Origin of the sequence: Acinetobacter sp. AOR18_HL (assembly GCF_027855145.1) — a bacterium.
GTDB classification, from domain to species: Bacteria; Pseudomonadota; Gammaproteobacteria; order Pseudomonadales; family Moraxellaceae; genus Acinetobacter; species Acinetobacter pittii.
The window spans coordinates 57672-115342 of the sequence record NZ_JAKTIG010000005.1 but is presented as its reverse complement, the minus strand read 5'-3'; the positions used below and the strand labels follow the sequence as shown (position 1 = coordinate 115342).

At 40.7% G+C, this 57671-nt stretch carries 47 protein-coding genes and 3 tRNA genes (2 of these 50 cut by a window edge); 26 read left to right on the top strand and 24 right to left on the bottom strand.

The genetic code is table 11. From position 1 onward, the window contains the following. From MKL51_RS01300 to MKL51_RS01290, 3 genes are all read right to left on the bottom strand, one after another. A protein-coding gene (locus tag MKL51_RS01300; RefSeq protein ID WP_016806053.1) for a DUF4062 domain-containing protein crosses the window boundary here: on the bottom strand, positions 1-6 show its 5' portion. 999 nt of this gene lie to the left of the window's left edge; the window shows 6 of its 1005 coding nt (coding positions 1-6); the start codon lies at positions 4-6; its stop codon lies off the left edge, out of view. Positions 7-123: 117 nt separating this feature from the next. Further along, on the bottom strand, positions 124-990 hold the full coding sequence (gene murI / locus MKL51_RS01295; protein WP_016806054.1) for a glutamate racemase: 867 nt from the start codon (positions 988-990) through the stop codon (positions 124-126). 46 nt (positions 991-1036) lie between these two features. Continuing rightward, positions 1037-1648, bottom strand: coding sequence for a DUF1285 domain-containing protein (locus MKL51_RS01290; protein WP_005079276.1), 612 nt, complete (start codon positions 1646-1648; stop codon positions 1037-1039). A 187-nt stretch (positions 1649-1835) separates the two neighbouring features. Here MKL51_RS01290 and MKL51_RS01285 point away from each other — a divergent pair, with 187 nt between their 5' ends. Beyond that, positions 1836-3548 carry an electron transfer flavoprotein-ubiquinone oxidoreductase gene (locus MKL51_RS01285; protein WP_005079278.1) on the top strand — a complete coding sequence of 571 codons (1713 nt, stop codon included), beginning with the start codon at positions 1836-1838 and terminating at the stop codon, positions 3546-3548. 86 nt (positions 3549-3634) lie between these two features. On the opposite strand, the gene MKL51_RS01280 is transcribed toward MKL51_RS01285, so the two are convergent. Further along, on the bottom strand, positions 3635-4015 hold the full coding sequence (locus MKL51_RS01280) for a hypothetical protein (protein WP_005079280.1): 381 nt from the start codon (positions 4013-4015) through the stop codon (positions 3635-3637). A gap of 132 nt (positions 4016-4147) precedes the next feature. After that, positions 4148-4405 (bottom strand): sulfurtransferase TusA, encoded by a 258-nt coding sequence (gene tusA / locus MKL51_RS01275; RefSeq protein ID WP_002053527.1) that lies wholly within the window; start codon positions 4403-4405, stop codon positions 4148-4150. 184 nt (positions 4406-4589) lie between these two features. On the opposite strand from tusA, the gene MKL51_RS01270 reads away from it, so the two are divergent. Both MKL51_RS01270 and lnt read left to right on the top strand, forming a co-directional pair. Continuing rightward, positions 4590-5429: an HlyC/CorC family transporter gene (locus MKL51_RS01270; RefSeq protein ID WP_002114976.1), complete on the top strand. Its 840-nt coding sequence runs from the start codon at positions 4590-4592 to the stop codon at positions 5427-5429. Then, entirely contained in the window at positions 5426-6985 is a 1560-nt protein-coding gene (gene lnt, locus MKL51_RS01265) for an apolipoprotein N-acyltransferase (protein WP_005079282.1), read from the top strand. The genes MKL51_RS01270 and lnt overlap by 4 nt, the downstream gene beginning before the upstream one ends. A gap of 1 nt (position 6986) precedes the next feature. On the opposite strand, the gene MKL51_RS01260 is transcribed toward lnt, so the two are convergent. The 4 genes from MKL51_RS01260 to gspF all read right to left on the bottom strand — a co-directional run bounded on the left by MKL51_RS01260 (position 6987) and on the right by gspF (position 9895). After that, positions 6987-7325, bottom strand: a complete 339-nt coding sequence (locus tag MKL51_RS01260; protein ID WP_005079284.1) for a tRNA-binding protein — start codon at positions 7323-7325, stop codon at positions 6987-6989. Between the two features lie 145 nt (positions 7326-7470). Then, positions 7471-7815 (bottom strand): hypothetical protein, encoded by a 345-nt coding sequence (locus MKL51_RS01255; RefSeq protein WP_005079286.1) that lies wholly within the window; start codon positions 7813-7815, stop codon positions 7471-7473. 266 nt (positions 7816-8081) lie between these two features. Continuing rightward, positions 8082-8666 carry a type II secretion system major pseudopilin GspG gene (gspG, locus tag MKL51_RS01250; protein WP_005079288.1) on the bottom strand — a complete coding sequence of 195 codons (585 nt, stop codon included), beginning with the start codon at positions 8664-8666 and terminating at the stop codon, positions 8082-8084. 23 nt (positions 8667-8689) lie between these two features. Then, positions 8690-9895, bottom strand: a complete 1206-nt coding sequence (gspF, locus tag MKL51_RS01245; protein ID WP_005065941.1) for a type II secretion system inner membrane protein GspF — start codon at positions 9893-9895, stop codon at positions 8690-8692. 148 nt (positions 9896-10043) lie between these two features. Here gspF and MKL51_RS01240 point away from each other — a divergent pair, with 148 nt between their 5' ends. The 6 genes from MKL51_RS01240 to MKL51_RS01215 all read left to right on the top strand — a co-directional run bounded on the left by MKL51_RS01240 (position 10044) and on the right by MKL51_RS01215 (position 17427). After that, positions 10044-12272 carry a primosomal protein N' gene (locus tag MKL51_RS01240; RefSeq protein ID WP_005079289.1) on the top strand — a complete coding sequence of 743 codons (2229 nt, stop codon included), beginning with the start codon at positions 10044-10046 and terminating at the stop codon, positions 12270-12272. Between the two features lie 76 nt (positions 12273-12348). Then, positions 12349-14193: a monovalent cation:proton antiporter-2 (CPA2) family protein gene (locus tag MKL51_RS01235; RefSeq protein ID WP_107908866.1), complete on the top strand. Its 1845-nt coding sequence runs from the start codon at positions 12349-12351 to the stop codon at positions 14191-14193. Positions 14194-14357: 164 nt separating this feature from the next. Continuing rightward, positions 14358-15233 (top strand): Hsp33 family molecular chaperone HslO, encoded by an 876-nt coding sequence (hslO, locus tag MKL51_RS01230; RefSeq protein WP_005079292.1) that lies wholly within the window; start codon positions 14358-14360, stop codon positions 15231-15233. Between the two features lie 138 nt (positions 15234-15371). Continuing rightward, entirely contained in the window at positions 15372-15983 is a 612-nt protein-coding gene (locus MKL51_RS01225; protein WP_005079293.1) for a LysE family translocator, read from the top strand. Positions 15984-16129: 146 nt separating this feature from the next. Next, the gene (locus MKL51_RS01220; protein WP_005079294.1) at positions 16130-17086 is read left to right on the top strand and encodes a DnaJ C-terminal domain-containing protein; all 957 of its coding nucleotides are present in this window, start codon (positions 16130-16132) and stop codon (positions 17084-17086) included. Positions 17087-17097: 11 nt separating this feature from the next. Next, positions 17098-17427, top strand: a complete 330-nt coding sequence (locus MKL51_RS01215; RefSeq protein WP_002114963.1) for a chaperone modulator CbpM — start codon at positions 17098-17100, stop codon at positions 17425-17427. A 271-nt stretch (positions 17428-17698) separates the two neighbouring features. On the opposite strand, the gene MKL51_RS01210 is transcribed toward MKL51_RS01215, so the two are convergent. The 3 genes from MKL51_RS01210 to rpsO form a co-directional block, all read right to left on the bottom strand. After that, the gene (locus tag MKL51_RS01210) at positions 17699-18910 is read right to left on the bottom strand and encodes a magnesium transporter CorA family protein (RefSeq protein ID WP_005079297.1); all 1212 of its coding nucleotides are present in this window, start codon (positions 18908-18910) and stop codon (positions 17699-17701) included. 85 nt (positions 18911-18995) lie between these two features. Then, entirely contained in the window at positions 18996-21083 is a 2088-nt protein-coding gene (gene pnp, locus MKL51_RS01205) for a polyribonucleotide nucleotidyltransferase (RefSeq protein WP_170814194.1), read from the bottom strand. Between the two features lie 257 nt (positions 21084-21340). Continuing rightward, positions 21341-21610 carry a 30S ribosomal protein S15 gene (gene rpsO, locus MKL51_RS01200; RefSeq protein ID WP_002114951.1) on the bottom strand — a complete coding sequence of 90 codons (270 nt, stop codon included), beginning with the start codon at positions 21608-21610 and terminating at the stop codon, positions 21341-21343. Positions 21611-21820: 210 nt separating this feature from the next. Between rpsO and MKL51_RS01195 the strand changes: the two genes are divergently transcribed. Beyond that, complete coding sequence (locus tag MKL51_RS01195) at positions 21821-23119, top strand: serine hydrolase domain-containing protein (RefSeq protein ID WP_005079300.1); 1299 nt, start codon at positions 21821-21823, stop codon at positions 23117-23119. A 707-nt stretch (positions 23120-23826) separates the two neighbouring features. Here the strand turns inward: MKL51_RS01195 and recD are convergent. The 3 genes from recD to MKL51_RS01180 all read right to left on the bottom strand — a co-directional run bounded on the left by recD (position 23827) and on the right by MKL51_RS01180 (position 33024). After that, positions 23827-25578, bottom strand: coding sequence for an exodeoxyribonuclease V subunit alpha (gene recD, locus MKL51_RS01190; RefSeq protein ID WP_005079301.1), 1752 nt, complete (start codon positions 25576-25578; stop codon positions 23827-23829). A 108-nt stretch (positions 25579-25686) separates the two neighbouring features. After that, positions 25687-29385, bottom strand: coding sequence for a UvrD-helicase domain-containing protein (locus tag MKL51_RS01185; RefSeq protein ID WP_005079303.1), 3699 nt, complete (start codon positions 29383-29385; stop codon positions 25687-25689). A 3-nt stretch (positions 29386-29388) separates the two neighbouring features. After that, a complete protein-coding gene (locus tag MKL51_RS01180) occupies positions 29389-33024 on the bottom strand; it encodes an exodeoxyribonuclease V subunit gamma (protein ID WP_005079305.1) in 3636 nt (1211 codons plus the stop codon). Positions 33025-33193: 169 nt separating this feature from the next. Between MKL51_RS01180 and MKL51_RS01175 the strand changes: the two genes are divergently transcribed. Then, positions 33194-33700, top strand: coding sequence for a hypothetical protein (locus tag MKL51_RS01175; protein ID WP_005079307.1), 507 nt, complete (start codon positions 33194-33196; stop codon positions 33698-33700). A gap of 22 nt (positions 33701-33722) precedes the next feature. Here the strand turns inward: MKL51_RS01175 and pap are convergent, their stop codons facing one another. Beyond that, positions 33723-35141: a polyphosphate:AMP phosphotransferase gene (pap, locus tag MKL51_RS01170; protein WP_270904160.1), complete on the bottom strand. Its 1419-nt coding sequence runs from the start codon at positions 35139-35141 to the stop codon at positions 33723-33725. 209 nt (positions 35142-35350) lie between these two features. On the opposite strand from pap, the gene MKL51_RS01165 reads away from it, so the two are divergent. From MKL51_RS01165 to MKL51_RS01095, 15 genes are all read left to right on the top strand, one after another. Continuing rightward, positions 35351-36058: an FFLEELY motif protein gene (locus tag MKL51_RS01165; protein WP_005079311.1), complete on the top strand. Its 708-nt coding sequence runs from the start codon at positions 35351-35353 to the stop codon at positions 36056-36058. Positions 36059-36205: 147 nt separating this feature from the next. Further along, the gene (ubiE, locus tag MKL51_RS01160) at positions 36206-37153 is read left to right on the top strand and encodes a bifunctional demethylmenaquinone methyltransferase/2-methoxy-6-polyprenyl-1,4-benzoquinol methylase UbiE (protein ID WP_002114829.1); all 948 of its coding nucleotides are present in this window, start codon (positions 36206-36208) and stop codon (positions 37151-37153) included. Positions 37154-37164: 11 nt separating this feature from the next. Continuing rightward, positions 37165-37833 carry a ubiquinone biosynthesis accessory factor UbiJ gene (locus MKL51_RS01155; protein WP_005079315.1) on the top strand — a complete coding sequence of 223 codons (669 nt, stop codon included), beginning with the start codon at positions 37165-37167 and terminating at the stop codon, positions 37831-37833. A gap of 12 nt (positions 37834-37845) precedes the next feature. Continuing rightward, a complete protein-coding gene (locus tag MKL51_RS01150) occupies positions 37846-39465 on the top strand; it encodes an ABC1 kinase family protein (protein ID WP_057089887.1) in 1620 nt (539 codons plus the stop codon). Between the two features lie 125 nt (positions 39466-39590). After that, positions 39591-40904 (top strand): FAD-dependent oxidoreductase, encoded by a 1314-nt coding sequence (locus tag MKL51_RS01145; protein ID WP_032005662.1) that lies wholly within the window; start codon positions 39591-39593, stop codon positions 40902-40904. Between the two features lie 26 nt (positions 40905-40930). Continuing rightward, positions 40931-41317 (top strand): VOC family protein, encoded by a 387-nt coding sequence (locus tag MKL51_RS01140; protein WP_005079321.1) that lies wholly within the window; start codon positions 40931-40933, stop codon positions 41315-41317. A gap of 174 nt (positions 41318-41491) precedes the next feature. Beyond that, a complete protein-coding gene (gene hisIE / locus MKL51_RS01135) occupies positions 41492-42265 on the top strand; it encodes a bifunctional phosphoribosyl-AMP cyclohydrolase/phosphoribosyl-ATP diphosphatase HisIE (protein ID WP_014208235.1) in 774 nt (257 codons plus the stop codon). Positions 42266-42274: 9 nt separating this feature from the next. Next, positions 42275-43777 (top strand): UvrD-helicase domain-containing protein, encoded by a 1503-nt coding sequence (locus MKL51_RS01130; protein WP_005065896.1) that lies wholly within the window; start codon positions 42275-42277, stop codon positions 43775-43777. Between the two features lie 23 nt (positions 43778-43800). Next, complete coding sequence (locus tag MKL51_RS01125) at positions 43801-45186, top strand: AAA family ATPase (protein WP_017481955.1); 1386 nt, start codon at positions 43801-43803, stop codon at positions 45184-45186. Between the two features lie 295 nt (positions 45187-45481). Next, a complete protein-coding gene (locus tag MKL51_RS01120) occupies positions 45482-48331 on the top strand; it encodes a monovalent cation/H+ antiporter subunit A (protein WP_032005663.1) in 2850 nt (949 codons plus the stop codon). Further along, the gene (locus MKL51_RS01115; RefSeq protein ID WP_002115033.1) at positions 48328-48696 is read left to right on the top strand and encodes a Na+/H+ antiporter subunit C; all 369 of its coding nucleotides are present in this window, start codon (positions 48328-48330) and stop codon (positions 48694-48696) included. The genes MKL51_RS01120 and MKL51_RS01115 overlap by 4 nt, the downstream gene beginning before the upstream one ends. Next, positions 48696-50507 (top strand): monovalent cation/H+ antiporter subunit D, encoded by a 1812-nt coding sequence (locus MKL51_RS01110; RefSeq protein ID WP_032005665.1) that lies wholly within the window; start codon positions 48696-48698, stop codon positions 50505-50507. The genes MKL51_RS01115 and MKL51_RS01110 overlap by 1 nt, the downstream gene beginning before the upstream one ends. Before the next feature lie 2 nt (positions 50508-50509). Then, the gene (locus MKL51_RS01105) at positions 50510-51037 is read left to right on the top strand and encodes a Na+/H+ antiporter subunit E (protein ID WP_017481952.1); all 528 of its coding nucleotides are present in this window, start codon (positions 50510-50512) and stop codon (positions 51035-51037) included. Then, the gene (locus tag MKL51_RS01100; protein WP_016142368.1) at positions 51034-51309 is read left to right on the top strand and encodes a monovalent cation/H+ antiporter subunit F; all 276 of its coding nucleotides are present in this window, start codon (positions 51034-51036) and stop codon (positions 51307-51309) included. The genes MKL51_RS01105 and MKL51_RS01100 overlap by 4 nt, the downstream gene beginning before the upstream one ends. A gap of 11 nt (positions 51310-51320) precedes the next feature. After that, the gene (locus MKL51_RS01095; RefSeq protein ID WP_005065884.1) at positions 51321-51725 is read left to right on the top strand and encodes a Na+/H+ antiporter subunit G; all 405 of its coding nucleotides are present in this window, start codon (positions 51321-51323) and stop codon (positions 51723-51725) included. A gap of 57 nt (positions 51726-51782) precedes the next feature. Here the strand turns inward: MKL51_RS01095 and MKL51_RS01090 are convergent, their stop codons facing one another. The 8 genes from MKL51_RS01090 to secG all read right to left on the bottom strand — a co-directional run. Beyond that, positions 51783-52184 (bottom strand): ribosome-binding factor A, encoded by a 402-nt coding sequence (locus MKL51_RS01090; RefSeq protein WP_002114836.1) that lies wholly within the window; start codon positions 52182-52184, stop codon positions 51783-51785. After that, entirely contained in the window at positions 52184-54883 is a 2700-nt protein-coding gene (gene infB, locus MKL51_RS01085) for a translation initiation factor IF-2 (RefSeq protein ID WP_032005668.1), read from the bottom strand. Before infB ends, MKL51_RS01090 begins: the two co-directional genes overlap by 1 nt. 10 nt (positions 54884-54893) lie before the next feature. Further along, positions 54894-56378 (bottom strand): transcription termination factor NusA, encoded by a 1485-nt coding sequence (gene nusA / locus MKL51_RS01080; RefSeq protein ID WP_002115134.1) that lies wholly within the window; start codon positions 56376-56378, stop codon positions 54894-54896. A gap of 37 nt (positions 56379-56415) precedes the next feature. After that, entirely contained in the window at positions 56416-56940 is a 525-nt protein-coding gene (rimP, locus tag MKL51_RS01075) for a ribosome maturation factor RimP (RefSeq protein WP_057089886.1), read from the bottom strand. 215 nt (positions 56941-57155) lie between these two features. Then, positions 57156-57232 (bottom strand) — tRNA-Met (locus MKL51_RS01070). Between the two features lie 89 nt (positions 57233-57321). After that, positions 57322-57398: transfer RNA gene (locus MKL51_RS01065), tRNA-Met, on the bottom strand. Positions 57399-57436: 38 nt separating this feature from the next. Next, positions 57437-57521 (bottom strand) — tRNA-Leu (locus MKL51_RS01060). Between the two features lie 56 nt (positions 57522-57577). Further along, positions 57578-57671, bottom strand: the end of a protein-coding gene (secG, locus tag MKL51_RS01055) for a preprotein translocase subunit SecG (protein ID WP_032005670.1). 236 nt of this gene lie beyond the right edge of the window; the window shows 94 of its 330 coding nt (coding positions 237-330); the start codon falls outside the window, past its right edge — the gene reads right to left on this strand; the stop codon is at positions 57578-57580.

Sequence of the window (57671 nt, the reverse complement as noted above, 5' to 3'; positions counted from 1 at the left end):
GAGCATAATAATACCCTTTCGCCCCATGATCTGTCCGTGACTTAATACCAGCCAAGATCATGAACCGCCCCAAATAAAATAATAAATCTAAAAAAACACTACTTTCTAAATGATGCAAAAAGATCAGTTCAGATTATGAAGTGTCCAAGTTAACTCTTGTGGAATCATATGTTGTAAAACAGGTTGCAGTGCCTCAGCATTATTACCGCTGACATAACATTCAATACGTGCAACATTCTGACCTATTTGGTCACATAATAACTCATTTTTTATTAAAATACGGGCTGTTTGTCGGGCAACTGCCAATCCAGAATCAACCAGTGTGAATTGGTTATCAAAAAGATGATGGATTGCTTGATTTAAGAAAGGATAATGCGTGCAACCGAGCACTAAATAGTCGGCACCTTGCTCAGCAGCAGGCTGTAAAACTTCTTTTAATGCCTTTAAACATGTCTCACCCATTTGCTGACCTGCCTCGACACAAGGAACAAGTTCAAGGCTGGTTAAAGTCATCACTTTAACGCCCGCCGGAACAGCAAACTTTTCGACAACATCTTTAATGAGTTGGCCACGAAAAGTAGCCGGTGTCGCCAATACTGCAACTACTTTAGAACGAGTCTGTAATACGGCAGGTTTTAGGGCCGGTACCAATCCAACAATTGGAAAGTGTTCTCCATAATGCTCACGCAAATGATCAAGGCTAAATGCGGAAGCCGTATTGCAGGCTACGACTGCAATTTTACAACCTTGACGATAGAGCCAATCAACAGCACGAGCCGTGAGTTCTCTAATTTCTTGATCAGAGCGAGGACCATAAGGAACGTAGGCAGTATCGGCATAATACACAATACGTTCATTTGGTAAATATTTGGCAATTTCTGCTGCAACTGACATCCCTCCAATTCCCGAATCAAAAATACCAATTGGGGCATCTGCTGATGCTTTAGGCATAGGTTCTAGCTCGGAAAATAAAGGTTGTATGGCGGTCATAGCTGTACTGAAGTGTCAGAAAATTTCACTCCCTAAAGCTTAAACCTCAAGTGCCTAATTGCAAGAGCAAATTACCACTTTTTAGCTCTAAAATGGTTTCACCTTTATCGTTTTCAATTAGTGTCCCATAGTTCACCAAATGATAGAAAGCTTGACGTTGAATCAGTGCATTAATCCCAAAACGGACATGCACATAAGGACGCAACTCTCCTGCATATTCACGCATAAAAATAGGATGTTCTGCATCAACCAAAATTACATCTTGGTTAGTGGTGGTCAGTTGTAAAAACTGCTCACCTGAAATTGCGACCTGATCTGCCTGATTGACTAATAAAGGTTCATCTTCAACTTCGATTTCAATTTGTTCTACAGGGGTTTTCAGGTAGAATTTGCCTTCTTCTTTCCATAGGACTTTGGTAAACAGATCTAATAGAGCTTGGCGCTTGATTAATTGACCTTCGTGCCACCATTCTCCATTGGATTTCACCGTCAAATCCATTTTGCCGCAATGCTTTGGATGCCACTGCTCTAAAGGTGGAATTGACCTTTTGTGACTTTGCTGTACACCTTTTAAGTATTGTGCAATGTTCATTAAGTTTTTATCATCAGATAACGGTATTTTTCCCATATCCGATGGTGAATTATTTTGATTTACCATAGTTTATGCCTTGCTGACGAAAAAATGTTACGACTCAGCCAATTGGCTAGATCATGGTTTAAAACTATACTAGCCCAAACGATAAAAGGCACAATAGCATATTTGCGCCTATGGATTAAAACACTCACGGCAGCACCGAATTATCTGAATATGACGGTTGCCACCTTTAAGTATTGAGGAGTCCTACATGGAACACATCGAACGTGAATCGATGGAGTTTGACGTTGTCATCGTAGGTGCAGGACCTGCAGGTCTATCTGCTGCGATTAAGATCCGTCAATTAGCGATTGAAAAAAACTTACCCGATCTTTCTGTTTGTGTAGTTGAAAAAGGCTCTGAAGTAGGTGCGCATATCTTGTCTGGTGCTGTGCTTGAGCCACGTGCCATCAATGAACTTTTCCCGAACTGGAAAGATGAAGGCGCGCCTCTTAATGTCCCTGTAACTGAAGACAAAACATTCTTCTTACTTTCAGACACCACTTCTAAAGAAGTTCCTCATTGGATGGTTCCTAAAACCATGCACAACGACGGTAACTATGTGATCTCTTTAGGTAATGTGGTTCGCTGGTTAGGTCAAAAAGCTGAAGAGTTAGAAGTTTCTATCTTCCCTGGCTTTGCTGCATCTGAAGTGCTTTATCATGAAGACGGTACTGTAAAAGGTATTCAAACAGGCGACATGGGTATTGGTAAAGATGGAGAACCAACGCATAACTTTACTCCAGGCTATGAGCTTCATGCTAAATATACCCTCTTCGCTGAAGGTTGCCGTGGTCACTTAGGTAAACGCTTAATTGCGAAATACAACCTTGATAAAAATGCTGATCCTCAGCACTACGGTATCGGGATTAAAGAGCTTTGGGAAATTGACCCAGCAAAACATAAACCGGGCTTAGTCATGCACGGTGCAGGTTGGCCTTTAGCAGAAACAGCTTCTTCAGGTGGCTGGTGGTTATACCACGCTGAAAACAACCAAGTGACTTTGGGCATGATTGTGGACTTGTCTTATGAAAATCCACACATGTATCCATTTATGGAAATGCAGCGCTGGAAAACTCACCCACTAATTAAACAGTATTTAGAAGGTGGTAAACGTATTTCTTACGGCGCACGTGCGGTAGTGAAAGGCGGTTTCAACTCTCTTCCTAAATTAACTTTCCCGGGCGGTTGCTTGATTGGTGATGATGCAGGTTTCTTAAACTTTGCAAAAATCAAAGGCTCACACACTGCCATGAAATCAGGCATGTTATGTGGTGAAGCTGTATTTGAAGCGATTGCTGCGGGTGTAGAAAAAGGCGGTGATCTTGCGATTGCACGTGTTACTGAAGGCGAAGATTTATTCGTTAAAGAATTAACTTCATACACTGACAAATTTAACAACAGCTGGTTAAAAGAAGAGCTTTATAACTCTCGTAACTTTGGCCCAGCAATGCATAAATTTGGTCAATGGATGGGTGGTGCATTTAACTTTATCGACCAGAATGTCTTTAAAGTGCCATTCACTTTACATGACTTGAAGCAAGACTTTGCTGTATTGAAAACTGTTGATGCAACAAGCTTTAAGCCAAACTATCCAAAACCAGATGGCAAACTTACATTTGACCGTTTATCTTCAGTGTTTATTTCAAACACTGTACATGAAGAAAACCAGCCAGCTCACTTGAAGCTTACTGATCCTTCAATTCCAGTGAATGTGAACTTACCGAAATGGGATGAGCCTGCTCAGCGCTACTGCCCAGCTGGTGTTTACGAAATCATGGAAAATGATGATGGCTCTAAACGCTTCCAGATTAACGCAGCGAACTGTGTTCACTGTAAGACCTGTGATATTAAAGACCCATCTCAAAATATCACATGGGTAACGCCTGAAGGCGGCGGTGGTCCGAATTACCCTAACATGTAATTCCTTGCGCCGCTTTAGCCGCGGCTCATATCCTAATATGTAATAAAAAAGCCCCGATTATTCGGGGCTTTTTTATTAGTATCCGCTTATTGAAAAGGCGGTATTTTTGCTACGTTTAAATTAAAATTCTTTTTATAGAAAATAAATGTGCCTAATAAAAATAAGCCAAGAAAACCAAAGTTTCGCGCTAAATCGTAGTACCAAACCGATTTACCAAATAATAAATCAAGAATTAACATCAGCCCGAGAAACCTTGTATGCAAGATCAAACTCATCTTTATCTTTGGTTCAGGAGCAAAAGATGTATTTCTATAACCGAGTAGAATTGAACCTAAAATAATGAGAATAGATATAATAATGATAGCAACAGTTTCAGATAACCAAGAGATCTCTAAATGTAATAAACCAGCAATAGTGAAAAACCAAAGACAGATTAATAAGCTTCGTTTCACAAAATAATCATTCATTTTTATACGTCATTTATATGCTTAATTTTATAAATTATATAACGATTCTTATTTGTAAAAAATTATCATTTCAAATTAAAGTTAAATTATTCATGGCTTCTAATCGTCTTTATTAGAAGCCTTATTATCCTATTAACCTTTCTTCACTAAATAATGAAATTCTTTATGACCATTTTCATCTAAGCGTTCTTCTTGTAACAACAACTCATGGCCTAAATGCATACAAAACTTAGGAATATCCCACGAGGTCGAATTATCTGTTGCGAAGACTTCAACCACATCCCCAGACTTAGATTTGCGGATGGCTTGATGCAACATCATGACAGGTTCCGGACAACGTAAACCACGCGTATTGAGTTGTACAGTAGGTGAAATGGGTTGCTCTGACATAACAAACTCGAACAAATAGAATTTTCACATTTTAGCATAAACAAATTACTGAGCTGTTAACTGTAACTGGCTTTTACATAACAATATACGTTTTGTCTTTTAGCTTGTTTTATAGATGCATAAGCATCTTTTCTTCGGTATGATCTGTGTATTCATTTGATACATTGAGTCTTTAGGAAAGATCATGCAAGAGGAACCAAGTCCGTCGTGGGGAATGCGAGGCTTACGAAAATGGTTAGGTACAGCGCCAGAAACCCGTGATGAATTATTAAAATTAGTCCAAAATTCACGCCGCTTTTTAGAACCAGATACTGTTGCTATGCTTGAAGGCGTTCTTGACCTTCCAGCCACAAAAATTCGTGAAGTCATGACGCCACGAACAGCAATGATCAGTTTACAAGAAGATGATCAATTACTTGATATTCTTGATGTACTGGTCGAGTCTGCTCACTCACGCTTTCCAGTCTTCTCTGCCGATCAACCTGACAATGTTGTCGGGATTTTGCTCGCAAAAGATTTGTTGCCGTTTCTAACTGAACCGAATACCAAAGTCGATATTCGAGTTCTTATGCGCCAGCCTTTATTTGTTCCTGAAAGTGCACGTTCCGATCAGGTCCTACGCATGTTAAAGCATACTCAGACTCACATTGCGATTGTGATTGATGAATATGGTTCAACAGCCGGTCTTGTTACGCTTGAAGATATTCTTGAAGAGATCGTTGGCGAAATTGAAGATGAGCACGACACGGTCGATGAAGATGCTCAGTACATTGTTCCTGACAATGACCATACGGTAGCAAATGCATGGATGGTGCAAGCACTTACACCAATCGAACATTTCAATACTGTTTTAGATGCTGATTTTTCTGACGATGAAGTAGAAACTGTCGGCGGTTTATTGCTTCAAGAGATTGGTCTGGTAAGTGATTTACAAGGTCAAACTGTTGAGCTTGGAAATTGGTTATTTACAATCGTTGAAGCAGATGCCCGCACTATTCATCTGATTCGAGCTGTACGTCAATGAGAGCATACTTTGAAAAGCTGTTAGATTCTTCGCAACAACAAAAACAGCTTCCTTTAATTTTTCCTTTACTCATTGCTTTATTTTCAGGTGCCGTGTTCAGTTTTTCACTGGCACCTTATTATTGGTGGTGGTTGGCAATTTTATCTCCAGCCCTACTCTATGCAACATTACATAAGCGCTCAGCTAAACAAGCCTTTGCTATTGGTTGGAGCTATGGCTTTGGCTTATGGTTTGTAGGTGCTTTCTGGCTCTATACTTCCATCCATGTATATGGCGATACCAATGCTTTTCTAAGCGTGTGTATGATTGCTATTATGGCCCTTGTGATGGGTCTATTTACGGCATTTCAGACATGGGTTTACCGACGATTCTTCCCTGAAACACCACTTACTTTTGCCCCACTTTGGATTGTTTTCGAATGGGCAAAAACTTGGGTATTTACAGGTTTCCCATGGCTGTTTGTAGGTTACGCTTTTACTGAACGCTTACTCGATGGTTATGCACCTCTATTTGGTATTTATGCAATTTCCTTCGTCGTCATTGTATTAGCGTGTGCTTTCGTCGAAGTTCTACGCAAACGTATTTTCTGGGTTATCCCTTCTGCTCTGTTAGTTTTGGGTGCATGGGGAGCATCATATATACAGTTTGTAAAACCTAAAGATGCCAAGCCGCTTAGCGTTTCGCTCATTCAAGGTAACATTCCACAAGATTTAAAATGGCTGACTGAATACCAAGTTAGAACATTAGAAATTTATGCTGGTCTGACACAATCTGAATGGGGCCGTGACCTGATTGTATGGCCTGAGTCTTCAATTCCGCTTTTCCAAACCGATATTGAACCGTTTTTGGATGCAATGGATGCACAAGCTAAAAAGAACCATACTGCATGGGTAACCGGAATTCCCTACTGGGATGTTGCAAAATCACATCAAGTTGGTAGCCCGCTGTATTACAACAGTATTATGGCCTCTGGTAGCGATTCAAGCGGCCTCTATAAAAAGCAACGTCTCGTACCTTTTGGTGAATATATTCCGCTGTCAGGTTTGCTTTCTTGGGTGTTACCAGCCATGCAAAATGACATTAGCATGAGCGGTTTTACACGTGGTGAGAGTGATCAGAAACCACTTTTAATTAAAGGGCATGCGCTTGCTGCTGCAATTTGTTATGAAGTGGCTTACCCCAACCTGACAAGACGTAATGCAGAAGATAGCGACTTTTTGGTGACTGTATCGAATGATGCTTGGTTTACGGGTACTGCTGGGCCTTGGCAACATTTACAAATGGTGCAGATGCGCGCGAAAGAAAATGGCCGCTGGTTTATTCGTGCAACCAACACAGGTGTAACAGCGTTTATTGATCAAAATGGTCATATCACTGAACAAGCACCAATCGATAAAGAGTTCGTCTTGAGAGGTGATTTACCTGCTATGCAAGGCCAAACTCTTTATAACCGTTTAGGTGATTATCCAATTTTAGGATTTGCGGTCTTACTGCTGATTTTAGGTTGGGTTTACCGTCCACGTAAAGTTGATGTTTCTTTTAAATCTCGTCGCTAAATCATAATAACTTTGTACCCAGAGGCACTTCAAACTCTGGGATACAAAGTGCGACATCACCATCTGCATTATGAAATCCTGTCACCAAACATTCTGACTGAATAGGCCCTATTTGTTTTTTAGGGAAATTCACTACAGCAACAACTAATTTACCCACCAAATCTTGTGGTTGATAGAGCTTGGTGATTTGCGCACTCGATTTACGTACACCCAATTCTTCACCAAAATCTACATGCAAAATATAAGCAGGTTTACGCGCTTTTTCAAAAACCTCAGCTTGAATAATTTTACCAACACGAAGCTCTACTTTTAAAAAATCATTCCAATCGATTTGTTCCATTTCATATTTCTCATTTTCTTAAATTGCTGATTTGAAGCATATAATATGTACAAATGAAGAAACACCCTGTTTTTAAGTCCTGTTAAAAAATAAAACGTAGATGTTGAGTCTACGTTTTATCTAAAAATTTGGTTTTAAAATATTATTAAAAAGCGATTGATAATTGCAGAGATAAATATGCAACTAAACTCGATAAAAAGACCATAGGTACATAACGATAAGCTTTAAAAAGAAATTGCTCATATTGAGTAGATATTTGTTTAGCTTGCCACACGCTCGCTTTTAATGCAGTAAAGAAGCTCACCATTAACCATGCACTCACAATACTTAATGCAAAGAAACCAATCATGATTTGGCTACTTCCCTCTGTACTCAGCCATAACTTTAATGAAACTTCAGCAATCGGCAATAAACCCAAAATCAATAGGACAGACTTGAGCATTACCCAATGAAACTGAGTCAGTTCATCTACTATGAGAAATGCTTTCATTTAATCTCTCCTTTTAATTGAATAAAGTGCTTTTTATTTATTATGCAAAGCTTTCATTTAAATATATAGCTTATTTTTCTCTACATTTTAACTTTCTTGTAACTATTAAATATGGGAATAATTCTTATTATAAATCTCAAATATTTATATTAACTTTAATTTATATTTTTCAGTTAGTTATTATATTTTTCTGATTGAGAGAGATTATCAATTCGTATTATCATTTTAACTGTTTAACTGAATTGATAATCTCCATTACATTTTAATTAAGGTTGATAATAAATATCTGCATCATTACCTTCACCGCCTTCTTTGCCATCCGCTCCAAATGAGTACAAGTCAAAAGCTCGACCATCTGCCCCAGGAATGACATATTGAATATCATTTTTCCAGCTGTCTTTAGGATAACCACCTTTTACATAACCACCTGGCATCCAGTTTTTCGCTGTAGCAGGCTGGTTAACCAAAGCATCTAACCCACCTTCTTGCATGGTTGGGAAATGGCCATTATCTAGCTTGTACTGATCTAAAGCACCCGCCACACCCTTTAATGCAATTTGAGTCGTATCAATTTTAGCTTTTTCACTACGCCCCATGACATTTGGTACGATTAAAGCTGCTAACACACCTAAAATTACAATCACGACCATGACTTCAATGAGGGTAAAGCCTGAGGCACGCTTCATTCGAGCACCGCTCGAACGTGCCGCAAGTCCGAAAGCTGTGCTTGAGGAGCAAACATCTGATAGAGAGCAATGCTCGGAATGGCACGTTGGCTCAAACTGATTTGAAACCGCAGATTCACTATGTTGTTCCATCGCTGTTTCGCTTTGAATATTTTTTACTTTCATCATTATCTCTAATATCAAAGTTATTAAATCATATTGTTCATATTTACGATTGGCAGCATAACCGCGATTACAATAACCAGTACAATGCTTGCCATTAAAACCAGCATAAGCGGTTCAAGTAATGCCAGTAAGGTTGAAATAAATGTCGTCACCTCACGGTCTTGCATGGTCGATGCTCGTTCTAACATCCTGTCAAGCTCGCCTGATGCCTCTCCACTTCGAATCATTTGTACCATCATTGGTGGGAAATAACCACTGCGCTCCAGTTGCGTACCTAAGTTACCCCCCTCTGTCACTCGCTCAGCCGCATGAGCAATTGAGTCGCGAATAACCCAGTTATTGGTCACTGCTGCACCAATTTTTAAGGCATCGACCAAAGGGACACCTGAACGGGTCAAAATAGATAAGGTACTGGCAAATCGTGCAGCATTAATACCACGTGACAGTTTACCGAATAATGGCAATTTGAGTGTTAATCGATCAAAAGCATAATGTCCAGCAGTGGTTTTTAAAAACCGAACGAATGCGATAACACCTACCACTGCAAAAAGAATAATAAACACCCACGCGTGGCGAATAAAATCACTCGCTTTCATTAAAGCGACTGTAATCCACGGTAAAGCATCTTTATTTTGATCAAAAGTTTTTACAATCTCTGGCACAACATAAGTCATTAAACCCATCACAATACCAAAAGACATTAGCATTAAAATAATTGGATAAATCATGGCGCCCTGAACTTTCTTTTGCATGGCAAAGCGGTTTTCGGTGTAATCCGAAAGCTGATCTAAAATGAGATCTAAATGCCCAGAACGCTCGCCAGCAGCCACCGTTGCAATATAAAGGTCAGGGAAACGTCCAGACTGCTGCATACCTTGTGCGAGTGAATGCCCTTCTAAGACTCGAGAACGCACAGATAATAAAAGATTTTGCACATGTGTTTTTTCACTTTGCCTACTCACGGCGCGCAAAGCTTCTTCAAGTGGAATAGCAGCGGCAACCAAGACCGAAAGTTGTCTAGTCATGAGCGCCAAATCGTAAGCGCTGAACTTTTTTTGGAATAATCCCTGACTCTGATGTTTATCTTTTTGTTCAACAGGGTCAACGCTAATTGGAGTCCATGCTTTATCACGTAATTGTTGGCGAATCTGGCGCGCTGAGTCTCCCTCAAGCACCCCTTTTTGCTGCTTCCCTGAAGCATCAATGGCAGTAAATTGATATGCAGGCATGGTAATGTTCTAATTTTCCAAAAATAATAGTCGCTGCTGTTGCATCTATGCTACGCAATCATTCATATTCGTTCTATAGCCTGTGTAGAATACCCAAGTCCTCTTCACGACGCTATGCCGTTTTTTAAAATTGACGAAATGAGCCTCTATGACCATAACGCCAAAGCCTGATTCAGTTGTTTATCGTGTGCGTGTAGCCGTACCTGTGCATCTGTACGATACTTTTGACTATACACTCACCCAAGCACAATATGAACGGGCTCACGTAGGCTCACGCGTCGCTATTTCATTTGGACGCCAAAATCTGATTGGCATCATTACTGAAAAAGTTGATCCAAGTGAATCATTTACAGGTACCTTTCAGCTTAAAGCCATTTCTGACCTTTTAGATGAAGAACCAATTTTAGATGAACAAGTTTTAAGTTTATTGACATGGTCAGCTCAGTATTACCAATTTCCAATTGGTGAGGTCATGCAAACTGCCCTACCTGCATTATTGCGTCAAGGCAAACCAATGGATGTTTTGTTCCATCTTTGGAAAATCACACCATGTGATAATGTTGAAGCACTTCTTAAACGCTCTGTTAAACAACAAGATGCGTATCAAATTTTAAAGTTACACCCTGCCGGAACTACAGAGAATATTCTTAATTTAAGTGGTGTAGAAACGGCTACGCTTAAAGCACTTCAAAAGAAGGGACTAGTCGACTGTACGCTTGAACCGCACGACTTTAGCCCATCACCTGTTCAATTGGCACAAATGCCACTTACACTCAATGAAGACCAAAAGAAAGCAACTCAGCACGTCGTAAACGCACAGCATCAATACCAAGCTTTTTTGTTAGATGGTTTAACAGGAAGTGGTAAAACTGAAGTTTATCTGCACATCATGCACGAAGTGCTCAAGCAAGGTAAGCAAGTACTGGTATTAGTCCCAGAAATTGGTCTAACCCCTCAAACGATTTCTCGTTTTAAGTCTCGTTTTAACTGTGATATTGCTCTATTGCACTCAGGCTTAAATGACTCCAAACGCTTACAAGCATGGCAACAGGCTCAGACTGGCAAAGCATCTATTATTTTAGGAACCCGCTCAGCCATCTATACGCCACTGCCACGTTTGGGCTTAATCATTCTAGATGAAGAACATGACCTCTCTTATAAACAGCAAGAAGGTTTCCGTTACCATGCACGTGATGTCGCACTGTACCGAGGTCACTTACAAAACTGTCCAGTTATTTTAGGTTCAGCAACACCGAGCATCGATAGTTATTATTTGGTCGAAACTGGTAAATTAACTTCACTGCAACTTAACCAACGTGCAGGCCATGCGCTTTTGCCTAAAATGCATTTGATTGACCTTAAAATTGTCAAAAAGCAACATGGAATTAGCCAACCTCTTATTGAGCAAATCAAGCATACGTTAGCAAGAAAAGAACAGGTTTTAATCTTTTTAAACCGTCGTGGCTATGCACCTGTACTGGTCTGTGAAAGTTGTGGGTGGCAAGCAAATTGTCCACATTGTGATGCACATTTTACGTTGCACACTCAGCCTTATTCTTATTTACACTGCCACCACTGCGGTACTGTTCATCGCTTACCCGATCACTGCCCTGAATGTCAGCAAAAAAGCCTAAAAACCCTAGGTGCTGGAACAGCTAAGGTTGAAGAGCACTTACAAGAACTATTTCCAGACTATGATGTGATTCGGGTTGACCGTGACAGCACCAGTCGTGTCGGTAGCTGGCAAAAAATCTATGATCGGATTCATCAAAACAAACCAACAATTTTGCTTGGTACTCAAATGTTGGCAAAAGGTCACCATTTCCCACACGTGACTTTGGTTGCTATTTTAGATATTGATGCTGGGTTACTCAGCGTAGACATTCGTGCGCCAGAACGTACTGCACAGTTAATTGTACAAGTCGCGGGTCGTGCAGGCCGTGGTGAACATAAAGGCCATGTTTATTTACAAACCCTAAGACCAGATCACCCTTTACTGACCACGCTCATCGAAAAAGATTATCGGGCGGTTGCCAAACAAACTCTTGCGGAACGTAAAGTCGCATTACTGCCGCCTTACCGTTATGCAGTACTGATACGTGCGGAATCCAAAGATCGTGACTATACCTTGCAATTTTTAAATGAAGCGGCAGAACATTTACGCCAAATTGCGGGTGAAATTGTTGATATTTGGGGGCCAATTCCAGCCCCTATGGAGCGTAAAGCTGGACGCTACCGCGCCCACATGGTGATTTTATCTGCTGACCGTGCTCGCCTCCATTTTTACTTAAGACAATGGTGGTCACAATTGGTTCATGCATCAAGGCAGCATCAACTTCGACTCTCAATTGATGTTGATCCGCAAGAATTTAATTAGATGGCTTGAATATCATAGTGTGAAGAAGCCTTTTTGGCTTTACACTTAAAAGAGACTAATACATTCGAGGCAATGAATGTCATTCTTACTGCAAGCAACAATTTTTCTTGGAGCTTCTCTGATTTTAGTCCCTCTTGGCAAACGCCTAGGGATAGCAACAGTTTTAGGCTATTTATTTACAGGAATACTTCTGGGCCCTAGTGTTTTAAATATTGCACATGACCCTGAAGCGATTATGGAACTTGCCGAATTTGGCGTTATCTTATTAATGTTCCTGATTGGTTTAGAGTTGTGCCCACAACGTTTATGGGAAATGCGTAACTCTATTTTTGTAATGGGAAGTCTGCAAGTCCTCATTAGTGGGGCTATTCTTATGCTGATCGTACTATTACTGTTTCAACAGCAGCTTTCTGTCAGCTTTGTCATTGGTTTTGCCCTTGCGCTGTCTTCCACCGCTTTTGTATTACAACTTCTGACCGAAAAGCAGCAACTCAATACGACTTATGGTCAGCAGTCTTTTTCCATTTTACTTTTCCAAGATATAGCGGCTATTCCTTTACTTGCCATTATTCCATTATTGGCAGGAACAGAATCAACTCATCATGGGGTAGCTTATTTTGCGGCTATCATTGCAACCTTTACTGGTCTATTTCTGTTTAGTCGCTATGTGATGCGTCCATTCTTCCGCTTTGTTGCCAAAAGTGGAGCGACTGAACTTATTACAGCAGTAGGATTATTTATTATTCTTGCTGTTGTCTTGCTTATGGACACTTTAGGAATTAGCACTACATTAGGTGCATTCCTCACAGGTGTATTATTAGCAGATTCAGAATTTCGCCACGAAGTTGAAGCGAGTATTGCACCATTTAAAGGTTTATTGCTTGGCTTATTCTTTATGACCGTTGGCATGACCACACAGCTGTCACTGCTCATTGAAATGCCTTTGCTTATTATTGGTGGTGCAGTCAGTTTATTACTCATCAAAACGCTGATATTGACCGCTATTGCCCGCTATAAAAAATACAGTTGGAATAACAGCTTGCTTTTAGGTACTTGCTTGGCACAAGGCGGAGAATTTGCTTTTGTAATTTTGAGTCTTGCAAAAAGTGAGAAGGTTTTAACTCAAGCTATATTAGAACCCGTGACTCTAATCGTAACGTTGTCGATGGTACTTACACCAGTAATTTACTGGATTATGGCAACTCAGATCATTCCTCTGTTTAATAAAGAACGTCCACCTGAGTATGACGAAATTCCTCAGCAGGATAATCCGATTATCATTGCCGGTTTTGGTCGATTTGGACAAATTATCGCGCGTATTGCCCGCCTACAACATTTAGGCTTTACTGCAATCGACAACAATCTTCATCAAGTGGACTTTGTTCGTCGCTACGGCGGCAAACTCTATTATGGCGATGTAACCCAGCCCGATTTACTGCGTTCTGCCGGTATTGAAAAAGCTAAAGTATTTATTTTAGCGATTGATGATGTTGAAGACTCTATGAATGTCGCGCGCCATCTTAGATTAAATTATCCAAACTTAAAGCTGTTGGCTCGTGCTCGCGACCGTCACCATGTCCATCTTTTAAGAGATTTAGGTGTTGAATACATTTGGCGTGAAACGTATCTATCTTCATTAGGTATGGCTTACCGCGCTTTGCGAGAACTCGGTATCTCTGATGAACAAGCCTATAACAATATCGAAATCTTTCGGGATTATGATGAGAAATTGCTTATACAGCAGCAAAGTATTTATACAGACGAACAGAAGATCTTTGAAACACATCGTAATGCCTTAGCCGAGCTTGAACATTTGTTTGAAAGTGATGCGCAGCAACAGGCTACATCAAAACATGATGTTAATTTAAAGCGTCATTTACAACCAAATCGCATCGACATTACAAGAGATCATCTAGAATAACTTGAGATTTCAGAAAATGGCTATATTAAGGACTTATTCACATTGCCTAAATAATTGGACAATGGGCACAAATCTGCCCCCTGTCCGGCTTGCGGCTTCGCTGCATTTCCTAAGCTTGATTAAAACGAAATAGTTATACTCTGCTTAGGGCCCTGGAGAATATTATGTCTGATTTACGCCAACGCTTTTATATAGAGAACTTTCCAGTACGTGGAGAAGTAGTTCATCTTGAAGAAGCCCTACAAACCATCTTAGCTCAACGTGACTATATGCCTGCTGTTAAAATTCTGCTAGGTGAAATGTTGAGTGCGACTGCATTACTTGCAAGTACACTAAAAATCAAAGGCCGTATCAGCTTGCAAATCCAGGCTAGCGGCACCTTCAAATGGGCGATGGCTGAATGTAATCATTTAGGAGAGGTTCGTGCTTTAGCGGACTATGAAACTGATCCTCGCTTTGTTGAAGCAACAGACAGCAGCACAGTTCTGGGCGCCCTAGTTAATCCTGTTTTATTTATTAATATTGAACCGGAATTTGGCGAACGTTATCAAGGGATCGTGCCGCTTGATCAAGTAAATTTAGCAGGCTGCTTGATGCAGTATTACGATTTATCTGCACAAATTCCAACTCGTATTGTGTTGGCAAGTACAGATAAGCGTTCTGGCGGTTTACTGATTCAACTCTTGCCACGTCATGATGAAGAAGAGCAAAACTTGGTCGATGAAGATTTATGGCCACGTTTGACAATGTTGACCGAAACATTAAAAGCTGAAGAGCTTACCAATTTAGATGCAAATGAAATCCTGTATCGTTTATATAACGAAGAAGAAGTTCGTTTACCAGAAATTGAAGCTTTAAAATTTGGCTGTACATGTTCAAAAGAACGCTGTGCAAATGCCCTGATTCAAATTGGTGTAGACGCTGTTCATGAAACCCTAGAACATCAGAACCCGATTCGTATGGACTGTCAGTTCTGTAATACGCAATATACCTTTACCGCTGAAGAGGCTTTAGCGTTATTTGGTGAACATTTAAGTTAATCTTTTAACTTTATAAAAAGGCGGTTATACCGCCTTTTTTATTTACCTGCATTTTTTGATGATAATTTTCAACATGTTAATTCAAATAGGATAATATAAGGCTACTTTATAGCCTAATAAATAAGATGCCTAAATACCATGAATTATTTTGATTATTTTCTCTTTATTTTTAGCGTAGTTATCATGATTGCGACCCCTGGCCCTGTCATGATTTTAGTTGCAAGCGCTGGACTTAAAGGGGGCTATAAAAAAGCACTGGAAACCATTTTTGGTACAAACCTAGCATCCCTTGTTTTAATTTTTATTTCAGTACTGGTTTTAAAAGGAGTACTGAGTGTTAATGATAGTTACCTCAATATCATTCGTATTTTAGGCTGCCTATATATTGGCTATCTGGGGTTGAGTATTCTTAAAGAAGTGATTCAGGCACCTCACCCAGAAGCGATACAAACAGTTTCAGCACAAAATGGTGGCTTTAAAAAAGGTTTTCTTGTCGGTATTTCAAACCCAAAAGATATTATCTTTTTCTCGGCTTTCTTTCCGCAATTTGTCTCTATTACCCCTCAGTTAAATTTAAGTTTAACCCTACTTACGCTGACATGGATTGTTTTAGACTTCCTCACCCTATCTTTGGTTTATATCTTTTTCCGCCGCCTTTCTAACAGTCATTTATATCCAAAAATATTAGGCCTCTGCGGTTTATTACTTTTACTGATTGCTCTTTACGGCTTGTATCAAAGTTTTATCTAACTTATTAGAGGTATAGTCTAATTTTGCTATACCTCCTTACGTTCCGCTGGATTTCGTAATAGAACAACTCTTATACAATCTAGCTTATTGAAAACTCTAAAAATCGTTTCATAATGAAATAAACAACACCATCGTGATAAAACATTATGGCAAAAAATTATTATGAAGAATTAGGGGTTACACGCAAAGCCTCTGCTGATGAAATTAAAAAAGCTTATCGAAAATTAGCCCGCAAATATCATCCAGACATCAGCAAAGAAAAAGATGCAGAGGAAAAGATGCAGGCCATTAATGTTGCCTACGACACATTAAGCAATGCAGAAAAAAAAGCCGAATATGACCAAATGTTAGATCATCCTCAAGGTTTTAATAACTTTGGTCAGGGTGCTGCACAAGGTGGTTTTGATGGAGCACAGTTTTATCGCCAAGGTTTTACAGGTGGTGAACAAGCAGACTTTAGTGGTTTTGAAGATTTATTTGGTCGCTTTGGTGCAGGCTTTGGCGGTGGGCAACAACAATATCAAAGACAACAACGTAGTTATCACGGTGAAGATCAACATGCCAGCATAGAGGTTGATCTTGATATTGCCTATCATGGTTCAACACAGCAAATTACTTTGCAAATTCCAACCATAAACGCTTATGGCGAACCTGAAGTTCAACGCAAAACCTTGCAGGTGAAAATACCAAAAGGCATGAAAGAAGGTCAACAAATTCGCTTAAGTGGACAAGGCCAAAGCGGGATTAATGGCGGTGCCAACGGCGATCTTTATATTGAAATCCAGTATAAAGATACAGACCGTGTTCATGTTGAAGGCAGTGACGTATATCTGACCGTAGATGTAGCTCCTTGGGAAGCGGCACTAGGTCAAGGTATTGAAGTAAAAACTCCAGCAGGATCCTTACATGTCAATTTACCTAAAAATGCCAAACAAGGACAACAGCTACGCTTAAAAGACAAAGGGATACCAAATAAAACGCCAGGCCATCTCTATTTAATTTTAAATATTGTATTCCCCCCAGCAAATTCTGAAAAAGAAAAAGAAGCGTATCAGCAACTGGCAGAAGCCTTTGCTTCATTCGAACCTCGTTCATCTCATTAGGGAGCAAGATCATGACAACCATTCACTATCGAGAAATTGTATATGACGGCCATACCTTTAGTGCAGAGGTCGTTGATGAACAATCGACATTTGATTTACAACAATTTGCCCAAGCTTGTGGCCAAAGTCCTGACTGGATTCTTCAGCTCATTGAATATGATATTTTATCAGTCGAGAACACACCTGAGGCACACCAGTTTATGGGTGAAGATGTCGCACGTGCACGTAAAGCGTATCGTCTACAACGTGACTTTGACGCAAGTTTGGCAGCAGTTGCTGTAATGTTAGATTTGATTGATGAAGTGCAACAACTTAGAAAACAGTTGAAGCATTTTCATTAGATTAGATAGTGACGACGGAGTCCTACTGGCACTCACTATCTATTTCATCAGCCAATTACGTTACTTTTGTTTTGGCATGAGTAGCGAAGCTACGCAAGGCCAAAACCAGAGATATTGAAGTGCGTACTAAGATCAAATTTATATTTGAACACAAGCTACGCACTTCGTTTGTCTTGCGCTCGAAGCAAACGATGTTTGCTTTTTCTCGCTCAGGTTGTGGATGACGCTTAGCTCAAGCAAATTTGGAAAAAATTCAATAAAAATTGAAGAATTATTTCAACCGAGTAATCTTTTCCACTTCCTTCAAAGTCTGCTTAATCGGTTCATATTCCAGAAACCAAAACAAATTCATTCGATCTTGGCGATGCTGTTGAGCCAGTAAATCAATCACACTTTTTTCACCGCGCCCCACCAAATGTTGTCGATAAAAATAGTACAGTAACAAAACAGTACTTAGCAGCATGACTCCGAGCATAATCCAGAAACCTACCGGTGATTTAAGCCCTGGAATAAACTCAAAGTTCATTCCATAAATACCGGTTAAAAGCGTAAGCGGTGCAAATACAGCAGTAATAATGGCAAGAATACGCATATTCTCATTGGTCTGGTTGGCAATTGCTGAGAAGTGCAAATCAATCGCCGACTGAATGGCGCTACGTAAACGTAAAGTATGTTTTTGAATACGTTCGACATGACTCATTAAATCATTCAAACGAACTAATAAAAGATCTTGAGAACTATGCGTCTTCTCACCAATAACATGATGATAGTTTTCTACAATTTCATCTCGAAACTCTTGTAAGGTTTCGATTTGCTCTTCGCATAAATTTTCAACCTGCTGAAAGGCCATGTTTTCATGAAACAGTTGATGCCACTGTTTAAAACGACGATTACCTTGCAACAATTGTTGTTGCCAATGCTCAACCCTTCTAGTTAAAGGTGAACGGATATCAAGGTAGCCATCCACCATGCTATTCAGCAGACGTAAACATAAATCTACAGGCGAATTAGGCAGCTTACGGGTTTTGTTTTGTTCTTCCAAAGTTTTACATAAAATATTTTCGAGACGTTGAATATAGTTTTCAATCGACTTATTGCCCTGCTCACGAACACTAATCAGAACTTTAGGGGTAAAAATAAAGCTAATCGGCGTGGTTGCTAGACCAAATACACTCTCATGGGATTCCCCATTTTTAATTTCATCATCAGGTGTAACGAGCTTTCTAAAAATAAGCAGGTCGTATTCTTCAAGCGTATCAAATGCACAAGGATGCTCAATATTCGCAATATCTCGCATATGAAATTCATTGATAACCACGTCTGAAAGCTGCTGAATCTTTTGTTGCCATTCTTCGTTATGGTTCACCACATCCGTTCTGACACTATCAATCCAGAAAAACTCTAGAATGTGTTCATTATGCTGCTCACGGCTTAAAAAGACATAGCCGTCAGCGTGATGGCGATAAAAGTAATAAACCTGCATACCACAATGATCTGTTTTTGTATTACTTGCATCATGCCATAAAAAAAGTCCGCATCAAGCGGACTTTTTCATGTCACCAGAACAATTATGCTTGTTCAATGTCTTTCATAGTCAATTTGATACGACCACGATTATCAACATCAGCAACTTGTACTTTCACTTCCTGACCTTCTTTAAGAACATCAGTTACGTTCGCAATACGTTCATTTGAAATTTGTGAAATGTGAAGAAGACCATCAGTACCCGGCATGATGTTTACAAACGCACCGAATTCTACAATACGAATTACTTTACCGTCATAGATCTTACCTGGTTCAACTTCAGCAGTAATTGCTTGAATCTTAGCAATTGCAGCTTTAGCAGCAGCTTTAGTTTCACCAAATACGCGAACTGTACCATTGTCTTCGATATCAATTGCAGCTTTAGTTTCTTCAGTAATTTGACGAATAGTTGCGCCGCCTTTACCAATAACATCACGGATCTTGTCTGGGTTGATGTTAATCACTTCAAACGTCGGTGCATGAGCACTGATTTCAGCACGCGCACGTGAAATGACTTTATTCATTTCGTTTAGGATGTGCATACGACCAGCAAATGCTTGGTTTAATGCAACTTCCATAATTTCTTCAGTAATACCTTCAATCTTGATGTCCATTTGAAGTGCAGTAATACCGTTTGCAGAACCTGCTACTTTAAAGTCCATATCACCTAAGTGATCTTCATCACCCAAGATGTCAGAAAGTACTGCGAAACGCTCGCCTTCTTTCACCAAGCCCATTGCGATACCCGCAACTGGTGCTTTAAGCGGAACACCTGCATCCATAAGTGATAATGAAGCACCACATACAGAAGCCATTGAAGATGAACCGTTTGATTCAGTAATGTCAGATACAATACGAATTACATACGGGAAGCGGTCAGCCGCAGGAAGAACTGCTTGAACACCACGACGTGCTAAACGACCGTGACCAATTTCACGACGCTTAGGACCAGATTCACGGCCTGTTTCACCTACAGAGTATGCAGGGAAGTTGTAGTGCAACATGAAGTTGTCAGTCTTAGTACCAGCAAGGGTATCAACCATTAACGCATCACGAGTATTACCCAAAGTTGTTGTTACTAACGCCTGAGTTTCACCACGTGTAAACAATGCAGAACCGTGTGCACGATCTAATACGCCAACTTGAACGTCGATAGCACGAACAGTTTTAGTATCACGGCCATCGATACGTGGCTTACCTGACAAGATGTTGTCACGTACTGTACGGTATTTAAGGTCTTCGAATAATTCGTTTACTTCATCAGCAATACCAGTTTCGTCATTTTCTGGAACGAACTGAGCTACAGCTTCTGCATAAAGTGCATCAAGTGCTGCATAACGATCTTGTTTAACCGCAATTGTATATGCTTCAGAGATTTTCGCTTCGAAAGCTGCTTTTAATTGCTCAAGAAGAGCTTCGTTTTTAGTTGGAGCAACCCAAGTTGATTCAACAGCACCAGCAGCGGCAGCAAATTCTTTAATCGCTTGAATTGCGATTTGCATTTCGTCATGACCGAAAAGAACAGCACCAAGCATTTGGTCTTCTGAAAGTTCTTTCGCTTCAGATTCAACCATCAATACAGCAGATTCTGTACCTGCAACCACAAGGTCAAGGTCACTTTCTTTCAACTGTTCGAAGTTCGGGTTAAGAACATATTCACCGTTGATTAAACCAACGCGTGCACCACCAATTGGACCACGGAAAGGAGTACCAGCAATAGACAATGCTGCTGATGTACCAAGCATTGCTGCAATGTCAGCATCCATAGTTTTGTCAGAAGAAACAACTGTTGCTGTTACTTGGATTTCGTTGAAGTAACCTTCTGGGAACAACGGACGAATTGGACGGTCAATAAGACGTGAAATTAAAGTTTCAGCTTCAGAAGCACGACCTTCACGCTTACCGTAACCACCAGGGATACGACCAGCTGCATATTGTTTTTCTTGATAGTTCACTGTTAACGGGAAGAAGTCTTGACCCGCTTTTGCTTTAGGTTGAGCAACAACTGCAACTAAAACAGTTACGCCACCCATAGTGATTAAAACTGTGTTTGCTTGACGTGCAACGCGACCCGTTTCTAAAACGACTTGATGTTGACCGAATTGGAATTCTTTACGAACGATATTAAACATTGACATGTATTGTATTTTCCTAATTTTATTCTAGTGAGACCCCTAAGGTTTGGCATTCAGACTACACCGATTGGTAGATAAATGACAAAGCTTAGAAGCCATCACACTAGATCAATTATTTAAAATAAGTTAAACGCAAAGAAGGAGCGCACAAGCGCCCCTTCTAAAAATCACTTAACCTAACGTTAAGTGAAACTCTCTTTTCAGCGATAAAGCATTGCGACATGCGAAATAGCGAAAACAAAGTGAAAATCGAATTAACGACGTAAACCTAAAGCACCGATCAAAGCAGTGTAACGACCGTGGTCTTTACCATTTAAGTAGTCGAGCAATTTACGACGTTGGTTAACCATACGGATCAAACCACGACGGCTGTGGTGGTCGTGTTTGTGAGCTTTGAAGTGACCTTGTAAATCATTGATTTGAGCAGTCAATAAAGCTACTTGTACTTCTGGTGAACCAGTGTCATTTTCAGCGCGAGCAAATTTAGCAATGATCTCTGCGCGGTCTGCATTAGTTAAAGCCATTCGATTTCTCCGAGATGCTTAAAAAAGTAAACGATATGAATCAGTTGAGGCAACTGACTGCCGTGCATCACTACAGCAAGTCGCCTATTTTAAGGTATCTATAGGTGGATTGCAAAATAGTTTTCAGTAACTTGTCATTTTAGACACTGACATGAGGACCTTAACCCTGCACACTAGCCTCGAATAAAAAGAAAGAAGCGCGAGGGACGTGTGAAAATTTTTTCAACCAACACTTGTCCAATACCGGACAATATTGAGCAAGTCATTCGACAAAAAGATGAAGTTGCTGCTGAACAGGGTGGAATGAGTGATCACCAGATTCAAAAAATCTGGAAAAGTATAGAAACACTATATAAAACCGGAAACTATCCACTCATTACCTTTTGTTTACGCAGACAAGGTAAAATTTTGCTGAATCGAAGCATTGGATATGCTCAAGGAAACTCTCCGGCAGGACTTCAAAAAAATGCCCTGATTGCAACACCTGACACACCTGTTTGCCTATTTTCAGCATCAAAGATGATCACAGCCATGTTGATTCATCTATTAGATGAAAAGGGTGAAATCAATTTGCTTGATCCTGTGAGCTATTATGTTCCTGAATATGGTGTCAACGGTAAGCGTCGTGCAACGATCTTTCATTTATTAGCACATCGTGGTGGCATTCCTTATATTGATGGCGATGTCACACCAGATTTATTATTTGATAAAGACGAAATTTTAAAACGTTTATATGCTGCCCGACCTGTGTCTCCTGCTGGCAATCACCTTGCCTATCATGCTGTTACGGCAGGTTATATTTTAGGAGAAGTCATTGAACGGGTGACTGGGCAGGATTTACGTGAATTTGTACATCAAACTATCGAAAAACCAATGGGGATGCCTTATTTCAATTATGGCTTAAAACCAGAATACCGTTCAGAAGTCGCCTTAAACTGTGCAACAGGTCTGCACCCTCGCCTTGGTACCGATCACTATCTGAATCATGTGTTAGGTGGCGGTTTACAACTTGCAGTTGATGTGACTAACGATAGTCGTTTTATGGACACCATTTGCCCAGCTGGAAACATCTATACCAGTGCAGAACAAGCTGGCCGCTTCTTTGAAATGCTTTTAAGTGGTGGAAGCTACGGCGGTCAGCAAATCTTTAGTGAGAAAACAATTTTCAGAGCAACACTGCCAACCACAGGAGTTAACATTGACCGTACTTTGCTAATTCCAATGCGCTATGCTCTGGGGCCAATGTTAGGTAGCAATCCTGTAGGTCTTTTTGGCCCAATGACGGGGCAAGCTTTTGGTCATTTAGGATTCTCCAACATTTTATGCTGGGCTGACCCTGAAAGAGATATCAGTGTTTCCCTATTAACAACTGGTAAATCTGTAGTGGGTACTCACCTACCTGCTTTAGCTAAAGTGCTCTATCAAATCTCAACTCAATGTCCACGTATACCGAGAGATCAACGCCGTTCGTTATTTGGTAGTGATTCTCATGAAACTGACTTAGTGTAGAAACAAATACAAATAAAAAACCCAAGCATTTCTGCTTGGGTTTTTTGCGCTGTAGTTTTTGTTTATCGTGTTATTGCTGTTTTTATTGTCGTTGGTGAGATGCTAGTCACATCCTTCTTGTTGTTCTAACTCACTTCCGATGTTTTTGTTTCTATTTCCTTATGTGATGTATTGTGACATATCCAATTATGAAGAAAAGTAGTATTTTTCTTATCATCATGTAAGTGAAAACGTACAGGTCTGTATAATATTTGGTAAATAGCCATTTTTAACCTTTAACGTACAGTTCTGTATAACATATAACTTAACAATTCACAGGAAAAATGCCTGTTTTGAAATCATATTATAGATAAATATATTGATATTATTGATTTAAATCTTTAGACAAAAACAGAGTGAAGATAGTGCTAAAAACGAAATGTTGTAATGCTTTTTTAAACATAGTGAAAAGTAGAATATAAAAAAGCCCTGTAGTCTCTCCCAAAACTACAAGGCTTAGCGGCTGTAAGTTTCCTCTTTATACACCTACTTCATTGTAAGTTCGCAGTCTCTCGACTTAAGTTATTATTATTGTGCGATTTTGCCCGACATTCCGTGCCAAGCTCGTTGTGCGTTTATAATCTCAAAAACGTGGGATGTACTCTAGCAGCAAATATCTCGAATCTATGTAAGCTTTTTCTTACAAGGGTAAAAATATTAAGTTTGTCTTAACGAACTAACCGATTAACTTTTTGAACTAAACCGCTTTTTCGTGTAGTACGAACTGTAAATGCTTGTAATAAAGCCTCTTGATGCACCAAAAGACTGACTACTTTCTTAGCTCGTGTAATCGCAGTGTAAATAAGTTCTTGGCTTAATAAGTTCTTGGCAGCCTGATCTAAAACGACAGCAGTATGTGTAAATTCAGACCCTTGCGATTTATGAATTGTTAAAGCGAATGCACTTTGAATACTTTTAGGTAATCGATTTGCAGCAACCCATTTGTTCAAACTTGGAAAATATACTTCAAACTGCTGTGGCTGAGTCCTGTGCTCAAAGCACAAACCAATATCCCCGTTTGAAATACTGAGCTGATAATCGTTATAGGTCATCATTACAGGACGACCGACATACCATCCTCCAAGAGTCACTATTGAAAGTTGCTGCTGCAACCAACGCTGCGCATATTGGTTTAACTGCTGCAATCCAAACGGACCATGACGAACCGCGGTTAAAATCCGGTAGTCATCAAATGCTTTTACTACGTTTTGGACCTGTTCAATCGAGCGTTCTTCTTTTAAATAATTTTTTAGACTCTGTACATATCCTTGGAAACCGAGCATTAGCTTTTGATAATAGGTATCTAGGTCTAATAGCCCCCCTTCTGGTAAATATTCAAGCTGAACAACATCAGGCATGTCACTTTGTAAAAGTATAGGCTTTAATTCTGAAACCTGAACAATATCAATTTCAAACCGCTGCAAAACCTCTACATGGTCTTGTTTATAGCTTTGTGCCTGAATAAATTTGGCCACTTGTCCAATCAACGCACCTTCAGTAAAACGACGACTGGTTTGTAATTGTACCCGGTTATCAGCCAACGCCTGTATTTGCTGCAAATCTGCAAGAACCGCCCCGACATCAACGGAAGCGAGCTGATTTGCATCTCCTAATAAAATAATTCGACAAGACTCAGGCACAGCTTCAAATAAAAGAGTAGCCAGATTTAAATCCAGCATGGAAGCTTCATCGACGACAATCACGTCATAAGGCAAAGGCTGTTTTTGATTAAACCGTGGTGTCTGGCTATGTCCCATCCCCAACAAACGGTGAATCGTTTGTGTTCCCTGATTTCTGAGCTCTTCACTCACTAATCCGGACTCAAGCAATTTAGGGTCATTAAACGAGTTCTGTAAAGCCTCTTGCATTCGCTGTGCTGCTTTACCTGTTGGAGCAGCCATCGCCACACGAATATGTGGAATAGCTTGGCTAAGTACAGCAATGATACGTGCCAGCGTATAAGTCTTACCTGTACCCGGCCCACCCGTAATAATACTCAGGCTCTGCCGAGCAACCATTTGTAAAGCTGCCTGTTGATGAGCATCGGTAAGCAGGTCTAAATAGTCATCACAAGAGACAGGTTGAATTAATTGTTGCTTTAATCGACAAATTTGTTCTGCAAGTCGTTGCTCTAGGTGCCAATATCGGTATAATGCCAACCCCTGCTCATCGTAGACGCACGGCGCAACTTTTAAGTTTGCTTGATCGGCAGATATAGCAAGCTGACCAAGTGCTGCAATTTGCTCTAAACTGATATCAATACAACTATCGCCTTGTAAGCTCGCTTCAATAAGCTGCTGCAAGTAAGAAGTAGCTTCTGACACTTGCGATTGTTCAGTAAATGGAGCCTGATTTAAGAAGTTACTCCACGTTGTTAACCAGCTTAAATCGGCTTGTTCAGGGCTGTTTAGATTGTCCACACACTTATCCACCTAGTTTTCCACACGCTTGTCCACATGGTTATAGACAGGCTTATCCACATGCCAAATATTTGTTAATATTAAAATTACATACTTTATCAGCATTTTTCATGCAATTTTATCCTCAGCAAAATACCCTAAAATGGCATCAAGACGCAGAATAAACTCAATGCTAGGCTGCCAGTAATAATAGCCCTGCTCAGCTTCACCATTCATACCACGTAAATAAAGATAAGTTGCCCCACCTAAGTGTTGCTCAATTTGGTAATCCTGCATTTTGACTTGCAAATAGCGATGTAATGCAACGAGATATAGACCTGCTTGTAGCCAATAACTTGCTAAAGACATGCTTTGGGCAATGCTATCGCTACGATAATCTACAAGATCATCACCTAAGTAATTACTTTTATAATCGGCAATGTGGTAACGCTGCCCATCAAAATAAACCAAATCGATAGAACCGTTGAGGTAACGTGCTGAGCGAGCCTCAAGTAATTCCGGCATATTCAAACCATACTCAGCGAAAAGCTGCTGAATACGTGTCATCGCTAGAACCCGATCTGACAACGCCAAATAAAAAGGAAACTCTGACAAATACTGCTCTTGTTGAAGCTGATTTAGTCGGAAACCTTGATAAAGCGGTGTTCGCAAAATATCTTTCAGCCACTCTGCAACTGACTGGTAAAGCAGATGCTCGGCATCTTCTTGCTCTGGGAAGCTCTCGTTATATTTATTAAGTAAATCTTGCCAAAGACTACTATAGTCATTTTTAAAACGACGACGTATTTCACTTACCCAGTCATCTGAACATTGAAAATCGATATGCTCAAAGATTTCATGCAAGAAATTACCGGCAAGTGTTCCTCGCGGAAAGTTACTCTTTATCCAGTCAATCGGCTGAGCACTGATTTCTTCAGCAGTGTTGATCAAATCCAGCTCATCTTCTGCTAATACCGCATCATTGCTCTGACTCGCCAATAAATCTGTGCCAGCCTTATGTTTTAAATGCTGTGCCAAGTAACTGAAACTGGTTTTACCTCTCGAATAAAAACGTTGTTCCGGAAACCGTTGTGCTTGTATTTCAATAATACTTGTTTGTTTGGCTAAATGAATTGCCTGTGGAATCTGCTCCAAAACCATTTCATCCGTACAGCAACGGTGTTGAAAAGGCTCAGTCCTATTTTTCCAAAATGCGAGACCTGATACTGACTTGCCATCAAGATCTTGTAAAAGTGCATAGACGCGGTGGCTTGCTCGCGTTAAAGCGACATACCAAAGTCGATTCTGTTCAGCGAGCGCTCGTTCTTCGTGCTGCTTAAGTTCTATTTCATTCAAATAAGTCTTGTCAGCAATCGCAACGACACGTTGAGTCAAAGTCTGGTTTGAGTCTAGTTGGACAATATCTTGGGTCGAAAAATTGAGTGTTTTATTATTTTCTCGAAAGGGCTTGTCTGCACCTAGTAAAAATACAATCTTAAATTCCAGCCCTTTTGACTGGTGAATGGTCATGAGCTGAACACCAGCTTCACTCGACAATTTACGTTCTAGCTCCCAATCACGGTCAAGAGGAGAACGCAACTGTTTGAGATACCAGTGATAAAGGTTCTGAGCACCTGAGTATTTTTCACTGTGCTGACTCAGAATTTCAGTTAAATGACGCAAGTTCACCACAACCCGTTCATTATCTTTACTTTGAGCTGCAACCAAATTTTGCCATATATCAAACTGGATGAGACATTGTTGCCATGCCACTAAAAAGCCTTGAGCGGACCACAACTCTCTAATCGTGTCAAAACCAGTCATAAACTGGCTTAACCCTTCGGCTGTCTGCTCAAGTTGCAAGAGTTGTTTTAAATCCATGGCAAATAGACGGCTAATCAAAGCTCGCTTCACTTTTGCCTCATCGTAAGGATGAAGTATGGCGGTCAGCAAAGCCCCCACGTCTTGAGCAATCGTACAATCGAAAACACTTCGTTTTGATGGCCTGTTAACCCGAATTCCTAAACGCTCTAGCTCAAATTGAACTTTATCGAGGCCATCATGATTACGAGACAATACCGCAATATCATCTTCGTTTAAGGTTTGAGTCTGAGTATCTTTTTGAAAATATAGTTGTCCAGCATGTGACTGGTTAAGTAGATCTCGAATCTTCCATGCAACTTGCTGAGCCTCTGTTTCTTTATCTTTGAGCATTAACCAGCGCAAAGGGTAAGGATTATGATTGTTCTGCTCAATCAGTACAGGATGAGGTCGAGTGCCCGCTCGAATTGGGTCATATTGAACCTCTTCACCAAAATCAATTTGTCGTTGAAATAAGGCGTCGACCACATCAACCAGATCAGCAACAGAACGATGGTTATGAATTAACTTATATTCACGACCATGTTTGGCTTGAATATCTTTATAGGCATTTAAAAAGGTGAGCATATCCCCACCACGGAAGCCGTAAATCGCCTGTTTACGGTCACCCACCATAATCATGCAGCCTTTTTGGTAGCGCTCCGGATGACGCCAAATGCTCGCCAGCATATCGTCTTGATCTTGGTTAGTGTCTTGAAATTCATCGACCAAAATTAAGGGATAACGCGCTTGAACAAATACAGCAAAACGTTGCCCCTGCTCACCTTTTAAAGCTTCTGAAAGTGTACGAATTTGCTGAGAAAAAGTAGTTTCACCTTTATTTTGCAAAACCTGAGGTAAGCGTTTTTTAACCTCTACACATAAATAGGCCTTTAAAAAAATATGAAGCTGGTCGAACTGCTCGGCGTAGTTTTTTAACACACCAAATAACTGCTGAATCTGTTGAATACAAGGATGTTGATAGAAACCATCTGAAATTTCAGCAGGGCATTTCTTGAAAACTTTTTGATCGGCAAGTTGACCTAAAAACTTAAAAACAAGTTCTCGTTGTGCGGCTAATGACCCATCAAAAACCAAAATGCTGTCGCTTTGCTTTAGAACTTGTAGTAGCTGCGGTAAACATTCACTAAATAGTTTATTAAATGCCCCATTTCTAAATACTGTCCCGCTCACATGTTTATAGTGCTCGCCATCAAGCAAGTAATATGCTTCTAAAAGACTGATATCAATTTCTGTCGCTAATTGTTTGAGCTGCGTAAGTTCTTCAAATTGAATGGTTGGTTTTTCGGGAAGTTTAAAATGAGCAGAACTAAAGTTAAGTGAGTCTTCAACAAGTTTGACAAAACTATCGACACTCTTGAGTTCACCAGCCAGATACAATGCATCAATCACGGTCTGAGGTTGAGACTGTATCCATTCACGTAAAACATCATGAATCAGTTGTCGACTATAAGTTTTAGCATCATCGGTAATTTGAGCGCGTTCAATTTTGCCACTCTCAAAGGCAAACTCACGTAATAGTTTTTGGCTAAAGCTATCGAGTGTTCCGACAAATAACTCGTCTAACTGATCTATAACCAATTTTAAACGTTCACACGCATAGGCAATACGCGTCGCAAAATGCTTTAGAATATGCTGGAGTAATAAGTCAGGTTCTTGCTCTGCCTGCGTAAGTAATTCTTGTTCTGTAAAACTACGCTTGGCATCTAAATAACGGTACGTTTCAACCAAACGTGCACGAATACGGCTTTTTAACTCAGCAGCAGCAGCACGGGTAAACGTGGTCGCAATGACTTGTCTAGGCAAGTATTTTTCAAGAAAGATACGGACCATCAAACTTGATAAGGTATAGGTTTTTCCTGTACCTGCCGAAGCTTCAATTAAGTGCAAGCCACTAAATTCAATATCAATAATAGGTTGATAAGACACCTGTACTCTTGAGTTCATGCCTTACTCCGAATGTTGAAATTGAAAAACCGGATGATACAAATCATACGCAAACTCATCACAAGCATGTTGAAGCAAAGCTTGCGCATCTTGTTCTTGTAAAATAAAGCTCCAGTCTTGATGCAACTTACAAGCTTCATTTTGAGTCATATCCATCGTGGTAAATGACCCTGTTTCATTCCAGTATTTTAGCAGCTCAGCATAGCTCTTCTCATCCAGTTTTGCTTTTTCTGTCTGATTTGTTGTTTCCCACTGATATGCTTTAGCTTTTTCTAATGGCTTTAATAATAAGGCTGCTGGTAAAACCAATGGTTGTTGCTGTGCATGGCGCCAGATTTTAAACCATGGTTGTAAATATTGCCGAGCTTGCTCAGAACTAATCCCACTACAAATCACAGTTTGATCGCTAAAAACCACAATACGGCGCTTTTCGGCTCCTGCACTACCCTCATTCAAATAAGCTAACCAGAGCAGATATTCTAACCAGACTTTAGCACGTCTTTTTGCGCGAGCGCTTGAAGGTTCCATACTCACCCAGTCCCGAGTTTCAGACTTCGGAACGGTAATATTCATATGAAGCTGTTTAGCAATTCGCCAAATACGCTGAGTTGTTTGTGTCACTGCTGGTGCATAATGGTGAAGGCGTTCAAGTAAACATTCTTGCTCAAAAACACCTTGTTGCCATGCGCTATATTTGACTTTACCGACAGGCAACTGATCAATTAATACTTCAGGTTGTGCTTGCTGTTCAGATTGTTGTAAAAAATGTCGGATCGCATAGCGCCCTAAACCATCTAATAATAAAGGTTCATTTTGGTCGAGCACTCCGACACTTCCTAAGTTTTCTACCCCTAAAGTTTTCAAATATAATCGTGCAGGGAATGTTACATCCTGTATCCACTGCTGGCTTTCTAAAACCAGTGTGTCAGGTATTTGTAGCGGATAGGTCGTGTTCGCCCAAGGCTGACGGTTTCCTGAGACTTGCTGAATTTGTGAAGCGACCTTAAACCAGTGATCTTGATAACGAATAACACGCTTCTCTACAGTAAAACCTTTCGGGTCAAAGGGCTGTAAATCATGGAAGTGATGGAGTTGTTTTAGCTGTGAAGGTATCTCAATTCCTTCAATAACGACACTTTCAGGTTCACCATCTTCAGCTTTCACAATCAAGGCAAGATGTTCACGGAACTCTTGAAGAATACTGGAAGGTTCGCGCACCTCGCCATCGTTCACATCAAAGCCGTTATAAAACAGCCATAAATTTTCTTGGGCTAATAATAAAGCATCTAAAAAAGCACCTTGATCATCTTCAAGTCGAGAGCGATCACCTAACTGCTGGCGCAGTGCATCCATCAAATCAAATGGAACATGGGTATCGCGGTTTGGAAATTGCCCTGCATCAAGATTTAGCATGACCATTAAACGATAAGGTAACGGTCGAATGTGTCCAATTTGGGCAAAGGTAATTTGCCCTGTCGGTTCAGCTTGTGCACTTTGGCTTTCTAATGTCCGTTGAATTTCTTCAATAATATAAGGCAGAGGCAAGGTAATTTTGCGCAAAGTTCCTGTTTCTGTCTCGGCGTAATAACTTGCGAGGGTCAACATTCGCTCTTGTTTCTTAACAATTTCCCGCACAGCTTTTAGAGCAGCAACACCGACCTGCTCAAATTCAACAATATCTTTGCTCAGCACTTGGAGCCAATATTCAACGGTATAGACTTTCCCCTGCTCATGCAGAGTAAGCCAATCACGGCGCTCATTCAAATCCTGATAAATCTGAATGAGTGTACCCACCAACTCGAAATCGCTCGGTTGAACTTTGGCATAACTCAACACCTGATTAAATGTTGCATGCACAGGCACAGCAATGCCAAGGGCCAATCGCTCTAGGGCAAATTTAAAACTATATCGATAATCATCATCACCCTCACACAAACTGCGCTTGAGATGCTCTGCATCAAGCCCTCGTTTAAAGCCTGCATCGGCAAGCAAATTTAAAATTCGCTCAACCTGAACATATTCAAGTTCATAACGTTGTTGAGTCGCATGCAAACTTAACCAATCAGCAAAATCATCAAAGCTAAAACGCCCCTGCATCAGTTGAATACGCCCAATTACTGCACGCCAAGCATTCAGTGCATCAAGTGATGCAACACCTGCAATCTTTACTGGCAAATGCACACCCTGCTCAGTGGCAGTAGCAGGAAATACACTTCGAATTAAAGGCTCTATGTCGGCCAAATTAGGAACTAGAACTAAAATATCGTTTGGACGGCGCGGCTGTTCATGCGGTTTAGCCAACCAACAGATTAATTGCTCTTTTAATACTTCAAGTTGACGTAGAGTCGAATGACAAACATGAATCTGAATAGAGTCATCATCGGAAGCAAGCTCATATTGTTTAGCTTGAGGCTCCACTAAATGCAAAATATCTGACTGAACTTTACCAAGCAGACTTTCAGGGAAATCATCCACAAAAGCGTCAACCCACTTACCCTCTTCACCCGTAGATAAATTCGATAATAAAGAAAAGTGATCGCGGGCTTGTTTACCCAATCGGGTTAAAAGCGGATGTCTGGATTCACGCGCTTCAGCATTAAAGTTGAGTGTAAATTTATTAAAGAAATCACTAATTTCAGCATCAGTAGCCTTTGGATTTTTCGCAATAAAACGCTCTTTTACCCCTAAGTCATAACGCTGTTTCCAGAGTGGATCGACACTATCGGCCCAATATTCTTGTGAAGGGTTATAGTGCAAAATCAGTACATCAACGTATTGGCCTAAACGGCGCAAGAACTGTAACTGGCTTGGCGGCAAATCTAATAACGTAAAGATCACCACCTGATTAGGTAATCTTGAAATAGCACGCTTACTGCGGTCTGGATGATCTAACTCTTGCCAAAACAATGCATCAATTTGCTGCATCTGCAAAAAGTCATCATGAAAATGTTGTTGCCATAACCAACGCTGCCAACGTTCTAGCTCCTCAGTTTGATGTAATGCAAAAGCAGTCACTTCTTCATCTTTTTGCACAATATATTTTTCAATATCGAGTGCTCGGCCCTGCCCCCAAGCAGACAACCAGTTTTCCGGACAGGTACAACTATTTTCACAACCACGCTGACACTGCCCACGATAAATCATATAGTTACTAAATAGATCGGCAACCTGCTCAGCGACCCAGTACAGCATTTTTTGTTTTTTTAATTGTTTGTCTATGCCTTGTTCGAGTCGATCTGCGCTGTCATAAATACGCTGGACAATAGAATGTAAAGGATGCGACGAATCTATACTTATCGTGTCTGGTTGAATGAATTCGTGCAAAGCTTGATGCACCCGCCATTTAAAAATTAAACGTGGGATGTTCGCTTTACGAACCTGTTCTTTATGCGCAGTTAAAACTTGCTGGTAGGCGTACCACTGGAAGCCGCGTACCCGTTGGTGAAACTGGTAATTAGCACTCATGCCTTGCTGTTCTGCAAGTTTTTGTATCAGCCACTGCTCGACCGCAGGACTTGGAACAATAAAATGCTGGGTTTTCAAAACCTGTAATGGATGCGTTGAAGCTTGAGATGTAGACGTCAATACACCTTGCAACAACACATCAATACGTTGACTTTGAATAACATGAATCCCCATTTATTTCATATCCTGCTTGCATAATTTATGCACAAAATCATAAACATTCATTACTATACAACTGAATCTGACTATGTCACGTTGGTTTAAACACAGCATAATTTAACTTTAGGTGTCACTTACACTTGGTTTAAATGACGCCCTCAAGAAACTTATACAGGTAGACATTATGAAAATTGACAAGATTCCTGACTATATTGATCCTAGCCTAAATCTGGAACAAATTCGCGATGAGTGTCATGATCTCATCAAAAAAAGAGCTTACGTCTCAGCAGGAGCGGCAATTGTACCGATTCCTTTTTTTGACGTGGCAGTCGATTTGGGAATTTTGTCGTACCTTATTCCAGATATCAATTCCCGTTTTGGCTTAGCACCTGAACACGTGAGTGTCTACGACCCGAAAACTAAAACAATTCATTGGGATGAACTACGTAAACGCGGTTTTGAATTTTCAGGCTTTGTAGTAGCGCGTACTACAGTTAAAAAAACATTTAATGGCTTTCTTGGCAAAATCGTAACGAAACAGGTGACTAAATTTATACCACTAGGTGGGCAAATTGTAGCAGCAAGTTTGGGCTATTTCATGATGAAAAAAATAGCAGAAACTCATCTGAATGATAGTTATAACCTTGCAAAACGTATTCAGCAAAAAAGCCGTAGCACTATTGTAAATTAATGTTTGCCTTGTAGCTGAGAGCTTAGTCTGCTCTCAGCTGTTTTAAAATGGCCTTCAACACTTCTAAACGTGCCGTATATTTATCATCGGTTGCGACAATATACCAAGGTGCATATTCAGTACTAGTTCGCTCAAACATATCTGCGGCCGCTTTTAAATAATCGTCCCACTTATCACGATTACGCCAATCCTCTGCGGTAATTTTAAAGCGTTTATGCGGTGTTTCTTCTCTGGCCTTAAAACGCTGCTCTTGCTCATCTTTACTAATCGCCAGCCAAATTTTTACTACAATCGTTTGACTATCAAATAAATCTTTTTCAAAGCGGTTTATTTCATCATAGGCACGCTGCCATTCTAAAGGTGAAGCAAAACCTTCGACACGTTCAACGAGTACACGTCCATACCATGTCCGATCAAAAATCGTGATTTTTTCGGCCTCATTAATGCGGTTCCAAAAGCGCCATAAGTATGGATGACGTGCTTCAAAACGTTCAGGTGCTCCAATACAGTGAATATCATATTCACGCGGGTCTAGGTTTTTAACGATTCGCTTAATGGCCCCACCTTTACCAGCTGCGTCCATGCCTTCAAAAGCAATGACGACATTGCGTTGATCAAAACGCATGGCATCGGCAATTTTTTTACTCAGTTTATCGAGTTCTTTTTTATATTCTGCTTTTTCAAGTGGTTCGTTAGAAGGGTTTAATAAACTCTCTGGAATTTTAGCTTGCTGCCATTTTCCTTTAACTTCGGTTTCATGCTCTGGAAGTTGACGCATGTGTTGTAAAAGGTATTGCGCAAAAAACTGATCACGCTGCTTTTCATCTTCGCCATCAATAATGTACCAATCGTCGGTAAAACGACGACGTAACTTTTGCAAAGTGTCATATTGTTTTTTATTACGCCAGTCTAAGCCATGGAGCTTATGCCAATGCTGTTCAGATGGATCTATCTTGTCTAAACGTTTTTGCAGTGATTTCCATGACAGATCGAACCAGACTTTGACCACATCGACATAGTTGTTTTTTAAATCTTGCTCAAATGCCCGCATATTTTCAACGTAAGCATCAAAGCGTGCTTCATCCAAAGGTTCAGACACGTGCGTTGCCGTGACGAGCAAATCGCTATACCAGTTGCCAAACATCACCACAATTTGCCCTTCAGTCGGAATGAACTCCGAGTAAGATTGCCAAAATGCTTCTGTATCTGTCAGCACACGTGGCGCGTCTGCTTTGACTCTTAAATATCGTGGATCTAGCCATTCACGAAGTTGCTTAACAGCCTCGCCTTTTCCAGCCAACTCAATACCACTCATTAATATTAGTGTGCTCTTAGCGTTGGGTTTGCCCCGACTTTCTTTTAACGCATATTGTGCTTCAATCAAATCGACTGAAAGCTTTTCTTCATCACGAATCTCAAATTTTGGTTGTTGTTCACTCATAGTCCACGGCTCTAATCTTTTATTGTTTAATTTCGATGATCTTTAACTTATGCGCTTAAATGATGAATTGCTATACAAATTATGTCATTGTGCCAAAATTCTGTTTAAAAATTGACGCATGAATCATTTTTTTTACATCTACTCGCCATAGTACAAGGTTACAATGCCTTTTATGATTTTTTGCAAATAGCCCAATATTAGAGCCTTAAATGTCTAAACTCGCTGCTTTTGATGATCTTTTACAACAATATAAAACATTTAATTATCACGATAATCCAGTACTTGCTCAGCGTTTGCAAGATGTACAAACATGGTTAAAAGAGCGGATGAAAGATACGCATCATGACTTTTTTAATCTGCCAGCGCACAAGCTCATGTCAGAGTACTTTTTAAATCGTTTATATGGTGGCCCAGAATTTGATGCTCTTGCAGCTCAAATCGAGCGTTTACTAAAATATGCCCATAAAGCAGAAAAAGTCTTACCTGAGAATGCAATTAAAACAGGTACTAAATCAGTAAGTTTGGCTGTACTTGCAACCCAACTTGATGAGCAAGTAGCAATGCAACTTCTTGAGGACTATCCGGCAGATACAGTATTAACTGATGAGATTATGCGTTTAACCTTAATCAAGCTTGATCAGGCCGAAGCTCGTTATCAACAACTTGCTCTTCTTGACGATTTAGGTGCAGCACTCGATAAATACATGCGTTCATTTATGATGTTTACTGCTTTTAAAATGTGTAAAGGTATTGCCCAAAAATATCACTTCGAATTGATGTATGATTTCATTCAAGATGGTTTTAGTGCGATGAAACCGTTAAAATCAGCCGAGACCTTTATTAAGACTTTTACTGAAAAAGAACGCCAGATTATTGAAAATGTACATTCAGGGCATCCGAATCCGTTTAGAGTGTGATAAGGTCGGCACATAGAAAAACTCAACCTCGCGAAGTTGAGATTTTATTCATTATATTTGCATGATGATGCCTGTAAAAATAGACAAAATCTGTCATCATGCAGAACTTATTCCGTTTCACTTGAGTTTGAGTCTAGGAGAGACAATATGTCTAACGAAAACCAAAAGCCAACATCTCCAACTGAGCAGGCACAAAGTTCAGACAAAGTTAGCCCATTCCTAAGCTCACCTTTACCTCAAGGTACTCCTCAAGGGCAACAACAAACTTTACAGCAAACCTTAACAGACACACCTGTGAATGGCTCTGTACCTAAATACAATTTACCTCGTGGTGCTGGTAATACTGGCAACGTTGGTGAAACAACACATTTCGGTTACTCAACAGTTAGAACTGAAGATAAAGCACAAAAAGTTGCAGAAGTTTTCCACTCAGTTGCAAGCAAATATGACTTGATGAATGACTTGATGTCATTTGGTATTCACCGTTTGTGGAAGCGTTTTGCAATTAACATGTCTGGTGTTCGCCGTGGTCAACACGTGTTAGACATTGCTGGCGGTACAGGCGACTTAGCAAAAGTATTTAGCCGTGAAGTTGGTCCGCAAGGTCATGTTGTACTTTCAGACATTAACGAATCTATGCTCAATGTTGGCCGTGACCGTCTAATTGATGCAGGCTGTACCAATGTTGACTTCGTTCTTGCCAATGCTGAAACATTAGAACCTTTTGCAGACAACAGCTTTGACCTTGTAACCATTAGCTTTGGTTTACGTAACGTGACAGATAAAGACGCAGCACTTGCTTCTATGTTCCGTGTGTTAAAACCAGGTGGCCGTTTACTGATTCTTGAGTTTTCTAAACCTGTATTTGAGCCATTCTCAAAACTTTATGACCTCTATTCATTCACCGCTTTACCGATTATGGGTAAATTGGTTGCGAATGACTCAGAAAGCTATAAATATTTGGCTGAATCAATCCGTATGCACCCAGACCAACGCACCTTAAAAGGTATGATGGAAAATGCTGGCTTCCAGAACTGTGACTATCACAACCTTACTGCTGGTATCGTTGCCGTTCACCGTGGCTTCAAACTGTAAGGGATAACGATATGTGGTCGATTCTGGCACTCGGTGCAGTCGAACGTATCATTCATCATCTGATCGATCTGGATGCGGTTACTCGCATTCAGTTTAATCAGTTACAGGGCAAAATGTTGCGTGTTGTGATTGATAGCCCGCAGCTTTCTGTCGATGTGTTCTTTGACCAAGAAAAAGTACGTCTTGAACCTACCGTAACAGGTCATAGTGAAAAGCCTTCTATTTTTGAACAGCGTCCTTTTGATGCCCAATTCAAAATTTCTGAAGCAACTGCAACGTTGCATGTTAAAGATGTCGTTGAACTGATTAAATTATTGGTCAGCGATCCAGACCAGATTGGGAATATCCCGCTCCAAGGTGATTATCACCTATTACAGGATATTCAAAAAATTATGCAGCAAGCTGAACCTGATTTAGCTGCGCATTTATCAAGATGGGTGGGTCCTCAACTCGCTCATGAAATTGGTAAGATTCAACTTGCACCAAAACATTTAAAACGCTCGGTGCAAAGCCATCTGTTTTTTGCTGAAGATGCCTTAAAAGAAGATAGCGGCCTATTTGCCCCTCGCTGGGAAATGGACGACTTAACTCAAGCAACTCGCAAGCTTAATCAAGACATTGACCGTCTTGAAGCAAGATTGCAGCAACTCAATGCACAACTACAACCCTCTCAAGACTAGGTAAGACTTTATATGATTCCGCACGTTTCACGTTTACTCGAACTTTGGCGTATTGCAGCGCACTATAGACTCGATACGTTGTTCCCTGCGGATGAATTACCAGTTAAAGCTCAGCATGCATTAAATATTATTAAAATGCATCCAGCTGCATGGTCGAGTCGTGAACGTAAAAATCCTTTTAAGCTTAAAGAAGCTTTAGAAGATATGGGACCACTTGCAATCAAGCTTGGTCAATTACTGTCTACTCGCCGTGACCTAATTCCACCTGAGGTACTCGCTCAACTAGTTTTACTTCAAGATCAAGTAAAACCTTTTGATAGCAATGTTGCCAAACAACGTATTCAAGATTCTTTAAAAGCAGACGTAAATACTCTATTTGCCCGCTTTGATGACCAACCATTAGCTGCTGCTTCAATTGCACAAGTACATACAGCGGCTCTGCATGATGGCCGTGAAGTTGTTGTTAAAGTTACTCGTCCGGACATTCGTAGCCAGATTTTACAAGACTTTGAAATTTTAGCTTGGCTAGGCAACACCTTAGAAAGTCGCCTAGAAGCTGCTCGTGCGTTGCATCTCACCGAAATTATTCAAGACTACCGCCAGATCATTTTAAATGAACTGGACTTGAGTATTGAGGCAGATAACACCCGTCGTATGCGCCATTACTTCACTGGTTCAACCATGATGTATGTACCAGAAGTCTACATGGACACCAAAGATGTCATGGTGGCTGAGCGTATTACTGGTGTCCCTATTTCAGATACGGCAACCTTTGACCGTCTAGGCATGGACCGTGCACAACTTGCAGAAAAAGGATTAACCATTTTCTTTACGCAAGTATTCCGCGATAACTTTTTCCATGCCGACATGCATCCCGGTAATGTCTTTGTAGAAACCATTAATCCAAGCAATCCACGCTTTATCGCACTGGACTGTGCGATTATGGGAGAGCTATCTAAACACGACCAGATGACAGTTGCCCGTATGTTGCTTGCTGTCATGAACAGCAACTTTATGCAGCTCATTCAAATTGTGCACCAAGCTGGCTGGATTCCACCGGGTACAGACCAAGATGCTTTAGCACGTGAGATGCGCCGCACTGTTGGGCCAATGGTATCTAAACCAATGGACCAGCTTGATTTTGCGGGTATCTTAATTCAAGTGATGGATATTGCTCGACGCTTCCATCTTGAGATTCCGCCACAGCTCATGCTGCTACTCAAAACTTTAGTGCATGTAGAAGGCCTAGGGACTGACCTTTACCCGCAGCTCGACATCTGGAAATTGGCAAAACCAATTTTGACGGAATGGGTCAAATCCAACATGAATCCAGTCAAAAATGTAAAAGAACTCGGCCAGCAATTACCTGACCTGCTTTTAGGCGCTCAAGATTTCCCAAGCTTAATTATTGATAGCTTAAATGGTTTAAAAAATCAGTCGGCTTGGCAAGACCGCCAGTTACGCGAAATTCAGCAACTTCGTTTGCAAATGGAACATCAGCAACGCCGTAGCTGGATGTTCGGCAGTACTATGCTGATTTTACTGACTATTGCAATTATTAGCCCTTGGTTTGTTTCGATTATTCTAATTGTGCTGAGTAGCTTATTAGCGCTTTGGCGTATATTGAAATAAGTTCAAAATCCCTTGCCAGTGCAAGGGATTTTTTTTATGGAAAAAATTTAATTTTCAAAAAATTTATAGATCAGCTATTCGTTCATTGCTAAATTGAAGCTATAAATGCTTCAAAAGAACAAACAATGAAAACACCTCATTTTGCCATTATCGGTGCAGGTACAGCAGGTTTAGCCACTGCTATTTTGCTTGCCCGCCAAGGCAATAACGTTACTATTTTTGAACAAGTTGATGAGTTATCTCCGGTAGGTGCCGGTTTATTACTACAACCTGCGGGCTTAGCTGTATTTGAACACTTAGGTGTGCTCGAAAAAGCCTTAACATTAGGCGCAAGAGTAACAGGCCTAGAAGGACAACTTCCAGACAAGCGCCTTTTAGTTAATAGTCATTATCACGAAGCATCAGCAAACCTCTATGGTCTAGGTATACACCGAGCCACTTTGTGTCATGTACTCACTCAAAAGCTTAGCGAGTATTCAAGCCAGATCACTTGGCATATGAACCATTCTGTTGAAAGTTTTGAAGAACATAACAATGAAGTTCAGCTATTCGGCAGTCATCAAAACCAAAAGTTTGATGCTTGCTTTGATAGCCTACTCATTGCCAACGGTGCACGTAGCCAGTTACGCCCTAAAGCATGGGTAAAGGTTGACAAAGCTTATCCTTGGGGTGCGGCATGGAGTATCGTACCTGAGTGCCAAGTTCTCGATTCTGAAATTCTGCATCAATTTTATGATCGCTCGAAAATTATGATGGGAATTCTTCCTACAGGAGCGATTCCAACTGAACCTCAACAGCGCCTTTCAAGTGTTTTTTGGAGTTTACCTACACCACAACTACAAAGCTTTTTACAAGATGAGCAGGCTAAACAAGCTTGGTTAAAGCAAGTCTCAGAACGTTGGCCCAAAGTTGCAGAATGGCTGAAAGAAATTTTGTATAACAGTCAAACTCAGCCTAAATGGCTATCTGCAAACTACCGCGATGTCGTCCTGACTCAATTTGGTCAGGGTCGAGTTGGGGTGATTGGCGATGCCGCTCATGCAATGAGTCCACAGTTAGGTCAAGGTGCAAATATGGCATTATTGGATGCTTGGGCTTTCTCTCAATCATTGCAACATGCTCAAAAAAACCAGAATATTGATTGGTCCCTGCTCTGGCAGCACTACCACCAGCTTCGCCGCTCATCCACCCAGTTTTATCAATTCCTTAGTCGCTTATTAACACCACTTTATCAGTCTGATCATTGGTGGGCTGGAGGTTTAAGAGATTTAGTTTTTCCGTGGATGTATCAAATCCCTTATTTTCGAAAAGAAATGGCAATTACAATTTCAGGCTTAAAAACAGGGCCATTCCAACAACTTGATTATGATCAAGTCGCTCAATTGCCTAAAGAAAACAGTGCATTTCATTTAGAAAGCCAATCTTTGTCTGACTATTAATCCCACCAAATAATAGTGATTAACACATGAAAATCAGCCATCTTGATCATCTTGTTTTAACCGTCTCAAATATTGAAACTACCTGTCATTTCTATCAAACCATATTGGGGTTTGAAGTCATCACGTTTAAAGGTAATAGAAAAGCTCTAAAGTTTGGAAATCAAAAAATAAATTTACACCAGCAAGGCAACGAGTTTGAACCGAAGGCATTACAGCCGACTCCCGGATCTGCCGACTTGTGTTTTATTTCAGACACTCCCATTTCAGAAGTGGTTGCACACCTTAATCAATTAAATATTCAAATTGAAGAAGGTCCGATTGAGCGTACTGGTGCAATGCATCCTATTCTTTCAGTTTATATTCGCGACCCAGATCAAAATTTGATTGAGATTTCAAATATTCTCACGCCTTAGTCATTTGAATAAGATACAGATTGGTAAGTGTTACAAGCTATTCATTACGCTGACAAAGACAAAAAGGACAAAGAATTTTTCCGCAAAGCGACGTTGATGCCGTACACTATACAAGCTATTTTTTAGCATCAGATTGAAATCAATTTATAGTTCATATTTCTTTGGTGATTCCTCATGAATAACACGCAATGGCTCGATGAAGTAAAATTTAACGAACAAGGTCTTATCCCTGCCATTGCTCAACATCATCAAACCGGACGTATTTTGATGGTGGCGTGGATGAACCGTGAATCACTTGCGCTCACAGCAGAAAAAAATCAGGCTGTGTATTTCTCTCGCTCTCGCCAAAAACTTTGGCACAAGGGTGAAGAATCAGGCCATTTCCAAACAGTTTATGAAATTCGTTTAGACTGCGATGGCGATGTAATCATATTACAAGTTGAGCAACACGGCGGTATTGCATGCCATACAGGTCGTGAGTCTTGTTTCTACCGTAAACTTACCCCACAGGGCTGGGAAATTGTCGATGCACAATTAAAAGACCCTACTGCAATTTATGGCGATAAAGCCAAAACTGAAAGCCACGATCATGCTCACACCACTGAACAAGTTGATGTACTTGCTCACTTAGGGCAATTGATGCAAGAGCGTAAGCAAGCTGAAGCGGATACGTCATATGTTGCAAGCCTTTATAAAAAAGGTATCAATAAAATCTTGGAAAAAGTCGGCGAAGAAAGCGTAGAAACTATTATTGCTGCGAAAGACTACGCTGCTCAAAATACAGAAAGCAATTTAAATGACTTGATTTATGAAACTGCCGATTTGTGGTTCCATAGCATTGTCATGTTGGGTTATTTCGATCTTAATCCACAACTTATTATTGACGAATTAGCTCGTCGTCAGGGTTTATCTGGTTTAGTTGAAAAAGCTAACCGCAACAAGGTTTAAAATCACTCAGTGTCGAATATCGAAAAACCTAAAGCCACCTATGAGCAAGCTATTGCCATAGATAACGCACGTCTTGGGCAATCATTTAAAGTGATTGCCTATGCGGGTACAGGTAAAACTACTACGTTACAAATGATTAGTGATGCCATGCCTGAACGGCGCGGTATGTATTTGGCTTTTAACAAAGCCATTGCTGGTGAAGCACAAAACAAATTTCATCGTAATGTAGACTGCCGGACTTTTCACTCACTCGCGTTTCGCAGTGTGCCACGAGGTGTGACTGATAAATTACGCTTGCCTCGCTTAAGCCCAAGCTTTATCGCAAAAGAATATCGACTAGAACCTATTACTTTACGACGCATGATGGGTGGACGTTATGAAAAATACGTCTTAATGCCAAGTCGCCTCGCAAGCCTTGTCGCTAATGCTGTCAGCTATTTCTGTTCAACCAGTTCTCAATATCCAGCGCCTCGACATATTCAGGCGCCCAACTGGTTACATCCGGATGATATTACCGAGCTACAAACTCATCTTTACCCTGCTGTAGAGCGCCGTTGGTTAGAGTCCATCGACCCAAATCATCAGGCAGGAATTGGTCACGATATTTATCTCAAACTTTGGGCTTTGTCTGAACCTAACATCCCAGCCGATTATGTACTATTTGATGAAGCACAAGATGCCGACCCTTTAATGCTGGGTATTTTACTTCGCCAAAAAAGTACGCAGGTCATCTATGTAGGCGATGCACATCAGCAAATTTATGCGTGGCGTGGTGCAATTAATGCAATGCAACAATTACCCTTGCCAGAGTCTCGCCTCACCACTTCTTTTCGTTTTGGTGAAACGATTGCGGATGTTGCCAATGCATTGCTGGGCGGATTAAATGAAACTGTTCCTTTGCTTGGTAATCCAAATCAAAAATCAAGTGTCGTAAATAAACCGCATACCAAAATGCGTGATGCGATTTTATGCCGTACCAATGCTCGGGCCATGGAACTTTTACTGGCAGGTTTAGTTCACGGCGATAAAGTGAGTTTGCAAGCTGATCATCAAAAACTAAACCGTTTTGTAGACGCTGCAAGCCTCTTAAAGCAAGGAAAACGGGTTACTGATGTTCCTGAATTAGCATGGTTCAATTCATGGCATGATGTCCATGAATACTGTGAAACCAATGAAGGCAGTGATATTAAACCATTGGTTAAATTGGTGGATGATCACGGCACTGACCCACTAAAAAAAGCGCTTGCAAAGATTACACCACTTGAGCAAGCTGACTATGTCATCTCTACAGCCCATAAAGCGAAAGGCTTAGAATGGAACCGTGTTCATATTGAAGATGACTATCAATTTAAAATTAATGGGTTAGAACACAAGATTACCGATGAAGAATTAAGACTACTGTACGTTGCCTGTACTCGTGCTAAAGTAAGTCTAAATATCCATCATCTTTATGATCTGATACAACAATTAAAACTAAGGGCGCCTTTAAGTCTTCGTCAGTCGGTTGGTTGAAGCGCTCATATTGAGGTGAGCCTATGAAACTTGAATCTGTCCAATTTAAACATATTGCTCTGTTTCACGACCTTAAAATAAACTTTCACTATGAAAAACAGCCAATCACCTTAATTTTAGGTGAACAGGCAACTGGTAAAAGTATGTTGCTCAAACATACTTACCATGCTTTAACTTGGTTCCCTGCTCGCCTTAAAGATTTGCGTAGTCCCGGTATTGTCATGCCTGATCAAGACATTACTCAGTCGCGTCTACAATCAAAAATTGAAGTGACTATTCAAATTCCTTCAGAAATTGGTCACCTGCCAGAAAGTACCTCTGCTCAGCAGGTAGACTCTTCACTATGTAGCTGGAAACTTTTTAAAACCTTAAATGCAAGTGGGATTGGAGTGAGCCAAGTTGAAACTCAGCAACTTGACCAAACCATGGCTCTTTATCAACAAGTCATAAAAAAAGATCCATTACAAGGACTTCCCTTAATCGCTTACTACCCAGCCGAGCGATTTGTGAATGATATTAATCTTTTGAATAAAAATTTACCCGGCATTACTCAAGCCATTTCAGCCTATGACATTAGCCCACTACCGTTTACAACTTTTACACGCTTTTTTGAATGGCTACGAGAAATCAGTGATATTGAAAATGCTCAAGCTGCATATCTAGTACAACGGATTAGATCGAAACAATTAGATCAGCAAGATCAAAAAGAATTATTAAATGAGCTTCAAAAAGAGTTATCAGGGCAACCTAAACAGCTTACTTCACCCAATCTCTATGCCCTCAAGAATGCATTAAGTATAGTTCTGCCTGAGCTTAAAGACCTCTATCTACACTATCAGCCTCGACTACAACTTATGGTCGACTATGAAGATCAAATCTTACCTTTTCAGCAACTTTCCAATACAACGAAAACCTGGATTGCTTTAGTAGGCGATATAGCCCGCCGACTCTGTTTACTCAATCCTTTAAGCCTAAACCCTTGTCTTGAGGGAGATGGCGTTTTACTCATTGACCAGATTGATGCACAGCTCGACTCAACACATTGCTCCGAAATCTTAAATCGGCTTCATCAAGCATTCCCACGCCTACAAATTATTGCAACAGGAAGTCGTGAAGAGCTACTTGAACATGCCTCGACCTATCAATGTCTAAAATTAGAGTCTGGTAAAATTAGCCATCTTGACCTAAATACGACCAAGCAACAGCTTGAACATATCTATACCTTACTTCAAAGAAGCGAACCTTTAACACCATCTATAGAAGCACAGCCTTTGAGTTTAATAGACCCAACACCAGCACAGATTGAGGTTTTATTTCAGCAGATTCAGGGTTTAACTGAACAACAAAAAAATGAATTATTAAGGATGATTCATGCGGGAGACGCACCGGAAGAAAGCCCTTCGGTTTGAGTTTTATAATCAAAAAAACCACACTCACAAAATATATGGTGGAGTACGGTTTTTTAGGCACTAAAATAACTAGATGTTGTTACTACATGTAATAACATCAGATTTTCAATGCTTTTTTAGTGTACAATAAATTTCATTTTGCGTTTTTATTCTTCAAGTTGCGCAATACAACTTGTTTCTCGCTTTATTTTCTAATTTGGTTGGGTTTTCGGAATAATAAGCTTTGGAACTCTCTTTGAATTCCTATCTATTCTGAAATTAAAATTTCACCTTTAGGTTTCGGCCTAAATCACATATGGATACGAGTGTGCTACCGATAATTATCTTATTACCGTTAATATTAGGCACCACCCTTGTTTCATTGCTTCAACGGTTCTCGCGTGGAGTAACGGCTTTAGGGGCAATTGGAGTCAGTTTAACCAGTTTTGGTTTATTACTGACTCAAGCTAAAACTGTGCTTGGTGGTGCAAGCATTCAACAAAGTTGGGATTGGTTACCTCAATTAGGGATTAATCTAAGCTTTAGACTTGATGCTCTTGGTTTATTATTTTCTCTTCTTATTACCGGTATCGGTACACTCATTTATATATACGCCTATTATTATTTAGGCCCTAAAAATTCATTAAGTAAACTCTATACTTTACTCATGCTGTTTATGGCAGCAATGCTGGGTATTTCGCTCTCTAATAATCTTATTATTTTATTAGTCTTTTGGGAGCTCACCAGTATTTCATCTTTCTTGTTAGTGGGTTATTGGAGTCATTATGAAGCTGCTCAACGTGGCTCTCGGATGGCGCTCACCATTACAGGGATGGGCGGTTTAGCAATGCTAGGTGGATTTGTTCTATTGGGGCAAATCACTGGAACCTATGAAATTAGCGAAATCATGGGCATGAAAGATGCGATCCAAGCCCACGCTCTTTTTATTCCAATGTTATTGCTTATTTTGCTTGGCGCATTTACAAAGAGTGCTCAGTTTCCATTTCATTTTTGGTTACCTAACGCAATGGCGGCACCAACACCAGTGTCCGCTTACCTGCACTCTGCGACCATGGTAAAAGCCGGGATTTTTCTACTTGCCCGCTTACTTCCAATCTTTATAGGCGCTGCGATTTATCATAATATCGTTACGTTTGTCGGCCTATTTACGCTCTGTATGGCAGCGTGTTTTGCTATTTTCAAAGAAGATTTAAAAGGACTGTTAGCCTATTCAACCATTAGTCATTTAGGACTTATTGTTTGTTTACTCGGGATCGGTTCTCCTTTAGCGGTTGCCGCTGCTATTTTCCATATTATTAACCATGCAACATTTAAAGCAGCGCTGTTTATGCTTGCAGGGATTATTGATCATGAAACTGGCACACGTGATCTTCGAAAACTTAGTGGTATTTGGCAATTACTTCCTTTTACTGCCACACTCACCATGATCACCGCTGCCTCTATGGCAGGTGTACCACTTACCAATGGCTTTATTTCAAAAGAAATGTTCTTTACCGAGCTATTGGCAAATCTTTCAGGCTCAACGGTTATCTTTGCCAGCATTATTGCAACTCTGGCGGGTATCTTCGCAGTAAGTTATTCAATTCGCTTAGTGCATGGTGTGTTCTTTGACGGTCCAATTGGTAAACAAGTTCCAAATAAAGATGCACATGAACCACCAATCGGTATGCGTGCTCCAGCCATTCTTCTTGCTGTGCTTTGTATCTTGGTCGGCGTTCTACCTTCGTTATTGGTAGAACCACTGGTCAATAGCGTAACAAGAGCAAGCTTGATGCAACCAGAATTTGCGGGTACACACCTTGCAATTTGGCATGGATTTAACGCCCCTCTTGTGATGAGTATTATTGCTTTGGTTGGCGGTACGCTGTTCTACTTTGCTTTAGCAAAAGACGGCATGATTCGTAAAATTGACCTTGATCCGCGCCTAGGTAGATTACAAGGTCGCATCTTATTTGATTTATTTTTAAAACATCTGTTGCTGACCAGCCGAAAAATCAAACAAAAAACTGAAAATGGCTCATTGCAAAGTTATTTGTTCTGGATCATTGCTTTTAGCATCATCATGGTCACCATGCCTTTACTCAATCAAGGGTTGAGCACAGGTACACGCGAACTCACCCATGCTCCATGGATTGCTGTAGTTCTTTGGCTGACGTTATTCTCAGGCTGTTGGATGATGCTCTGGTTCCACCATGAGCGTATTAAGGCAGTACTTATTAGTGGTGCAATTGGTCTAGTGGTAACGATGGTCTTCGTCACCATGTCAGCACCAGATTTAGCACTAACTCAAATTACAGTAGATGTAGTAACCACTGTTCTCTTATTAATGAGCTTATCGTTACTTCCACAGCTCACGCCGTATGAATCTCGTCGTTCTAGACGTTTAAGAGATGCAGCTTTAGCAATTATTGGAGGTTTAGGAATTGGTTGGATTACGTGGCTCATTTTAACCCGTGATCACAATTCAATTTCTTGGTTCTTTGCCCAACAGTCTTTACCACTTGGTGGTGGCTCAAATATTGTAAATGTCATTTTAGTTGACTTCCGTGGCTTCGATACCTTCGGTGAAATTACAGTATTAGGCATCGCTGCGATTGGTGCCCTATGTTTAATGGATGGTATGCGTGTACACGGCACAACCATGACGCAAGGTCTCACCTACCGTTTTAATCCATCTCCACTTATGTTCCGTATTACGGCCTCTTGGGTATTACCGCTAGCGCTTGTCGTCAGTGTTTATATCTTTTTGCGAGGACATAACTATCCAGGCGGTGGCTTCATTGCAGGTCTAATCACCTCAATGGCGCTAATCATTCAATATATTGCATTAGGTCAAGATCAAGCAGAACAGCTATTAAAAGCGAAGTCTGGCCGCCTTTACGAAGTCTGGATTGGCACAGGATTAACGATTGCAGGTCTGACTGGTATAGCAGCATGGTTCTGGTTACGTCCGTTCCTCACGAGTGCTCATGTCTATGTTGAATTACCAATTCTAGGAAAACTACATCTAGCTTCAGCTGCAAGTTTTGACTTGGGTGTTTATATCACCGTTGTAGGCGCGACAATGTTGCTCATCTCTGTATTAGGCGACTCTCGTCATTCGAGTATGTCCGGTCCTGTACCACATCGGGAGGAATCATCATGATCAGTTTAGAATTCTTACTGGCTTCTGCTATTGGTTTACTTGTTGCCACAGGTATTTATCTGATTTTACGTGCTCGTACTTTCCCTGTTGTGCTCGGATTGGCTGTAATCGGTTATGCAGTAAACCTATTTTTATTTGCTATGGGTCGATTACAAATCAGCTCACCAGCAATTTTAACTGAAACAACAAAAATAACCGATCCACTTCCTCAAGCGTTGGTGTTAACCGCCATCGTGATCGGTTTTGCAACTACAGCGTTTATTGTACAACTTGCGCTACGTAGCCGTTATGAATCAGGTAGTGATCATGTTGATGCTAAAGAAGATGCTTCCCCAACATACGACCCACGTGAGGATGAGCCGTGATGTTTGATTTTTTATCTTTTTGGCAACAACACACGCCTATTTTTAGCATTCTCATCCCAGCATTTACTGCTTTTATCTTATTACTGTTAGGTAACCCTGGGGCAGGTGCTTTAAAAGATGACTGGCGCCAACCTTGGCGTCGTGGCATTAGCCTTATCTCAGCAATTGCCGGATTAATTACCGCTATTGTTTATCTTAGTTACGCCAGCACGGGGCAAATTACTGTTTACCAATTAAGTGAATGGTCAGCGCCATTTGGTATTGTGCTTGTACTCGATCGTCTTTCAGCTTTTATGCTGGCACTGACTTATGCATTAGCAGTACCAGTTTTATGGTATGCAAGTGATAACTGGGACACGCGTGGTCGCTATTTTCATGCCATGGTACATTTCTTATTAATGGGAATCTGTGGAGCATTTCTAACAGGCGACTTATTTAACCTTTTCGTCTTTTTTGAAATCCTGTTGATGGCTTCGTATGTATTGCTCTTACATGGACAAGGCAAACCTCGTTTTCAGCTTGGCGTTCACTATGTCATTATCAATCTTTTAGCCTCTGCCCTCTTCTTAATTGGGCTTGGTATGATTTATGGCAGCGTGGGTAGCCTCAACATGGCGGATGTCTCACGTCTTATACCGACACTTGAAGCAGATCAACATAAATTAGCAGTCGCTGGTTCCTTACTTCTCTTTGTTGTTTTCGGTATTAAAGCAGCAATGCTTCCTGTCGGTTTTTGGCTACCAAAAACCTATGCCGTTGCAAGTACCCCTGTAGCTGCAATTTTCACCATCATGACTAAAGTCGGGATCTATTCTATTTTACGTGTAAATGGAACAGTATTTGACGATGCGCTTAGTCAAGAAATCTTAAAAAGCTGGTTATTGCCTATTGGCTTAATTACTTCTCTTTATGGAGTGATTGCCGCAATTGGAGCAGATCGTTTACGTCGCTTTGTCGGCTTTATGGTCCTTTCTTCAATTGGTACCTTGCTTACAGCAATTGCCATGTCTAATACGCAGGCATGGTCTGGGGCTTTATATTATTTAGTGCACAGTACCTTAATTGGCGCAGCTTTTTATCTATTTTGTGGATGGATCACTTCACAACGTGGAGATTTTAAAGATCATTTAAAAGTTGCCCCAAGAATCAAACAAGAAAAAGCAGCGATGCTGACTTATTTCTTGATTGCGATGATGATGGCTGGATTACCACCTTTTAGTGGTTTTCTTGGAAAAGTATTTATCCTACAAGCAACAGTTGAAGCTAGCTATCAAGGCTGGATTATTGGTGTTGTGCTTGTTGTGAGCCTATTAAGTATTATTGCACTCACACGTGTTGGCTTTATCTTATTCTGGCGCGCATCTCCTCCAGAAGAGGATCCAATCCATCCAGCTTATATTCTTTATCGTGCTTTGCCGGAACGCGCACCACCACGTAATGATCAAGTCATTTATCTATTACTGGTTGGTTTAATCGCTTATGTTGTTTTTGCTGCACCAATTCAGCATTACACCTTAAGCACCGCACAACAGATCCAAGACCATGCGCTTTACCAACACTCTATTCTTAAAGTGGATAAAAACGGCGAAGTGATCAGTGTACAGCCATATGATCCAGCTTACTTACCAGAAACTAAGTACGGCGGTGAAGTTGAAGATCATAATGCTTATCTTGTTCCAGATATTATTTCGAAAGATACGTTTAATGGCGAACATATTTCTGAATATAAACAACGACAAATTCAGCAACAGGACAAACTCCAAACGCCTACCATTGTTGATGAAAGTCAATTGAAACCTATGGAGCCATAACAATGCAGTTATCTCATTTGCTTGAACGCTGGTTTCCACATCCATTTGTTTCGGTTCTCATCGTTTTATTTTGGTTGATGCTGGCGCATAGTCTTGATGCGAGTGATCTTTTGACTGCGATGCTTTTGGGCTTAATCATCCCTCGTTTAGTCAAACCATTTATTACCCGCACACCGCATATTCACTGGAAACCTGCGGTTAAACTATGTTTTGTGGTTCTTTGGGATATTATTATTTCTAACTTTAAGGTCGCAAAACTTGTTTTGGGACCTACTAAAAAATTACACCCTAAATGGTATCGCGTACCTTTAGAGACAGAACATGAGCAGGTCAACACCTTACTGGCAATGATCATTACCACAACGCCAGGTACGGTTTCTGCAGGTATCGATCAGGAACGTGGGGATATTCTGGTTCATGCGTTGAGCACAGATAATACCGAATCTGATATTCAAGACATCAAACAACGTTATGAAATTCCTCTTATGGAAATTTTTGATGTGAAAAGTAAAACGGAGGCAAGTGCATGACAATCCTACCCTATGCTCTAGGTATTAGCTTGATTGCCATTACAATCTCGATGCTACTTTGCCTTTTCAGACTAGTTATGGGGCCTTCAATTGTAGACCGCCTTTTAGCGCTCGATACACTTTTCCTCAATGCAACTTGCCTTATTGTTGTGTTAGGCATTTATTGGATGACGACCTCTCTATTTGAAGGAGCACTATTGGTTGCGATGTTAGGTTTCGTATCTACAGCCGCCTTAGCACGTTACTTCACAACCGGTCATGTTATCGATTAAGGAGAGGTCAAATGCAATTTACAATGGAAATTATTGTTTCGGTCTTTCTGGTTTTTGGTGCCTTCTTCATGTTAGTTGGCTCAATCGGTATGGTCCGTTTACCCGACTTATTCATGCGCTTACATGCACCAACTAAGTCGAGTACGCTCGGCTTAGGAAGCTTTCTAATCGCTTCCATGATCTTTTTTGCTTTCCAAGGTCGTTTCGGTTTTGCCGAGCTACTCATTACCCTTTTAGCTTTCATTACCGCACCAGTTTCGGCTAATTTGATTGCTCAAGCTGCGCTACATTTACGTTTACGCTCACTGAGTGGTGAAGTACCTGAAGCCATTGAACGTCCTCTACCTTGGGACCGTTACAAAATTGGTCAACGCTTTTCACAAAACAAACCGCCAATGGAACCTCCTAAAGAATAAAAAATTGAGCCAATAAAAAAGCCACCCGAAGGTGGCTTTTTTATTTTTGAGTTTTAATTACTCTTGGTCATCTGACTTACGTTCTGGTAAATCTTGTACCGCTTTTTCGATTAGACCAAACATATAGTTACCATATGCATTCGTCTTATCGTAATGGAAACGTAAGCGAGGCGTAATACGAGTCTTAATGCGACGGCTCAATTCATGACGCAAGAAACCAGAAGCTTTATTTAATACATCTAAAGTTTCTTTATTTGCTGCTTCACTTTGCTCATCGCCGAGTTCACGTCCCATAACAGTGACATAAACTTCAGCATAACCCATATCCGCACTGACTTTCACCGCAGAGATGGTCACTAGACCACCTAAGCGAGGATCTTTAAGCTCTTGACGGATTAGCTCAGACAACTCACGTTGTACTGAATCCGCCATGCGCTTTAAGCGTTGGCTACCCGCCATTAAAGACTCCGTTTAATCAATTGAACATCATACACTTCGATCTTATCTTGTGGTTTGATGTCTTTATAACCTTTCACCGCAAGGCCACATTCCATACCAGCACGAACTTCATCAACAACGTCTTTATAACGACGAAGAGATTCAAGCTCACCTTGGAAAATTACAACATCATCACGTAATACGCGAATCGGTTTATTACGATGTAATGTGCCTTCAAGTACCATACAGCCTGCTGCTGCACCAAACTTACTTGAGTGGAATACTTCACGTACTTCCGCAACACCCAAGATTGTTTCACGATGTTCAGGAGCAAGTTTACCGCTCATGGCATCTTTCACATCATCAATTAATTCATAGATGATGCTGTAGTAACGAATATCAATACCGTCTTGGTCACTTCGTTGACGAGCAGTCGTATCGGCACGTACGTTAAAGCCTAATAATACAGCTTCTGAAGATTCAGCAAGAATTACATCAGACTCAGTAATCGCACCAACACCTGAGCTAATTACACGAACTTTTACTTCATCAGTAGATAATTCATGTAAAGCAGCATTCAATGCTTCTAAAGTACCACGTACGTCTGTTTTCAAAACAACGTTCACTGTAGGAACATCTTTTTTGCCCATTGACGACATGATATTTTCAAGGCGCATAGCACTTTGACGATCAATACGTTTTTGACGCTCACGGTCAGCACGAGCATCGGCAACTTCACGCGCTTTCTTCTCGTCATTTACAACAAGAACTTCATCACCCGCCATTGGAGCATCTGGAAGACCCAGAATTTCTACTGGAATAGATGGTCCTGCTGATTTAATCGGCTTACCGTTTTCATCAGACATTGCACGGACACGACCATAAGATGAACCTGCAAGAACAAGGTCACCAATGTTTAATGTACCGTTTTGAACAAGAATCGAAGTTACTGCACCACGGCCTTTATCTACACGTGCTTCAATAACAACACCTTGCGCAGCACCTTCAGCAGATGCTTTTAATTCCATCAATTCTGATTGAATAAGAATTAAATCAAGGAGTTCATCAATACCTTGTCCGCTGTGTGCAGAAACTTTAGCAATCGGAACATCACCACCCCATTCTTCTGGAACGATTTGTTTCGTTGTTAATTCATTTAACACACGGTCTGGATCAGCAGATTCTTTATCCATTTTGTTGATTGCAACAATAATTGGAGTACCTGCTGCACGAGCATGGTCAATTGCTTCTGCAGTTTGTGGCATTACACCGTCATCTGCAGCAACAACTAATACAACGATATCTGTTGCTTTAGCACCACGTGCACGCATTGAAGTAAATGCCGCATGTCCTGGCGTATCAAGGAATGTAATAATTCCTTTGTCTGTTTCAACGTGATATGCACCAATATGCTGGGTAATACCACCTGCTTCCCCAGCCGCTACTTTCGAACGACGGATACGGTCAAGCAATGATGTTTTACCATGGTCAACGTGACCCATAATGGTAACAACTGGCGGACGAGTTGTTTGCTCACCACGAGCTTCTTCAGCTGCTTCAAGCAAGTTATCTTCCGCTTGTGTATCAGAAACTAAAACAGGGTTGTGGCCCATTTCTTCTACAACAAGTGCCGCTGTGTCTTGATCAATAGCTTGATCTTGATTAACCAATTCACCCATTTTCATAAGTGTTTTGATAACTTCACGTACTTTAATCGCCATTTTTTGAGCAAGATCGGCAACAACAATGCTTGAACCGATTTCTACATCATAAACTTGCTTTTTAACTGGCTTTTCAAATCCATGCTTATTCGCTTGGCTTGATTTTAAACCACGTTTGTTATGGTTAACAAAGCTTTGCTCTTCTTGACCACGACGACTACCTTTCTTCCCAGCACGTGGGTTAGTGGTTGCGCCACCGCGTTTAATTTCACGGTCTTCTTGCTTAAATGAATCTTCATAAGCTTGGCCAACTAGACCTGAAGCAAGTGGAGAATCATCAATAACACGAATTGTCGTAGTAGCATCGTCATTTGAATACTTAGACGCCATTTTGCGCATTTGTTCAAGTGTACGTTGCTGAGCTTCTTCAGCTGCTTTACGACGTGCAGCTTCTTCAGTTGCTTTTAACTGAGCTGACTGCTCTTCACGAGCTCGTTTCTGTTCTGGAGTTTCCGCTGGTTTTGGTGCAGGTTTAACTGTACCACCACCACGCTTTTTCACTACAACAGCAGCTTTTGGAGCTGTCTGTGCAGCACTATCTTGTTGATGAGCAGCACGCATCGCATCTAAAGTTGCTTTAGCTTTTTGCTCTGTTTGAAGACGCGCTTTTTGCTCGGCAGTTTCACGCGTTTGCTGTTCTACACGTGCTTTCGCTTCGGCTTCTGCACGTGCTTTAGCTTCAGCTGCAATTTGTTCAGGGTTTGGTTTAGCAAAAACCTGTTTTTTACGTACTTCTACGTTAATTGTTTTTGCTTTGCCTGAAGTACTTGCAACTTTAGCGGTACTGGTTGTTTTACGTTTCAACGCAATTTTTCCTGTGTTACCACTTTCCTGACCATGAACTTTTTTCAAGTGATTGACCAAAGTATCCTGTTGTTCAGTGGTAATAATGTCGTCTGCTGTACGTTGAGGCAAACCTGCTTCACGAGCCTGTTCTAGGAGCTTCTCAACAGGACGTCCTACACTGAGAGCTAACTCTTTAATCGACTTGTCCGTCATATTTCATCTCCTAGTTAAACCATGATTCGCGAGCTTTCATGATCAATTGACCTGCTTTTTCATGACCAAGTCCTTCAATATCAGAGATATCATCAGTAGCCTGATCTGCCAAATCGTCGACAGTAATAATACCGCGAGCGGCAAGCGAGTAAGCGATCTCAGAAGTCATGCCTTCCATAGTAAGAAGGTCTGCGCTCGGTTCTTGAATATTTTCTTGCTGTTTCAAAGCATCAGTAAGGGCTGCTTCTTTTGCACGACTTTGCAATAACTCAACCAACTCAGCATCAAGCTCAATTTCGTCAAAAGTTTCAGCAGGAACATAAGCAATCTCTTCTAAAGAAGTGAAGCCCATTTCCACCAATGCCATTGCTAAATCTTCTTCAATATCGAGACGTGATACAAACATATCAAGATATTGCTGAGCTTCATTTTGCTGACGAGCACGATACTCTTCTTCAAGCATCATGTCGAGTTTGTAGCCAGTTAAATCAGAAGCTAAACGAACGTTTTGACCTTGAGAGCCAATCGCACGAGCTAATTGATCACTGGTTGCAAAAATAATGTCGGCACTTCTTGCATCTTCATCAAGCACGATGCCTGAAACATCAGCTGGTTCTAATGCGCTAGCAATGTATTGAGCTGGATCATCAGACCAGACCACTACATCAATACGTTCACCATTCAACTCTTGTTGTACAGCTTGAATACGCGTACCACGCATACCAATACATGCACCTACAGGGTCAATACGGTGATCATTTGTTTTCACTGCAATTTTAGCACGAACGCCCGGTTGACGTGCCGCTGCTTTAATTTCAATGATTTCTTCAGAAATTTCTGGAATTTCTTTTTTCATTAAAGCAATTAACATTTCAGGCTTAGCGCGTGATAACAACAACTGAGCGCCACGACCTTCACGGTTAACATTATATAAAATAGCGTTTACACGTTGTTTTGGACGAAGAATTTCTTTTGGAATCATCTCTTCGCGTGCAAGATAAGCTTCTGCGTTGTCGCCTAAGTCGATAATGAAGCCATCTTTGGTTTGTTTTTTCACTTCACCGTAAATTAACTCACCAACTTTAGACTCGTATGCATCAGCAACTAAAGCACGCTCAGCTTCACGAATTTTTTGTACGATAACTTGTTTTGCAATTTGTGCAGCAATACGACCAAACTCAATAGATTCTACTTCGAGTTCACGCACGTCACCAATTGACCATTTAGCTGGATCAACGTCAGAAATTGCATCTTGGCAAGCCGGCATTTCATGATCTTCATCCGCTACAACAGTCCATTGACGGAACGTACGGTAATCACCAGTTTTACGATCAATTTCTACACGAAGTTGAGCTTCTTCAGCATGCGTACCTTCGTAAAATCTCTTCTTCGTTGCAGCAACTAGAGCTTGTTCTAAAGCTTCGAAGATCGCTTCACGACTAACACCTTTTTCATTACTAACCGTTTCAACAACGGTAAGAATTTCGCGGCCCATAAGTCACCTACCGATTTCTTATAAAATTTAAATAAATTTAATCTTGATAGATCAAGTTTGCTTTATCGATATTGTTGCTGTCGATCACAAGCACATGCTTCCCATCAACTTCAACCTGAATTTCTTCATTTTCAAGGTCTACTGCGATAAGTTTTGCTTGAAATTTACGACGGTTTTCTACTGCTGCAATTAAACGCAAAGCAATTTGTTGTCCAATGTAGCCTTGTAACTGTTCTAGCTGAAAAAATGGACGGTCCCAACCCGGTGAAGAAACTTCTAATGAATACTCACCTGAAATTGGATCATGAACATCCAACATTGCGCCAACTTGTTGTGTTACACGCACACAATCTTGTACACCAATACCACGGCCTAGTTCTACTTCGCCATCTTCATTAATTTCAGGCTCAGCATCTTCACTTACCGCTTTATCGATATAAATACGCAATAATGAACGTTTACCTTGTGGGAGAAACTCGATTCCCCAAAGGTCGACACCACATGCTTCCACTGCAGGAACAATTAAGTCATGCAATGCTTGGGATTTATTTGATAATTTCATTTACTCTCGTCATTCTCGTGCGATTCAATCGGTTGTTTTAACCGACACAGACCTACTATAGTGAAGCATGACTATTTGACCAATTGATGTCGACACTACACGATAGCGATACGATAACCAATAAAAAAGGGCGTTAATCGCCCCTATTTAGCACAGAAAACAATAGTCCACTGTGCAAAAAGGCCCACCTGTCTGTGAGCCTCTTTTAAGAAACTTGGTAGCGGGAGCTGGATTTGAACCAACGACCTTCGGGTTATGAGCCCGACGAGCTACCAGACTGCTCCATCCCGCATCAACGTGCAAAAATTATATACAAATATCGAAAAAAGTCAATGTAAACTTATCCAATATTCGCTTGATTAAGTTGCACCTTAATCAAATTGGTAGCGGGAGCTGGATTTGAACCAACGACCTTCGGGTTATGAGCCCGACGAGCTACCAGACTGCTCCATCCCGCATCAAAAAACTGCTTGCACTCAACTTTCTGGTTCAAAGTTGGTGCGGAAGGGGGGACTTGAACCCCCACGCCCGAAGGCACTACCACCTCAAGGTAGCGTGTCTACCAATTCCACCACCACCGCAGCTTGTGGGACGCATTCTAGTCCTTCCCACTGCAAAAGGAAAGCCCTATTTCGAATTATTGACTCGATTTCGGTGCATTTGGTGAAGTTTCAGGCGATGTCGTTTGAACTGGTGCCGTAGTTTGTACAGTTTTCAAACTATATGCCTCA

Excerpts from the sequence above, each read along its gene's own strand:
- hisIE (WP_014208235.1), top strand. The coding sequence starts at position 41,492 with ATGAATAACACGCAATGGCTCGATGAAGTAAAATTTAACGAACAAGGT.
- lnt (WP_005079282.1), top strand. The coding sequence starts at position 5,426 with ATGAGAGCATACTTTGAAAAGCTGTTAGATTCTTCGCAACAACAAAAA.
- MKL51_RS01270 (WP_002114976.1), top strand. The coding sequence starts at position 4,590 with ATGCAAGAGGAACCAAGTCCGTCGTGGGGAATGCGAGGCTTACGAAAA.
- MKL51_RS01100 (WP_016142368.1), top strand. The coding sequence starts at position 51,034 with ATGACAATCCTACCCTATGCTCTAGGTATTAGCTTGATTGCCATTACA.
- MKL51_RS01285 (WP_005079278.1), top strand. The coding sequence starts at position 1,836 with ATGGAACACATCGAACGTGAATCGATGGAGTTTGACGTTGTCATCGTA.
- MKL51_RS01150 (WP_057089887.1), top strand. The coding sequence starts at position 37,846 with ATGATTCCGCACGTTTCACGTTTACTCGAACTTTGGCGTATTGCAGCG.
- MKL51_RS01125 (WP_017481955.1), top strand. The coding sequence starts at position 43,801 with ATGAAACTTGAATCTGTCCAATTTAAACATATTGCTCTGTTTCACGAC.
- MKL51_RS01155 (WP_005079315.1), top strand. The coding sequence starts at position 37,165 with ATGTGGTCGATTCTGGCACTCGGTGCAGTCGAACGTATCATTCATCAT.
- MKL51_RS01165 (WP_005079311.1), top strand. The coding sequence starts at position 35,351 with ATGTCTAAACTCGCTGCTTTTGATGATCTTTTACAACAATATAAAACA.
- murI (WP_016806054.1), bottom strand. The coding sequence starts at position 990 with ATGACCGCCATACAACCTTTATTTTCCGAGCTAGAACCTATGCCTAAA.
- infB (WP_032005668.1), bottom strand. The coding sequence starts at position 54,883 with ATGACGGACAAGTCGATTAAAGAGTTAGCTCTCAGTGTAGGACGTCCT.
- MKL51_RS01260 (WP_005079284.1), bottom strand. The coding sequence starts at position 7,325 with ATGGAACAAATCGATTGGAATGATTTTTTAAAAGTAGAGCTTCGTGTT.
- MKL51_RS01185 (WP_005079303.1), bottom strand. The coding sequence starts at position 29,385 with ATGAACTCAAGAGTACAGGTGTCTTATCAACCTATTATTGATATTGAA.
- tusA (WP_002053527.1), bottom strand. The coding sequence starts at position 4,405 with ATGTCAGAGCAACCCATTTCACCTACTGTACAACTCAATACGCGTGGT.
- rpsO (WP_002114951.1), bottom strand. The coding sequence starts at position 21,610 with ATGGCTTTAACTAATGCAGACCGCGCAGAGATCATTGCTAAATTTGCT.
- MKL51_RS01095 (WP_005065884.1), top strand. The coding sequence starts at position 51,321 with ATGCAATTTACAATGGAAATTATTGTTTCGGTCTTTCTGGTTTTTGGT.
- MKL51_RS01240 (WP_005079289.1), top strand. The coding sequence starts at position 10,044 with ATGACCATAACGCCAAAGCCTGATTCAGTTGTTTATCGTGTGCGTGTA.
- ubiE (WP_002114829.1), top strand. The coding sequence starts at position 36,206 with ATGTCTAACGAAAACCAAAAGCCAACATCTCCAACTGAGCAGGCACAA.
- gspF (WP_005065941.1), bottom strand. The coding sequence starts at position 9,895 with ATGCCTGCATATCAATTTACTGCCATTGATGCTTCAGGGAAGCAGCAA.
- MKL51_RS01090 (WP_002114836.1), bottom strand. The coding sequence starts at position 52,184 with ATGGCGGGTAGCCAACGCTTAAAGCGCATGGCGGATTCAGTACAACGT.
- MKL51_RS01115 (WP_002115033.1), top strand. The coding sequence starts at position 48,328 with ATGATCAGTTTAGAATTCTTACTGGCTTCTGCTATTGGTTTACTTGTT.
- MKL51_RS01110 (WP_032005665.1), top strand. The coding sequence starts at position 48,696 with ATGTTTGATTTTTTATCTTTTTGGCAACAACACACGCCTATTTTTAGC.
- MKL51_RS01145 (WP_032005662.1), top strand. The coding sequence starts at position 39,591 with ATGAAAACACCTCATTTTGCCATTATCGGTGCAGGTACAGCAGGTTTA.
- MKL51_RS01215 (WP_002114963.1), top strand. The coding sequence starts at position 17,098 with ATGACAACCATTCACTATCGAGAAATTGTATATGACGGCCATACCTTT.
- pap (WP_270904160.1), bottom strand. The coding sequence starts at position 35,141 with ATGAGTGAACAACAACCAAAATTTGAGATTCGTGATGAAGAAAAGCTT.
- MKL51_RS01175 (WP_005079307.1), top strand. The coding sequence starts at position 33,194 with ATGAAAATTGACAAGATTCCTGACTATATTGATCCTAGCCTAAATCTG.
- rimP (WP_057089886.1), bottom strand. The coding sequence starts at position 56,940 with ATGAAATTATCAAATAAATCCCAAGCATTGCATGACTTAATTGTTCCT.
- MKL51_RS01255 (WP_005079286.1), bottom strand. The coding sequence starts at position 7,815 with ATGAAAGCATTTCTCATAGTAGATGAACTGACTCAGTTTCATTGGGTA.
- pnp (WP_170814194.1), bottom strand. The coding sequence starts at position 21,083 with ATGTTTAATATCGTTCGTAAAGAATTCCAATTCGGTCAACATCAAGTC.
- MKL51_RS01180 (WP_005079305.1), bottom strand. The coding sequence starts at position 33,024 with ATGGGGATTCATGTTATTCAAAGTCAACGTATTGATGTGTTGTTGCAA.
- MKL51_RS01140 (WP_005079321.1), top strand. The coding sequence starts at position 40,931 with ATGAAAATCAGCCATCTTGATCATCTTGTTTTAACCGTCTCAAATATT.
- MKL51_RS01105 (WP_017481952.1), top strand. The coding sequence starts at position 50,510 with ATGCAGTTATCTCATTTGCTTGAACGCTGGTTTCCACATCCATTTGTT.
- MKL51_RS01210 (WP_005079297.1), bottom strand. The coding sequence starts at position 18,910 with ATGCAGGTTTATTACTTTTATCGCCATCACGCTGACGGCTATGTCTTT.
- hslO (WP_005079292.1), top strand. The coding sequence starts at position 14,358 with ATGTCTGATTTACGCCAACGCTTTTATATAGAGAACTTTCCAGTACGT.
- MKL51_RS01220 (WP_005079294.1), top strand. The coding sequence starts at position 16,130 with ATGGCAAAAAATTATTATGAAGAATTAGGGGTTACACGCAAAGCCTCT.
- MKL51_RS01290 (WP_005079276.1), bottom strand. The coding sequence starts at position 1,648 with ATGGTAAATCAAAATAATTCACCATCGGATATGGGAAAAATACCGTTA.
- MKL51_RS01235 (WP_107908866.1), top strand. The coding sequence starts at position 12,349 with ATGTCATTCTTACTGCAAGCAACAATTTTTCTTGGAGCTTCTCTGATT.
- nusA (WP_002115134.1), bottom strand. The coding sequence starts at position 56,378 with ATGGGCCGCGAAATTCTTACCGTTGTTGAAACGGTTAGTAATGAAAAA.
- gspG (WP_005079288.1), bottom strand. The coding sequence starts at position 8,666 with ATGAAAGTAAAAAATATTCAAAGCGAAACAGCGATGGAACAACATAGT.
- MKL51_RS01225 (WP_005079293.1), top strand. The coding sequence starts at position 15,372 with ATGAATTATTTTGATTATTTTCTCTTTATTTTTAGCGTAGTTATCATG.
- MKL51_RS01120 (WP_032005663.1), top strand. The coding sequence starts at position 45,482 with ATGGATACGAGTGTGCTACCGATAATTATCTTATTACCGTTAATATTA.
- MKL51_RS01280 (WP_005079280.1), bottom strand. The coding sequence starts at position 4,015 with ATGAATGATTATTTTGTGAAACGAAGCTTATTAATCTGTCTTTGGTTT.